Annotated in this window: 57 protein-coding genes (2 of these 57 only partly in view); 28 read left to right on the top strand and 29 right to left on the bottom strand. The window is 52.9% G+C overall.

The window, feature by feature from the left end; all coding sequences use genetic code 11:
* The 3 genes in view from ACH5Y9_RS03080 to ACH5Y9_RS03090 are tightly spaced (at most 19 nt apart) and all read left to right on the top strand, a layout consistent with a single transcriptional unit that may run on beyond the window.
* A protein-coding gene (locus ACH5Y9_RS03080) for a hypothetical protein (protein ID WP_171695991.1) crosses the window boundary here: on the top strand, positions 1–13 show its final stretch. Its footprint begins 182 nt before the window's first position; only the last 13 of its 195 coding nucleotides appear in the window; its start codon lies off the left edge, out of view; its stop codon occupies positions 11–13.
* 10 nt (positions 14–23) lie between these two features.
* Positions 24–290, top strand: coding sequence for a SemiSWEET transporter (locus tag ACH5Y9_RS03085; RefSeq protein ID WP_445368477.1), 267 nt, complete (start codon positions 24–26; stop codon positions 288–290).
* Positions 291–309: 19 nt separating this feature from the next.
* Positions 310–1,128, top strand: coding sequence for a GntR family transcriptional regulator (locus tag ACH5Y9_RS03090; protein WP_445368478.1), 819 nt, complete (start codon positions 310–312; stop codon positions 1,126–1,128).
* On the opposite strand, the gene ACH5Y9_RS03095 is transcribed toward ACH5Y9_RS03090, so the two are convergent.
* The gene (locus tag ACH5Y9_RS03095; RefSeq protein WP_445368479.1) at positions 1,125–2,069 is read right to left on the bottom strand and encodes a PfkB family carbohydrate kinase; all 945 of its coding nucleotides are present in this window, start codon (positions 2,067–2,069) and stop codon (positions 1,125–1,127) included. The genes ACH5Y9_RS03090 and ACH5Y9_RS03095 overlap by 4 nt on opposite strands.
* Before the next feature lie 134 nt (positions 2,070–2,203).
* Between ACH5Y9_RS03095 and ACH5Y9_RS03100 the strand changes: the two genes are divergently transcribed.
* From ACH5Y9_RS03100 to ACH5Y9_RS03125, 6 genes are all read left to right on the top strand, one after another.
* A complete protein-coding gene (locus tag ACH5Y9_RS03100) occupies positions 2,204–2,533 on the top strand; it encodes a hypothetical protein (RefSeq protein WP_445368480.1) in 330 nt (109 codons plus the stop codon).
* A gap of 86 nt (positions 2,534–2,619) precedes the next feature.
* Positions 2,620–3,405: a hypothetical protein gene (locus ACH5Y9_RS03105; RefSeq protein WP_445368481.1), complete on the top strand. Its 786-nt coding sequence runs from the start codon at positions 2,620–2,622 to the stop codon at positions 3,403–3,405.
* Positions 3,406–3,517: 112 nt separating this feature from the next.
* A complete protein-coding gene (locus tag ACH5Y9_RS03110) occupies positions 3,518–4,348 on the top strand; it encodes a hypothetical protein (RefSeq protein WP_445368482.1) in 831 nt (276 codons plus the stop codon).
* A 181-nt stretch (positions 4,349–4,529) separates the two neighbouring features.
* On the top strand, positions 4,530–5,066 hold the full coding sequence (cobO, locus tag ACH5Y9_RS03115; RefSeq protein ID WP_445368483.1) for a cob(I)yrinic acid a,c-diamide adenosyltransferase: 537 nt from the start codon (positions 4,530–4,532) through the stop codon (positions 5,064–5,066).
* Positions 5,067–5,127: 61 nt separating this feature from the next.
* On the top strand, positions 5,128–5,535 hold the full coding sequence (locus ACH5Y9_RS03120) for a ketosteroid isomerase-related protein (protein ID WP_445368484.1): 408 nt from the start codon (positions 5,128–5,130) through the stop codon (positions 5,533–5,535).
* A gap of 105 nt (positions 5,536–5,640) precedes the next feature.
* The gene (locus tag ACH5Y9_RS03125; protein ID WP_033155415.1) at positions 5,641–6,003 is read left to right on the top strand and encodes a hypothetical protein; all 363 of its coding nucleotides are present in this window, start codon (positions 5,641–5,643) and stop codon (positions 6,001–6,003) included.
* A gap of 97 nt (positions 6,004–6,100) precedes the next feature.
* On the opposite strand, the gene ACH5Y9_RS03130 is transcribed toward ACH5Y9_RS03125, so the two are convergent.
* On the bottom strand, positions 6,101–6,274 hold the full coding sequence (locus tag ACH5Y9_RS03130; protein WP_445368485.1) for a hypothetical protein: 174 nt from the start codon (positions 6,272–6,274) through the stop codon (positions 6,101–6,103).
* Between the two features lie 84 nt (positions 6,275–6,358).
* On the opposite strand from ACH5Y9_RS03130, the gene ACH5Y9_RS03135 reads away from it, so the two are divergent.
* From ACH5Y9_RS03135 to ACH5Y9_RS03155, 5 genes are all read left to right on the top strand, one after another.
* Positions 6,359–6,679, top strand: a complete 321-nt coding sequence (locus ACH5Y9_RS03135; RefSeq protein ID WP_051669653.1) for a cold shock domain-containing protein — start codon at positions 6,359–6,361, stop codon at positions 6,677–6,679.
* A gap of 67 nt (positions 6,680–6,746) precedes the next feature.
* On the top strand, positions 6,747–7,382 hold the full coding sequence (locus ACH5Y9_RS03140) for a DedA family protein (protein WP_445368486.1): 636 nt from the start codon (positions 6,747–6,749) through the stop codon (positions 7,380–7,382).
* 18 nt (positions 7,383–7,400) lie between these two features.
* Entirely contained in the window at positions 7,401–8,471 is a 1,071-nt protein-coding gene (locus ACH5Y9_RS03145) for an AI-2E family transporter (RefSeq protein ID WP_033155782.1), read from the top strand.
* Between the two features lie 8 nt (positions 8,472–8,479).
* Positions 8,480–9,253: a DUF3530 family protein gene (locus tag ACH5Y9_RS03150; protein ID WP_445369869.1), complete on the top strand. Its 774-nt coding sequence runs from the start codon at positions 8,480–8,482 to the stop codon at positions 9,251–9,253.
* Positions 9,254–9,277: 24 nt separating this feature from the next.
* Positions 9,278–9,514, top strand: a complete 237-nt coding sequence (locus ACH5Y9_RS03155) for a TIGR02647 family protein (RefSeq protein ID WP_171695983.1) — start codon at positions 9,278–9,280, stop codon at positions 9,512–9,514.
* A gap of 7 nt (positions 9,515–9,521) precedes the next feature.
* On the opposite strand, the gene ACH5Y9_RS03160 is transcribed toward ACH5Y9_RS03155, so the two are convergent.
* A complete protein-coding gene (locus ACH5Y9_RS03160; RefSeq protein WP_033155411.1) occupies positions 9,522–9,893 on the bottom strand; it encodes a DUF6164 family protein in 372 nt (123 codons plus the stop codon).
* Positions 9,894–9,968: 75 nt separating this feature from the next.
* Here ACH5Y9_RS03160 and ACH5Y9_RS03165 point away from each other — a divergent pair, with 75 nt between their 5' ends.
* Entirely contained in the window at positions 9,969–11,672 is a 1,704-nt protein-coding gene (locus ACH5Y9_RS03165) for an ATP-binding SpoIIE family protein phosphatase (protein ID WP_445368487.1), read from the top strand.
* Positions 11,673–11,677: 5 nt separating this feature from the next.
* On the opposite strand, the gene mutM is transcribed toward ACH5Y9_RS03165, so the two are convergent.
* The 4 genes from mutM to ACH5Y9_RS03185 are packed head-to-tail and all read right to left on the bottom strand — an operon-like array spanning position 11,678 to position 14,797.
* Positions 11,678–12,493, bottom strand: coding sequence for a bifunctional DNA-formamidopyrimidine glycosylase/DNA-(apurinic or apyrimidinic site) lyase (gene mutM / locus ACH5Y9_RS03170; RefSeq protein WP_445368488.1), 816 nt, complete (start codon positions 12,491–12,493; stop codon positions 11,678–11,680).
* Between the two features lie 7 nt (positions 12,494–12,500).
* Positions 12,501–13,124, bottom strand: a complete 624-nt coding sequence (gene hflD / locus ACH5Y9_RS03175; RefSeq protein WP_171695979.1) for a high frequency lysogenization protein HflD — start codon at positions 13,122–13,124, stop codon at positions 12,501–12,503.
* A gap of 1 nt (position 13,125) precedes the next feature.
* Complete coding sequence (locus tag ACH5Y9_RS03180; RefSeq protein WP_445368489.1) at positions 13,126–13,563, bottom strand: rhodanese-like domain-containing protein; 438 nt, start codon at positions 13,561–13,563, stop codon at positions 13,126–13,128.
* A gap of 28 nt (positions 13,564–13,591) precedes the next feature.
* The gene (locus ACH5Y9_RS03185) at positions 13,592–14,797 is read right to left on the bottom strand and encodes an EAL and HDOD domain-containing protein (RefSeq protein ID WP_445368490.1); all 1,206 of its coding nucleotides are present in this window, start codon (positions 14,795–14,797) and stop codon (positions 13,592–13,594) included.
* A gap of 120 nt (positions 14,798–14,917) precedes the next feature.
* Between ACH5Y9_RS03185 and ACH5Y9_RS03190 the strand changes: the two genes are divergently transcribed.
* From ACH5Y9_RS03190 to ACH5Y9_RS03200, 3 genes are read left to right on the top strand one after another with little or no spacing between them, the layout of a single operon-like run.
* Positions 14,918–15,127 (top strand): heavy-metal-associated domain-containing protein, encoded by a 210-nt coding sequence (locus ACH5Y9_RS03190; RefSeq protein WP_192396183.1) that lies wholly within the window; start codon positions 14,918–14,920, stop codon positions 15,125–15,127.
* Positions 15,128–15,179: 52 nt separating this feature from the next.
* Positions 15,180–17,429: a heavy metal translocating P-type ATPase gene (locus ACH5Y9_RS03195; RefSeq protein WP_445368491.1), complete on the top strand. Its 2,250-nt coding sequence runs from the start codon at positions 15,180–15,182 to the stop codon at positions 17,427–17,429.
* A 9-nt stretch (positions 17,430–17,438) separates the two neighbouring features.
* On the top strand, positions 17,439–17,996 hold the full coding sequence (locus tag ACH5Y9_RS03200) for a Uma2 family endonuclease (protein WP_171695974.1): 558 nt from the start codon (positions 17,439–17,441) through the stop codon (positions 17,994–17,996).
* Positions 17,997–18,040: 44 nt separating this feature from the next.
* On the opposite strand, the gene ACH5Y9_RS03205 is transcribed toward ACH5Y9_RS03200, so the two are convergent.
* Genes ACH5Y9_RS03205 through ACH5Y9_RS03220 form a run of 4 tightly spaced genes read right to left on the bottom strand, consistent with a single transcriptional unit; the run spans position 18,041 to position 22,241 of the window.
* Positions 18,041–19,657 (bottom strand): methyl-accepting chemotaxis protein, encoded by a 1,617-nt coding sequence (locus ACH5Y9_RS03205; RefSeq protein WP_445368492.1) that lies wholly within the window; start codon positions 19,655–19,657, stop codon positions 18,041–18,043.
* A gap of 15 nt (positions 19,658–19,672) precedes the next feature.
* Positions 19,673–20,254 (bottom strand): hypothetical protein, encoded by a 582-nt coding sequence (locus tag ACH5Y9_RS03210; protein WP_033155404.1) that lies wholly within the window; start codon positions 20,252–20,254, stop codon positions 19,673–19,675.
* Between the two features lie 11 nt (positions 20,255–20,265).
* Entirely contained in the window at positions 20,266–20,772 is a 507-nt protein-coding gene (locus tag ACH5Y9_RS03215) for a hypothetical protein (protein ID WP_445368493.1), read from the bottom strand.
* Between the two features lie 2 nt (positions 20,773–20,774).
* Positions 20,775–22,241 (bottom strand): hypothetical protein, encoded by a 1,467-nt coding sequence (locus ACH5Y9_RS03220; RefSeq protein ID WP_445368494.1) that lies wholly within the window; start codon positions 22,239–22,241, stop codon positions 20,775–20,777.
* Positions 22,242–22,612: 371 nt separating this feature from the next.
* On the opposite strand from ACH5Y9_RS03220, the gene ACH5Y9_RS03225 reads away from it, so the two are divergent.
* The 3 genes from ACH5Y9_RS03225 (at position 22,613) to lpxB (ending at position 25,874) form a co-directional block, all read left to right on the top strand.
* Entirely contained in the window at positions 22,613–23,551 is a 939-nt protein-coding gene (locus ACH5Y9_RS03225; protein WP_445368495.1) for a Gfo/Idh/MocA family oxidoreductase, read from the top strand.
* Between the two features lie 12 nt (positions 23,552–23,563).
* Complete coding sequence (locus tag ACH5Y9_RS03230) at positions 23,564–24,661, top strand: DegT/DnrJ/EryC1/StrS family aminotransferase (protein WP_445368496.1); 1,098 nt, start codon at positions 23,564–23,566, stop codon at positions 24,659–24,661.
* 61 nt (positions 24,662–24,722) lie between these two features.
* Positions 24,723–25,874 (top strand): lipid-A-disaccharide synthase, encoded by a 1,152-nt coding sequence (lpxB, locus tag ACH5Y9_RS03235; protein WP_445368497.1) that lies wholly within the window; start codon positions 24,723–24,725, stop codon positions 25,872–25,874.
* A 71-nt stretch (positions 25,875–25,945) separates the two neighbouring features.
* Here the strand turns inward: lpxB and tgt are convergent, their stop codons facing one another.
* Positions 25,946–27,055 (bottom strand): tRNA guanosine(34) transglycosylase Tgt, encoded by a 1,110-nt coding sequence (tgt, locus tag ACH5Y9_RS03240; protein ID WP_445368498.1) that lies wholly within the window; start codon positions 27,053–27,055, stop codon positions 25,946–25,948.
* Positions 27,056–27,353: 298 nt separating this feature from the next.
* Between tgt and ACH5Y9_RS03245 the strand changes: the two genes are divergently transcribed.
* The 5 genes from ACH5Y9_RS03245 to ACH5Y9_RS03265 are packed head-to-tail and all read left to right on the top strand — an operon-like array spanning position 27,354 to position 37,577.
* Positions 27,354–28,454, top strand: a complete 1,101-nt coding sequence (locus ACH5Y9_RS03245; RefSeq protein WP_033155397.1) for a response regulator — start codon at positions 27,354–27,356, stop codon at positions 28,452–28,454.
* 7 nt (positions 28,455–28,461) lie between these two features.
* Positions 28,462–29,382: a response regulator gene (locus ACH5Y9_RS03250; RefSeq protein WP_445368499.1), complete on the top strand. Its 921-nt coding sequence runs from the start codon at positions 28,462–28,464 to the stop codon at positions 29,380–29,382.
* 17 nt (positions 29,383–29,399) lie between these two features.
* A complete protein-coding gene (locus tag ACH5Y9_RS03255; RefSeq protein ID WP_445368500.1) occupies positions 29,400–31,721 on the top strand; it encodes a PAS domain S-box protein in 2,322 nt (773 codons plus the stop codon).
* Positions 31,718–34,366, top strand: a complete 2,649-nt coding sequence (locus ACH5Y9_RS03260; protein WP_445368501.1) for a PAS domain S-box protein — start codon at positions 31,718–31,720, stop codon at positions 34,364–34,366. The genes ACH5Y9_RS03255 and ACH5Y9_RS03260 overlap by 4 nt, the downstream gene beginning before the upstream one ends.
* A 52-nt stretch (positions 34,367–34,418) precedes the next feature.
* Positions 34,419–37,577: a response regulator gene (locus ACH5Y9_RS03265; RefSeq protein WP_445368502.1), complete on the top strand. Its 3,159-nt coding sequence runs from the start codon at positions 34,419–34,421 to the stop codon at positions 37,575–37,577.
* A 113-nt stretch (positions 37,578–37,690) separates the two neighbouring features.
* Here ACH5Y9_RS03265 and bfr read toward each other — a convergent pair whose 3' ends face one another.
* From bfr to pta, 13 genes are all read right to left on the bottom strand, one after another.
* Entirely contained in the window at positions 37,691–38,161 is a 471-nt protein-coding gene (bfr, locus tag ACH5Y9_RS03270) for a bacterioferritin (RefSeq protein WP_101055145.1), read from the bottom strand.
* A gap of 132 nt (positions 38,162–38,293) precedes the next feature.
* Positions 38,294–39,268, bottom strand: coding sequence for a CobW family GTP-binding protein (locus tag ACH5Y9_RS03275; RefSeq protein ID WP_445369870.1), 975 nt, complete (start codon positions 39,266–39,268; stop codon positions 38,294–38,296).
* 189 nt (positions 39,269–39,457) lie between these two features.
* Positions 39,458–40,453 carry a CobW family GTP-binding protein gene (locus ACH5Y9_RS03280; RefSeq protein WP_445368503.1) on the bottom strand — a complete coding sequence of 332 codons (996 nt, stop codon included), beginning with the start codon at positions 40,451–40,453 and terminating at the stop codon, positions 39,458–39,460.
* 10 nt (positions 40,454–40,463) lie between these two features.
* Complete coding sequence (folE2, locus tag ACH5Y9_RS03285) at positions 40,464–41,252, bottom strand: GTP cyclohydrolase FolE2 (RefSeq protein WP_445368504.1); 789 nt, start codon at positions 41,250–41,252, stop codon at positions 40,464–40,466.
* Between the two features lie 43 nt (positions 41,253–41,295).
* On the bottom strand, positions 41,296–42,981 hold the full coding sequence (locus ACH5Y9_RS03290) for a formylmethanofuran dehydrogenase subunit A (RefSeq protein ID WP_101055151.1): 1,686 nt from the start codon (positions 42,979–42,981) through the stop codon (positions 41,296–41,298).
* 10 nt (positions 42,982–42,991) lie between these two features.
* A complete protein-coding gene (locus tag ACH5Y9_RS03295; RefSeq protein WP_445368505.1) occupies positions 42,992–43,708 on the bottom strand; it encodes a DUF1826 domain-containing protein in 717 nt (238 codons plus the stop codon).
* A 9-nt stretch (positions 43,709–43,717) separates the two neighbouring features.
* Entirely contained in the window at positions 43,718–44,503 is a 786-nt protein-coding gene (locus ACH5Y9_RS03300; protein ID WP_445368506.1) for a ZIP family metal transporter, read from the bottom strand.
* Positions 44,500–44,745, bottom strand: a complete 246-nt coding sequence (locus ACH5Y9_RS03305) for a hypothetical protein (RefSeq protein WP_445368507.1) — start codon at positions 44,743–44,745, stop codon at positions 44,500–44,502. Before ACH5Y9_RS03305 ends, ACH5Y9_RS03300 begins: the two co-directional genes overlap by 4 nt.
* Entirely contained in the window at positions 44,738–45,955 is a 1,218-nt protein-coding gene (zigA, locus tag ACH5Y9_RS03310) for a zinc metallochaperone GTPase ZigA (protein ID WP_445368508.1), read from the bottom strand. The genes ACH5Y9_RS03305 and zigA overlap by 8 nt, the downstream gene beginning before the upstream one ends.
* An 80-nt stretch (positions 45,956–46,035) precedes the next feature.
* Positions 46,036–48,066: a TonB-dependent receptor gene (locus ACH5Y9_RS03315; RefSeq protein ID WP_171695955.1), complete on the bottom strand. Its 2,031-nt coding sequence runs from the start codon at positions 48,064–48,066 to the stop codon at positions 46,036–46,038.
* Positions 48,067–48,343: 277 nt separating this feature from the next.
* Positions 48,344–49,549, bottom strand: coding sequence for an acetate/propionate family kinase (locus ACH5Y9_RS03320; RefSeq protein ID WP_445368509.1), 1,206 nt, complete (start codon positions 49,547–49,549; stop codon positions 48,344–48,346).
* 24 nt (positions 49,550–49,573) lie between these two features.
* Positions 49,574–50,101 (bottom strand): DUF2380 domain-containing protein, encoded by a 528-nt coding sequence (locus tag ACH5Y9_RS03325; RefSeq protein WP_445368510.1) that lies wholly within the window; start codon positions 50,099–50,101, stop codon positions 49,574–49,576.
* A complete protein-coding gene (gene pta / locus ACH5Y9_RS03330) occupies positions 50,098–52,227 on the bottom strand; it encodes a phosphate acetyltransferase (RefSeq protein ID WP_445368511.1) in 2,130 nt (709 codons plus the stop codon). The genes ACH5Y9_RS03325 and pta overlap by 4 nt, the downstream gene beginning before the upstream one ends.
* Positions 52,228–52,477: 250 nt before the next feature.
* On the opposite strand from pta, the gene ACH5Y9_RS03335 reads away from it, so the two are divergent.
* Both ACH5Y9_RS03335 and ACH5Y9_RS03340 read left to right on the top strand, forming a co-directional pair.
* A complete protein-coding gene (locus ACH5Y9_RS03335) occupies positions 52,478–53,122 on the top strand; it encodes an FHA domain-containing protein (protein ID WP_445368512.1) in 645 nt (214 codons plus the stop codon).
* A 4-nt stretch (positions 53,123–53,126) separates the two neighbouring features.
* The gene (locus ACH5Y9_RS03340; protein ID WP_445368513.1) at positions 53,127–53,516 is read left to right on the top strand and encodes a PilZ domain-containing protein; all 390 of its coding nucleotides are present in this window, start codon (positions 53,127–53,129) and stop codon (positions 53,514–53,516) included.
* Positions 53,517–53,539: 23 nt separating this feature from the next.
* Here the strand turns inward: ACH5Y9_RS03340 and ACH5Y9_RS03345 are convergent, their stop codons facing one another.
* The 4 genes in view from ACH5Y9_RS03345 to ACH5Y9_RS03360 are tightly spaced (at most 2 nt apart) and all read right to left on the bottom strand, a layout consistent with a single transcriptional unit that may run on beyond the window.
* Positions 53,540–54,016, bottom strand: a complete 477-nt coding sequence (locus ACH5Y9_RS03345) for a protein disulfide oxidoreductase (RefSeq protein ID WP_445368514.1) — start codon at positions 54,014–54,016, stop codon at positions 53,540–53,542.
* 2 nt (positions 54,017–54,018) lie between these two features.
* A complete protein-coding gene (locus tag ACH5Y9_RS03350; RefSeq protein ID WP_445368515.1) occupies positions 54,019–54,753 on the bottom strand; it encodes a M48 family metallopeptidase in 735 nt (244 codons plus the stop codon).
* Positions 54,750–55,421 carry a transglutaminase-like cysteine peptidase gene (locus tag ACH5Y9_RS03355; protein ID WP_445368516.1) on the bottom strand — a complete coding sequence of 224 codons (672 nt, stop codon included), beginning with the start codon at positions 55,419–55,421 and terminating at the stop codon, positions 54,750–54,752. The genes ACH5Y9_RS03350 and ACH5Y9_RS03355 overlap by 4 nt, the downstream gene beginning before the upstream one ends.
* Positions 55,408–56,597 carry the 3' portion of a bifunctional diguanylate cyclase/phosphodiesterase gene (locus ACH5Y9_RS03360; protein ID WP_445368517.1) on the bottom strand. Its footprint extends 715 nt past the window's final position, so 1,190 of the gene's 1,905 nt are visible here — the last part of the coding sequence; the start codon falls outside the window, past its right edge; its stop codon occupies positions 55,408–55,410. The genes ACH5Y9_RS03355 and ACH5Y9_RS03360 overlap by 14 nt, the downstream gene beginning before the upstream one ends.

The raw sequence follows: 56,597 nt of genomic DNA on the forward strand, positions 1-56,597 counted from the left end.
TTTCTCGGCTTGATTTTTCTGACATGAACCTAATTCCCGAGTTAATCGGTTATCTGGCGGCGACTTTGACCACCGCTTCTTTTCTGCCTCAAGCAATTAAGACCTTCAAAACCCGCGACACCGAATCCTTGTCGCTAGGCATGTACAGCATGTTTACCTTGGGGGTGTTGCTTTGGTTGATTTATGGTATCTATTTGGTGAATATAGCTATCATAGTAGCCAACGCTATTACCTTTTTGCTGGCAGCGGCTATCTTGGGCTTTAAGATTCACAGTCTGCTGCGTAAATGAATATGCCGGGTCAACCACAATGTCTTCCAGTGCTTCCAGCCATATCGAAATAAAAACCGATAGTTTCGCCGCCAATGACAGCAGTGCTTTCATTGAGAAAATTCGCCCGAATACCGGCATTTCCGAGCCTGTCTACAAGCAACTGCAAAGACGCATCACCGATATGATCCAGTCCGGCGAGCTCGGAGATGGTTTTAGTCTGCCATCCGAGCGAGCTTTAGCGGAAGCGCTGGATCTCAGTCGCACTACGGTGCGGCGTTGTTACGAAGAATTGCGGGCTCAGGATTGTATTGCCACTCATGGCCGCGCCGGCGTCACAGTCAAAGCGCCGCCTTCGCGGATCAATCCGGAGATGGGTAAGCTGAAAGGCTTCACCGAGGAAATGCGCGAGCTGGGAATTACCCCGTCCACGCAAATTCTCGAGCACAAGATTGTCGTCGATAGAACTATCGCGTCTATTTTTAATCGTCCCGCCTCTAGTCGATTTCTACGTTTGGTAAGGGTGCGCTTGGGAGACGGTATGCCGCTATCGCGCGAAGTGGCTTGGTACGATTTAACTGTAGCGCCGGCTTTGGCTGATTGGGACGGCGAAGGATCTGCTTATCAATACCTTGAGGCCCAATGCGGCTTGGGTTTGGTGCACGCCGAACAATCCATCGAAGCGGTGCTCAGCGATGACGTGGAAGCCGGCGTATTCGGGTTTGACCAGCCGGGTCCCTGCTTGTTGTTGAAGCGCAAGACCTACGCCGACAACGGGCAGATTGTGGAGTATGTCGAAGGCACGTTTCGCGGCGACGCCTATACCTACCGGGTCAATCTGAAAATCCGGCCGAACTAGACTAATTTTGGTATTGGATTGGTTTTTATAAAATGATCAATCTCGGCTGGCGTCGGCAAGCACCCCAATACGCCATGATGCTTGGCAACCCAGGCACCGCTGGCACAGGCTCGGCTCAAAGCCTCGGTTAAACTCAGGTTATTCAGCAAGGCCGTTGCCAGACCGGCGCTGAATGCGTCGCCGGCGCCGGTGGCGTCCAGTGCGGCTATTGGCCAAGCCGTTTGGTGAAGAACCACGTCTTTCGTTAACGCTACGCATCCCGCCTCACCCAGTGTGACCACCAGCAGTTCCCCGGACCAGGCAATTTGTTGCGCCCACTTGCATAAGTTACTCAGCCACTGCGCCAGGCTGATCACATTGTTGCTTAGGCCGAATAATGCAGCGGCTTCGGTTTCGTTTACCACCAAAATATCGGTCAGCTTTAACAAGCCGGGATCAGGTTGCCGCCAGGGTGACGGATTTAACATGGTGCGGATGCCGCGCTGACCAGCGATCTGGAAGGCCCTGCGGATCGGCGCTTCCGGGATTTCGAATTGGGCGTAAATCAGATTGAGATGGGGCAGGGAGGCCAGGGTTTGTTCGACGTGTTCCTCTTTCAGCAGCGTGTTGGCGCCCGGATAGACTGCCAGGAAGTTCTCGCCGGTCGGGCTGATAAAGCCCACGCCAAAACCGGATTGCGGGCCTGTTTTCAGCAGCCAGCGGTTGTTCATGCCCGCGTTCTTGATGAGCTCAATTACTTCATCCGCCGCCGAGTCCATTCCCAGCGGCAATAGCATTGCCACCTCAGCGTCAAGCTTATGCGCGGCTATGCCAACATTCAAGCCTTTGCCGCCGTGTTCCTCGATCATGCCGGTTGCTTGCAAGGATTCGCCCGAACAAGGCAAGCGCTCAACGTTCAGGCAATGAGCATGGACATAGCTGGCTAATACTAGGATGGACACGAAATCTCCGTTTTAGGAAAAAAGTCTGTGAAATAGTACCGAAATAAAACCAATAATTTACGATTGACGCAAAAAAATCTAAATGGTATCTATATGGTTACTTAATTAAATACCAAAAAGATGGAGTATTAGCTATGACCCAGCAAGTTCTGAATATCAATAACACCCAAATCGTCAGCGGTACGGAAAACATGACACCAGGCGAGGGCGGCGCGCATACCCGATTGCTCTGGGCCAGTGTGCCACCTTTTTCGGCCAGACCTGATGTAACCGTTACTATCTATTCCGCCGAAGGTATGTCAAACGCCGGTACCACGTTTGTTCCGTGGTCTATCGAGTACGTTCCGGGTGGTGCGGCTGGTGGCCGAGACCTGATAGCCATTTCGGCAGCCAATACCGAAACCGGTTTGGAAACCGATGTCGATGTAGTTTGCAGTTATCTGGCCATTGGTCCAAGTGAGTAGCCCCTTATTTATGCTACCGATTTCAGTTCGTTTAGAAATTCGAACTGACCGGTGAAGCCAAGCTTCGCCTTTTCAAAGGAAATATTATGAAATTCAAAACTGCATTACTAACCCTGTCCATCCTCGATCTGCTGGTCTTTAATACAAATGCCGTCGCGAGTGCGAACGCAACTGCCGAGGTTAGCGTTGACTGGGGGAGTTTCCGAGTGACGTCTGGAACCAATGTGAATGCCGGCATCGCTTGGTACGACAAATCTTCGGGCGTGGGCACGCGCCTGGACACACCGTATGGCGCTGGTACCTATTCGTCCGATTGGGTGACGCCGCTAACCAGCCTGCAAACGGGCAGCGGTATTCGCTCGCTTACCTCGCGAGCTGATGTTGATCCCAATGTCCTATATAGCTATTCCCAGGATCTCGATCCAGCGTTTGGCGATGCTGTTGTTACCGAGTCGTCCCGCACCGGTAGCTTTACTGGTTCCGGCAGCGGGGCGACGACCTTCTCGGTCGATTACAGCATGAATATCAGTTTGATGCCCGGTAGCGAACCGAGTGATGTGGCATCGGCGTCCGTAGTGTTGGTGGTCAATGATTTCGGCGACCCTAACCAATCGCTGCTAGCCAGAAAAGATCTATTTCTTAACGCCAATTTTGTCGGCAGTTTGCCGGACAGCGCTGGAGGTACCTTATCGGTCACTTTGCCAACCACGAGCACCGGGCGCATATTTTTTAGGGTTACCACCCATGCTTACGCAAACGTTTCAGGGATTTCTCAAGTACCGTTGCCAGCCACGGCTTGGCTGTTCGGATCGGTATTATTGGCGCTAATCGGAGCGATGCGTCGGCAATGGGCCGCTGCGGCCGGTATCTGAAACTTTTCTGATTTCCCACGTAGCGTTTAAGCGCACCGGCACACGTTTTGAGTCTGGCCGGTAGTTGTGACATCCACCATTTTTAACAACGTTAATCAATTAGAGGGCTTTTATGAATCGCTTCTCGTCTTTGCTTGCGCTTTGTGCAGTGTTGGCTTATGCACCAACAGCAGCTGCGTACACCACATCGTTGACCGTGATCGCCAGCGCGAACGCCGCTTATGGCAGTCAGTCCTACGATGCGGATTCCAAGGTGTTAAACAACATCAATACCCCTTCATCGTCTGCGGTCGATGCGTTGTATCAAGTACCCAATGCGGGTGGGCCGGGTAGTTACGTTGAGACGTACCGCTCCGCCGCCGGCGGTTTTGTCACTCCCGGCGTAATGAAAGCCAGTGCCAGTGCCAGTGCGACAGCCTATGCCGCGAATGTCGCCAGTGCCAGCAGCAAAGTGTCATTTGCCGATAACTTCAAGTTGGTGGGCCCCAGCGGTCGAAATATCGATCTGACTTTGACTTATTTGGTGTCGGGAGCATTGTCCGGCACCGCGGCCGCCAGCGGTGCTGTGCAACTAAGTACGGGTGACAGTATTTCTTTCACGGAAAATGGTTATACACCGCGCAGCTTCAGTTGTTCATGGCTGGCGTCGTGTACCGGCGTGGCGACATTTTCGGTGCCGGTCAATACCTTGATTTCACTGGATGCTTTTCTGGAAGTCGGCGCGGGTGCCAGTAGCTATTTCAAACCTACCCTGACCCAGTCGTCCGCTAATTTCGGGAACACCGGTGTGGTGTATCTCGGTATTGCCGATAGCCGCTATCAGTTGCTAAGCGGCAGCGGTTTTAGCTATGCGCCCGTGCCGTTACCTGCCGCGTTTTGGACTTTTGTTGCCGGATTGTATACGTTGGGCTATTCCGTACGGCGCAAGTCGTGCCTGGGCTAGATCGACACGCCATTGCCTTTAAGCAGGCGCGGCAAAAGAATTCTTCACTGCGGCTTTTGCCCTTCGTCTGGCCGGTTGCGGTGCGGCATTCCTGCTTCTGTCTCTTAGCAGCTACTAAGTTGTTACAATGCCCGGCCAACTTGAACGAGCGGCTGCTAAATCGGCCAGAGAAGCATAATTAATGAAAACCAGAGATAGAAGGCACGGTGTCGTACTGGTACACACCGGCGAAGGTAAGGGTAAGTCCTCAAGTGCGTTTGGCATGGTATTCCGCGCCGCCGGGTGGGGCATGAAGGTCTGCGTGATTCAATTTATCAAAGGCCAGTGGCAAACCGGCGAGCAACGGGCGGCGACGCGATTCGAAGAAATCGAGTGGCATGCCTTGGGCGATGGTTTTACCTGGGATACCAAGAATCCGGAACAAGATATTAAAACCAGCCGGGAAATTTGGGAGTTTGCCAAACAAAAAATTCTCTCCGAAGAGTTTGATTTGGTGATCCTCGACGAAATCAATTACTGCTGCGGCTATGGTTGGATCAGCGGCCAGGAAATCGCCGATTTCATCAAAAACGATAAACCCACCTGGTTACACTTGGTGATGACCGGCCGCAATGCGGCACCGGAAGTCATTGAGGCTGCCGACACGGTCACCGAGATGACCAGAATCAAGCACGCTTATGCCGCCGGCATCAAGGCCGAGCAGGGCGTGGAATTTTAAGCTGAAAAAAAGCCGGGCTTCTGGCAAAATTGACGGTTTTTAATCTAGGCTCAAGACCACTATGCAACAAGCAAAAAAACTTATCGAACAGTACTATCAAGCATTCAACAGCGGCGACATGGATACCTTTCTGAGCTTGTTGACCGATGATATGGTGCATGACATTAACCAGGGCGACCGCGAACAGGGCAAGGCCGCTTTCGCTGAGTTCATGAAAAAAATGAATCATCACTATAAAGAACAGTTGGTGGACATGGTGATTATGGCCAACGAAGAAGGCACGCGCGGCGCGGCCGAGTTTGTGGTGTTGGGCGAATACCTGAACACCGACGAAGGCCTACCGGAAGCCAATGGCCAAACCTACCGGTTGCCGGCCGGCGCGTTTTTCGATATTCGCGACGGTAAAGTCGCGCGCATCACCAACTACTATAATTTAGGCGATTGGATTGCGCAGGTGGATCCGCAGTAAGGCTTTTGTCAGGCGCATTGCCGATACCGGTCGATTGGCATAGAATCCGAAGGGTAACAATTCGGATTCGCCGAAAAAATAACTACAAAACAGAGGAGAGCAACAATGGGTGAAACACAGAAATTGATGATCGCTGTGGTGGGGGTGTTTGTAGCCGGTTTTATCTTGGTGGGTGTCAGCAAGGATCAATCCAACGAGGAAAAAGAGGCCGCTGCGCAAATCCGCACGTTGGTAGCCATGCAGGAAATGGCTAACCAAAAATGTCCGAAATTGATCGAAAACAAAACCGGTACCCAAGTGTATTTCCCGTCCAAAACCGATACCGATAAAACGACCTATGTCACGATGGAATGGGTAGGCGAGAAAGACTCTAACTTCAAAACCGCATCCTGTACCCTGCATTTGGCATTGGGAGGCGTGTCGAAGCTGGTTATCGATGATAAGGTTTTGATTGACAAGAAATTTTAATCAAAGGCGGCGTTTTGCGCGATAGCTGGAAACGTCGCCTTGTCTCCCATTGATCGGTTAGCGGTGAAAGATTTCGTTAGCCGATTTGTCAGTGCTTTTATGAATATCGACGCCGGGTGTGGTCGTCGTCTTCTTCGCAAATTAACCATCCAAACAGAACCGGCAATACCGTCTGCCGTTTGCCAGGCGCGTTGGCTGGTAAAACAGCTAACGCATCGTAGTAGCGGATGCCAGGTTTACCGGGAATCGCAAAGTCAGGCGGCGTAATCAATCAAAAGCGCCCAGGCCGGGTTTTATGTTTTCGGGATTTTTCAGACAAAATACACAAAAATAATAATTAACTAGAGGTGAAAAGATGGCGGATACGACCATCCTGAAAGGTGTTTTAAAAACCTGGAAAGACGATAGAGGTTTTGGCTTTATTCAGCCGGATAACGGCGACAAAGATATTTTTGTCCATATTTCCTCTTTAAAAGGCATGGCCCGCCGTCCGGTGCGCGGCGATGTGTTGTTTTATGAAGTCGCCCGTGATACCGGCGGTAAATTGAAAGCAGTGAATGCGCGCATCGAAGGCGTGCCTTACGAGCAAAAATCCGGTAAGCCTAAACTGTGGGTATGGTTGCTGGCGGCGGCACTTGCTCTAATAAGCGGGGCAGTAGCGGCTTATTTCTTCTAGCGCGCCGAAAAGCTGTGATCGGTAGCAGATATTATTGACCGAGATTTTTCAACCAAACGAGTAAAACATGGACTGGCTACACTATTTGACCGACATTCTGCTGCACATCGATAAACATTTGGCCAATATCATCAGCGACTACGGCACGCTGACCTACGCCATTTTGTTTTTGGTTATTTTTGTCGAGACCGGTTTTGTAGTGATGCCGTTTTTGCCCGGTGACTCCCTGTTGTTTGCCGCCGGTGCCTTCGTGGCGATGGATGCTTTCAATCTGCCGATATTGCTCGGCGTCTTGGGAGCTGCGGCGGTGCTGGGCGATACCGTCAACTATTGGATAGGTCGCAGCATTGGTCAACGCGCCTATTCGCTCAGTTGGGTAAACCGCGAACATCTTGACCGCGCCCAGGCGTTCTACGATACCTACGGCGCTAAAACTATCGTACTGGCGCGCTTTGTGCCTATCGTGCGCACCTTTGCGCCGTTTGTGGCCGGGATAGGGAAAATGCCTTACAGCACTTTCATTTTGTATAACATTGTCGGCGGGGTGGCATGGGTGTTGATCTGCGTGTTTGCCGGCTATTTCTTCGGCAATATTCCGCTGGTGAAGAAAAACTTCGAGTTAGTGGTGTTAGGCATCGTGCTGATTTCGATCTTGCCGATAGTGCTGGAAGTTTGGAAAGCCCGTAAACAATCCAAGCAATAAGGTCGCATGATGGTAGAGATGAACGATTCGCAAAAATGGTTTGTACTGGCCTTTATACTGGCTTTCGGCGGCCTATTGTATGTGTTGGCGCCGGTGCTGATGCCTTTTGCGTTTGCGGCTATTCTCGCTTACTTAGGCGATCCTGTTGTGGATAGGCTGGAAACTTTGCAATTCCGCGGTTGGCGTTTAAATCGGACGCTGGCAGTCATGGTGGTGTTTTCCGGCATCATTTTTTCGATAGCGGCGCTGCTGATCGTCATCATTCCTGCCCTGGAATATCAAATCAGCGAATTCATCGACAAACTGCCGTCTTATTTAAACTGGATAAACAAATCGGTCGTGCCGGTTTTGCAAAAATATCTGGGACGCACGATTAGACCGTTGCGTGAAGATCAATTGATTAATCTGATCAAGAGTCATTGGCAAGACGGCGACGGCGTTGCCGAGAACCTGATTCAATCGGTCTCCCATTCCGGTGCGGTGATCGTTGGTTGGGTGATGAATCTGGTGTTGATTCCGGTGATTACCTTCTATTTACTGCGCGATTGGGACGACTTAGTGGCGCGAATCCACGATTTGTTTCCACGCCGCGTTGCCGGCACTGTCGCCAAACTGGCCGGCGAGGCCGACGTGGTGTTGGGTGCGTTCATGCGCGGCCAGTTTTATGTGATGCTGGCGCTGGGCGTGATTTACAGCGTCGGCTTGTGGTTGGTGGATCTGGAACTGGCCCTGGTGATCGGTATGCTGGCTGGTTTGGTCAGTTTCGTGCCTTATATGGGCGCTATTACCGGTATCGTCTTTGCCTGTATCGCAGCCTTGCTACAATTTCAGGATGCGATGCATCTGTTGCCGGTGTTGATCGTTTTTGCGGTGGGTCAGAGTATGGAAGGCATGCTGTTGACGCCGTGGTTGGTCGGAAACAAAATCGGTTTACATCCCGTAGCAGTCATGTTTGCTGTACTGGCGGGTGGTCAGCTGTTCGGGTTTTTAGGCGTCTTGTTGGCCTTGCCCGTGGCGTCGGTGATTATGGTGCTGTTGCGGCATATCCATGAGCGTTATACCTTTAGCGGTTTTTACAGCAAAGGTTAGTGTTCACTATGCGCAATGCGTCGTTATTCGCGGCATTATTGCTAGTTTCGACATCGGTGTTTGCGACCGATAGCCGCAGAGAGCAGGACTTTGCTGCGGCTATTCAGCAACAATTGTCCATGGGGCAGGCAACTTGGTTGAAATCCGCCGACAAAACCTTTCTGGCGCTCTTCACGGAAGCCGAAAAGACCGACAACAGCCAGGTAGCAATCGTACTGCACGATATGGGCGAACATCCCGATGCCAAGCCCTTGATTCATCGCTTGCGAACCAGGTTACCGATGCATAATTGGGCGACGCTTGCCTTACAAATGCCTATCAGGGAAAGCGGCGCGCAGGCTGAAGACTATTACCCGCTGTTCGACGAGGCGCGTGGACGGATTGATGCGGCTGTCGAGCATCTGCTGAAAAACGGTGCGAAACATATCGCAATTGTCGGCTACGGCATGGGCGCTTTGATGGCCGCGTCCAGGCTTGCCGATAAACCCAATGACGTGACGGCGCTGGTATCGATTAGTTTGCCCGTGCCGCAAACCACTGCAACACAGGCGCAAAGCCTCGATTTGATTAAAAAAGTGCAATTGCCTTTTTTGGATGTATATGCCGAGTTTGATTTACCGGCAGTGCTCGATAGCGCCCGGCAACGGCGTATGGCCGGTAAAGATAATCCGGTGTATCGGCAGATAAGAATGGATGGCGAGGATCACGGCTATCAACAAGATTACGATTTGCTTGTAAAGCGCGTATACAGTTGGCTGACTACGACGGTCAGCGAAGATTAATAATTATTACAAAGGGTGTAACACATGCTTTTAACCGAAGAATTGGTCGCGGAAATTAAATTTTTATCCTTGTTCAATCTGGAGTCCGTACAAGAAGGCGTCAAGGTGCATGGCAATGCCGAGCCGGTATTGATCGCGGCGGCGCAACGTCTGTTCGACAAAGGATTGGTCACCCAGCATGACGGCGGGTATCTGACCGACCTGGGTATAGAAGTGGCGGAACACGCCCAACGGATGTTGACGATATTGCAGTCTAACTAACGACGATTCAAAGGCCTAGGCCCAGCTCGAACAACCATTTCAAAGAGACGTAAAAAATCAGGACTATGAGCAGGCTATAGCCGAGAAATCGGATGGGCTTGTTCAGATTGTGGCGGAAAAAGCCTTGGTATTCGCCTTGCGCCTTCAATTGCCGGTACAGTGCGCGTTGGTTTAGGGCGCGTTCTTGTTGGTATTCGTTGAATAATTGTCTGGCTTTATCGACGTCGTCGCGTTGATAAAGCCAGATAGCCGGCATGGAAATGCCCCAGTTGCCTGCTGACGTTTCGTAAAATTCAATATCGTTGTCGGCCAGTAACTGCCGAACATCGTCCGCTTCGTCCGTGGGTACCCCTCTTAGCGAGAAAAATAAAATCGTCATAGCCAGCCGCATGGTGTAAGAAGCGCAAATTATAAATCAATAAGCGTGCATCGAGCGGCGAGCAAACTCTTCAGAATGAATCATCCGAACTCATTTCCACTGCCTGCTCAGACCTCTATTGTTTTGCTGGAGGATGCTGGAGCAAATCCAAGTGCAGATAGTTTGCAAGGCGTGCTGCGCGCGCAGGATTTTCGCTGTGCGGTGGCGTCGAGCGCGGAAGAGGTGATGGAGCTGCTGACAAATGCGCCGGTGGACTTACTGATTATTGCCTGTCGAGATTGGCCTTGGCGGCAGGTAGCCGATATGCGCGATGCAGCCGACTCCTACCTGCCTATCATATTGATTGCCGATGATTTAACCGACACGCTGCTGGACCATTGCGCCGCTGTTGAGATCGACGCTGTCATTTGTCGACCGGTCAATCAGCATTTATTGCTGTTAAAAATACGGTCGTCGTTAAAACTGCGCATGTTGTATCAGCACGAGCACGCGCAAAAAACGCTGTTGCTCGATTATTGGCAGACTTCCGACCTGGAACATGAAGTCGCGGCCAAACTGTTCAACGATGTGTTAAAAGCCGACTTTCTGGAAACTGAAGCCGTGGAAGTGGTGATGTCGCCGATGGCCTTGTTTAACGGCGATTTGGTGTTGATTGCCAAAACCCCGGAAAATCATTTGCATGTGCTGTTGGGCGATTTTACCGGCCACGGTTTGTCGGCATCGATAGCCGCTACGCCGCTGGCGGACATTTTCTATGGCATGACGCGGAAAGGTTTCGATATTAACGAAATCGTTACCGAAATTAACGCCAAACTGTATCGGGTGTTGCCGGCCAACCGCTTTTTGGCGGCGACGGTGGTGGCGCTGTATCCCGAGTCGTCGTCGATGAAAAGCATTACCTGCGGGCTACCCGAGCATTTTTTAGTCAATCATGCCGACAACAGTTTTTTGGCGATACGCTCTTTGAATATTCCGCTGGGTATTCAGCCTTCGATTGACATCGAAGAGCAACTGCATCGGGTAAGCGAGAATCAGCGTTTATATCTGCTCACAGATGGTATTTTTGAGGCGGAAAATGCTGAAGGTGAGCTTTTCGGCGGGGAACGCATTCTTAATGCTATCCGGCAAAGTAAATCCGACACCATCAAAAATTTGCAGGCCAGCCTTGAAGCGCACACCGGCGGTGCGATTCAGAAAGATGACAATACCCTGGTTATTTTGAGCTGTGCGGTCGATAGCGTGCCCTGGGGGCGGCGAGAAATCCGGCTTCCCCGGCAGTGGATCGCCGCGACGACCTGGAAGCAGGTACTGGAATTTGACATCGATAGTTTGCGCCTGATCAATCCGGTGCCGGTCATGGTCAACACCGTCATGGAAATCCAGGGTTTACAGAATTATCGCCAGGATATTTTTATGATAGTCAGTGAATTGTTCGCGAATGCGCTGGACCATGGCGTGCTGGGCTTGGATTCGGCTCTGAAGAGCAGTCCGGAGGGCTTTATGCGCTTTTATGCGATGAAGGACGAACGCTTGCAACAGCTCCAGCGCGGCAAAATCCGCTTATCGTTTATCCATCATGCGACCGAGTACGGTGGCCGCTTGATCGTTAAAGTCGTCGATAGCGGCAACGGCTTCGATTGGCGACGGCGCATCGGTTTGCGGAAGAGTGATGAGGCTTACTGCGGCCGCGGCATTATCATGCTGGAGACTTTATGCAGCAGTCTGGTTTACCACGGTTGCGGCAATCGGGTAACCGCCGTTTTCGATTGGCGGCATTAACGGGCTTAGTGTTGGCAATTGCCGCAATAGTAGCTGGCGCGTTGCCCAATTTTGAGTTGCTGAATTGGTTCCTCGCAGCGCAGGCAGGCTTGTCCGCCGCGACCGTACACATTTAGGGATTGCTTAAAATACCCTGGCTTGCCCTCGGCATTGCTAAAGTCGCGCAACGTGGTGCCGCCTTTATCGATGGCTTGTTGCAATACGGTTTTGATCGCCGCCACCAACGCTTCGCACGCCGGCGTATCCAGTTCTCCGGCGCAGCGCATCGGCTGTACGCCTGCTAAGAACAAGGCTTCGCTGGCATAAATATTCCCCACGCCCACCACGACATGGCTGTCCATAATCAATGATTTGATCGGCACCGCGCGGTTTACCGCCCGCTGCCGCAAATAGTTAGCGTCGAATGCCGCGGAGAGCGGTTCAGGCCCCAGCGTGGCCAGCAAGGGATGCAACATCGGATCTTCGGCAGTCCACAAGGCCGCGCCGAAGCGCCGCTGATCGTTAAAGCGCAGTACCGTATCGTCGGCAAAAATGAAGTCGATGTGGTCGTGCTTGCGCAGCGTTTGCTCGGGTGTGGTGATGCGCAAACTCCCCGACATGCCCAGATGCAGGATCAGCGTACCGCGCCCCGTACCGAGTAATAAATATTTGCCGCGCCGCTCGACAGCGTCCAGACGCTGGCCCGGCAAATCGGTGGTCAGGGACTCAGGAACCGGCCAACGCAACTGCGGGTGACGCACAATCACGGTTTTAAAGGTTTTGCCGGTAATATGCGGCGCAATGCCGCGCCGACTGGTTTCGACCTCGGGTAGTTCCGGCATGTTGGCGTCAGATTTGGGTGAGTAAAAACTGGGCTTCGTCCTGGATTTTTTTGCGGAAGAACAATAATTTCCAACGGCTGCCGCCGCATTGCCGCCACAATAAAGTGGCGCGTATGCCTGCCAACAGCAGGGCGCGTATTTTATTCACAGTACTTTGGTTGCCCAGATATTGCTGATCGCCTTGCACCATGATCCGCGGTTGCAGGGTACTGATGGTGCTGTGATACACATCGGCTAGATTGGCCAGCACATTTTCATGCAGCACGCCGAAATGTTCGGTTTGAGCTTGAGCCTTGCTGACGCCGGCCTGTATGGTTTTTTGCATGTCCGGCTGTTTGTTCAACTGTTTTTGCAAATAGACAATCTGTGCCGCGTATCGGGCCTGTTCCGGACTGGCCAGCACCCGGCTGCCGAGCTGGGTCGTGAGCTGTTGTAAGCCGTGTTCGATACCGATCAAGCCGCCGTAGACATCAATCACGCTGTCCGCGTCTATTTTCAGCAAACTGCTGATACTGGCTTCCAATGCGGCGTTTGGACAAGTGCCGGTGCCGGCAAGCTGATGCACCAAGGAGCAAGCCTGGGCGATGCCGGCCAGCGCGATGGTTTGGTTACTGAGCGTGTTCAGGGACATGTTACTTACAGGCGGTAGTCAAGCAATCGGCTTTAATCGGGTGGCCGTCTTTGATCCATGACTGGATACCGTTGGACAAATGATAGACATTTTTCATACCCAGCTGTTCGGTGAGGATTTGGCCGATCTTGCCGCTCCGATTCCCGGAACGGCAAACCAAAATGATTGGTTGGTCGGGTGACGATTTCAGTTTTTCCAAGTTGGCCAGCCATTTTTCCTGGTCGAAGTGGCCGTTGCCGTCAAAGGATTCCAGTTTTTGGCTGTTGGCGATGACGCCGGTGGCTTGCCATTCCGGCGCGGTACGCACATCCACGACCAGCGCATTCTGATTTTGCTGCATGTTTATGAGTTGTTCTGCCGTCACCACACCTAATTCGGTGGCGTAAAGATGGGCCGCGAACAGACAGCCTAGCCAGAATAAAGTCAGTCTCAGTTTCATGATGATGTCGGTAGGTAGGATAAATGGCTCAAGCGGCCAAGAAAGGTAAAATGCGCGTCGCCCACCAATCTATGCTTTCAAGATAGATGTTGGCGATACACTCGGGATTTATGCCGCGGAAGGTGCCAAGGCCAGGCTCCCAGCGCTCGTAGGCGATGCAGAATTGTAACGCTTCGCCAGCGTTGCCGCGATATTTCAAAATGGCATCGTCAACATCTTCCGCCAGCGGCAATTGTTCCAATACTTTGTTCGCCGGCATGTCCAACAGGCTGTCCAAACCCGACAGCATGCCGATTAGAAAATAGTGTTCCTGATCGTCTTTAAGTTCTCGCGCTATTAATTCACACATTTTGGCGCGGATCAGCACGTTTTGCAGCACCGAAGAAGGTTTGCCGGACATGGAAGATAAGGCCAGAATGTTCACCCAGCGTTTGATTTCGACTAGTCCCAGGCAAGCTATGGCATGCTGAATGGATTCGATTTTTTGCGGCAAGCCAAAAAACGCGGAATTTAAATAATGCAGCAATTTAAAACTCATCCCAACGTCTTGCGAGATAATCTTGCCGATTTCCGCAAAACTGGCGTCCGCCTTGTTCACTGCGGACAGTAATTGGATGGCGGCGGTTTGGCTGACGCCCAGCCGTTTACCTTCCACAATATTGGGTTTACTGAAGAAAAAGCCTTGAAACAGCTCGCAACCCCATTCGCGTAGGGTTTCAAACTCCTGATGCGTTTCGACTTTTTCCGCGAGTAATTTGAGTTTATAGGGTTTTAGCTGTTCAATCAGTTGCCGGGTGCCGTCCAGGCCGTCGGCCATCACATCCAGCTTGATAATATCGGCAAACTCCAGCAAGGGCAGCCACTCCGGGGACAAGACGAAGTCGTCCAGCGCGATGGTATAGCCCAGCTGTGATAATTCTTTCAGGTTGGCGACAATGTTGTCATCGATAGTAACGCTTTCCAATACTTCGATGACGATACGCTCTTTGGGCAGATGCAGCGGCGTTTTGTCTAGGATGTTTTGCGTGGTGAAATTAATGAAGGCTTTGTGGGGGCCGACCAGTTCGTTCAGGCCGATTTCCAGCAGCGTATCGGTAATAACTTGATTTGTGGCGTTGGCGGCACCATCTTTCAAACTGAGATCGAAATCTTTGCCCCTGAATAAAATCTCGTAGGCGAAAGTGTCCAGATGGCGGTCCAGAATTTGCTGTCTGCCAATCAGAAAATCTGTCATTTATTTACGGGCTCCCGATCATTGCACTATCATGCGAATAGGTCGCGCCTTATACCATGTTCAAACAGTTTAAGTCGAGAATGGCCGGCCAGTCTTAATTTCAATCATAAGGAGATCAACATGTCCGAATCAGCAACGTTAACAGTAAGCGGTATGAAATGCGGCGGTTGCGAGAGCAGCATCGTCAGTAAAGTATCGGCGATTGCCGGTGTGGTAACGGTGCAGGCTTCGCATAAAGACAAACGGGTCGAAGTTGAATTTGATCCGGCGCAAACCGACTTGGACGAAATCGAAGACGTTATTGTCGACGCCGGTTTCAAGGTCGAATAAAACCGCATCGCCGTTTGCCTACGGATCAACACGATATTGCTTGGGAATCGTCATGACTTTAGATCAATCGACTAATCAGCAGCAGGAAATACGGCTTTCCATACTCGGCATGCGTTGCGCCGGTTGTGTCAGCGCAGTGGAAACCGCCTTGCAATCGGTGCCGGGGGTTGCGTCCGTCACCGTCAATTTTGCCGACCACTCTGCTACCGTCGGCGGCGATCCCGATCATCAAGCCATGAAGCAGGCCTTAAAATCCGCCGGCTACGATGCGGCGGTGATGGAAGGCTTGGAAGACCCGAGCGAAGAGGAAAAGCAGGAAGAAGAGCGTTATCGCGACCTGCTGCGCAAGGCTGGCGTCGCTGGCGCATTGGGTCTGCCTTTGATGCTGGGCGCACATCTGGACTGGTTCCCGGTGATGGGCAGTGTAGCCGGCACGGTGTTTTGGTCCGAGGTGGCCCTGTTGACGTTGGCGGTGATGTTTTATTCCGGCGGACATTTTTTTCACAGCGCGCTGAAATTGCTGCTCGTTAAGCAAGCCAATATGGATACCCTGATCGCGCTGGGTACCGGTTCGGCGTGGTTGTATTCCTGTATCGTTATCGATTATTCCAGTCAGCTGCCTTCGTTGTCCGCGCACGCTTATTTCGAAGCCTCTGCGGTGATTTTGGCCTTCATCAATCTGGGTAGTGCGCTGGAAACGCGCGCACGGGGCAAAACCTCGGCGGCGATACGCGCATTGATTGGCTTGCAACCCCGCACCGCTCGCGTCGTGCGCGAAGGGCAGGAGATCGATATTCCTATCGAACAAGTCGGTCTGGGCGAAATCTTACGGGTTAGACCCGGCGAAAAAGTCGCCGTGGACGGGGTGGTTTTGGAAGGCCACTCGACTATCGACGAATCCATGCTCACCGGCGAATCGATGCCGGTTGAGAAAATGGAAGGCGCCAGCGTCGCCGCCGGCACGATTAATCAGCAAGGCAGTTTTTTATTCAGCGCGACCCGTATCGGCCGCGATACGGCTTTGGCGCAGATTATTCAAAGTGTGCGGCAAGCACAGAACAGTAAGCCGGCCATCGCCAAATTGGCCGACAAGATTTCCGCGGTATTTGTCCCCACAGTGGTGGGCATATCGGTACTGACTTTTTTGATCTGGTTGAGTATTGGCCCAGACCCGGCTCTGGGTTATGCGTTTGTCACATCGATGACGGTGCTGGTAATTGCTTGCCCGTGCGCATTGGGTTTGGCGACGCCGATTTCGGTGATGGTCGCGGTCGGTCGTGCCGCGCAAATCGGTATATTGATCCGCAAAGGCGAAGCCTTGCAAAGCGCCGGCAAGTTGACTTGTCTGATTTTGGATAAGACCGGCACCGTCACTGCCGGTAAGCCCAGTCTGGCGGAGGTGATTGCTTTTGGCGATGTCGACGAAGCTCAGGTGTTGCAGTATGCCGCCAGTCTGGAATCGGGGTCCGAACATCCCTTGGCCGCAGCGATACTGGCGGCTGCCGAACAAAAACAGCTTAAGTTGGAGAAGGTCAGAAAATTTCAGGCCGTGGCCGGGCACGGTATCGCCGGCCGCATCGCGGATCGGCAATGTTTGTTCGGCAATGCCGCGTTGCTGGCGGAACATGGCATCGACGATAGCAAGCATCGCGACAAAATGGCCGAATTGGCGGCAAAAGGCCAGACGCCAATGTTTTTGGCCGTCGAAAATTCGGTCGTTGGCATCGTGTCGGTCGCAGACCCGATTAAACCCGATTCCGCCACAGCGGTATGGCAATTACGGAAGCAAGGTATCCGCGTGCTGATGGTGACGGGCGACAACGAGATCACCGCGCAAGCGATAGCGGCGCAAGCCGGAATCAGCGAAGTCCGAGCGCAAGTCTTGCCACAAGACAAAGCCGCCGTGGTAAAAGCCTTGCAACAGCAAGGCGAAATTGTCGGCATGGTCGGTGACGGTATCAACGACGCGCCGGCCCTGGCGCAAGCGGATGTCGGTTTTGCGATTGGCACCGGCACCGACGTGGCTATCGAAAGCGCCGACATTGTGTTGCTGCAAGGCTCCTTATTGAAGGTGTCCGAGGCGATGGCGCTGTCGACATTGACGGTTGCCAATATCAAGCAAAACCTGTTGGGTGCGTTTTTTTATAACACCATCGGCATTCCGGTTGCAGCCGGTTTGCTGTATCCGCTATTTGGCTTGTTACTCAACCCGATGATTGCCGGCGCGGCCATGGCCATGTCATCGGTCACGGTCGTCAGCAACGCCAATCGTTTGCGCTGGATTAAACTGGATGTTCAGTAGGGGCGAAGAATGAATAGCGTGCCTAAATCGTCGGTACAAACTTTCAGTATCGCCGACTATACGGGATGGCCGGACGATGAGCGCTGGGAGTTAATCGACGGTGTTCCTTACAATATGAGTCCCGCACCCAGCATCAAACATCAGACGGTTGCTGGACGTGTTTTTAGCCGGATGGAACAATTTTTAAAAGGTAAGCCCTGCAAGCCTTTCATCGCCCCTGTGGACGTCATTCTCTCCGAGCATGACGTGGTGCAACCGGATTTGTTAGTGGTCTGCAACCCGGAAAAGATCGGCGAAAAAGCCATACACGGGGCGCCGGATTTGGTGGTAGAGGTTTTATCCCCCAGCACGGCGCTGAAGGATATGCGAGAAAAAAAAGCGCTCTACGAGCGTGCCGGCGTGAGGGAATATGTGGTCATCGACCCGTTGGAAAATTATGTTCAGCGTTTTTTTCTGGGCGCAGACGGTCGCTATGCCAATGCCGACGTTTTTGGGGTTGAGGAAGATTTGCCTCTATTGAGTTTGCCGGAGTTGATTTTGCCCTTGGCGGAGGTATTTGAGTTGTAAGGCGCTATTGGCTTGCAGGTAAACCGAATAGCGCGCTGGGTGGCTTATAGTTTGAATTGGGAAATCGTGGTGTGTAAATTACCGGCGATTTTTTGCAAATGATGGGCTTCTTCCGCGGTTTGCTCGGCGTCCTTCGAGTTGTTGATGGTGACGTCATTAATCGAATTGATGTTTTGATTAATGTGCTCGACGACGATTTTTTGTTCTTTCACCGCGTCGGAAATATGCGTATTCATGGTGGAAATTTGCGCCACCATGCTGGAAATGTTGTCCAGCAACTCGCCGGTACTTTCGATGACTTCAACGGTCTCCTTAGCCTGATTTCGGCTTTCCGACATGGCTTTCACCGCTTCCCGCGAGCCTTGCTGCAAGCGTTCTATCATCGCTTGAATTTCATGCGTGGAATCCTGGGTTCGGCTGGCCAGTGTGCGCACTTCGTCCGCCACTACCGCAAAACCACGGCCTTGTTCGCCGGCTCTGGCGGCCTCAATCGCCGCATTGAGCGCCAATAAATTGGTCTGATCGGCGATGCTCTGAATCACATCCAGCACCGAGCTGACATTCACGCAGTTTTGTTCGACATTACCGATTACGGTGCTGGCCCTGTCGATATTGTTAGACAGCGCATGAATCGATTGCACCGTATTGGTCACCACCGCCTTGCCGTGGTTGGCGGCCACGCTGCTTTTCTGCGCCGTTTGCGCGGCGTTAGCCGTGTTGTTGGACACTTCCGTCACTGTAGCGGATAGTTCCGTTACCGTTGCCGCGACCTGATCCGTGCCCATCTGCTGTTTCAAAATATCCTCTTGTACCCGCTCGGACATTTGGCTCAAGCGGTTCGAGGCAGTGTTCAACTGGTTGGATTCCGTCGCCACTTGCCGCATCAGGCTGTGTAACACGCTTAAAAATTCGTTGAACTGGGTGACGATAATGCCGACTTCGTCACTGCCTTCGTGCGGAATGCGCCGGGTCAAATCGCCGCCGCCCTGTCTAAGCAGATACAGCGATTTTTGCAGCTCGGTCAATGGCGGTTCTATTTTGAAATAAAGCATGCTCAAACAGACCGTCACAAACAGTAGCAACCCGATTGAAAACGCAATACGCGATAGGCTGTAATCGTGCAAAGACGAACTTAATTGTTGTTTGGCGAGGGCAAGCTCCCGATCAAGTTGCTCGGTAATTCTGATTAACTCTTCGGTCAGCGTGGCAGCTGTGTCGTCAAGACCTGAGCCCGGCGCCTTCATGGTAACGGTGCCTGCCTCGGTGCCCAACTTAATGTAATCCCAAGCCATCTTTACGCCGGCATCGTGCATTACTTGAATTTCCCGTTTCAATGTTTCGACTTGCGCGTGCAATGCCGGGTGAGATTGTTCGGCTTTGTCCAGATTTAACAATGCGGCGTCTAGGTTTTCTTTGGCTTCGGCAAAGCCGCCATCATCATGCGTCGCGCCGACGTCGGTCAGAAATTGTTGAATCTGCACGACATGAAAACGCACATGAGACAAATAGTCCGAGGTGTTTTGTTTTTGCGCTGCTGCTTGCAAGTTGTCGTCTATGGACTGAAATGCATGCCACAGCGACAACACAAACAGCAGATTGGCAAATGCCAAAGCGGAAGCAATTAAGATCAGCGAAGATTTGATTGAGATATTTTTAAACATGAGGTTTTTGGGTAATTATTTTTCAAGTTTTTCTAAATCAGTCACCAACGCCGCCATTGCCGCAACGGCATGGTGTTGGGCTTCTGACAGGGCGTCACCGTTGTTTAAGGCGTACAAACCGATCTGCCGGTTGAGTTCGGCAATTAAGCGTGCGCGATGCTCGCGGCGGTTGCGTAGTTTGGCAACCATATTCGAAAACGACAGCGCCAAATCCTGTAGCTGATCGTTTTCTCGCAAGTGCGTGACGGTATCAAGCTTGCCGTCGCCGACCTCTTGGCAGAGTGTTTCGAAGCGATATAAGGGCCCGGCGATTTTATGCGAGGCGTAAAGAACGGTGCTCACCGCAATGCCGCCGGCAACCAAAATGGCCACCAAGTTGCCGATTAAAATTGATACGCCCAGGCGTTCCGCCGCATTAACGATATTGGCGTGCGCCGACTGGGATTGGGCCTGCAGATCGCCGCCGGTCATCCAATAAATCAGTAAGGCCGAACATAATCCGGCCAGCAATATCAGTGCAAAAGCGCCGAGGATGAAACGGCCTTGAAAATCCCTTTTGATAAAAATTTGGCGACGTTTGGTAACGGTATTGTTCATTTTCAGGAACCTTAGTTGACGTTATGACAAGTTAAACAGAGCTCGCCGTCGCTGTTGTTGCGGCGGAGTAAAAAGCTTTTTTTCAGCCTTTCGGCGTTCATCAGTTTATCCATGAAACTGTGGCTGGCTTGCGGCCGGTCGCTATCCAGCTTGCCGTGCGTGTAGTGACAAGTCAGACAGGTAATGTCGTTTTCCTCGTTAAGCGGCAAGTCGGCGGGTACCGGAAAGTCGATATTCAAGCCCACTTTGTGGCCTTGGTTGGGATTATGGCACGAGGAACACATGGCCACGCCGTCCTTGCTAAAGGTGGCTTGGTCGGCCGTTATGTTTTTGCTGTGTAAAATGCCGTCCTCTTTGAGCTCAGGCGTCGTCGTGTGGCAATTACTGCACCCCGCTTGCGGCGATTGCTTGGAAATAAGGTGCGGATTGTCGTCGGCGGTATGTGCGCCGCTGACGAATAACAGCAAAAGTGCGCCGGTGCCGCCGGCCAATAAGCATTTGTATAGGAGCTTGTTCATGATTAAAAAGACATGACGATTTGGGCTATGCCCAGTTTTCTGTCGAAATAACGCTCGGCTGTTTCCGTGCCCAACGAATCGTTGTATTCAAATTTGACCCGCAAATGATCGCTAAATTTATAGTTAAAGCCCAGGCTAAGCATGGAAATGTCGTTGATTGCCACGGTGCTGCCATCGAAGTCCAGGCCAAGGTCTTGCGAAGGCTGCCAGCGGCTGTAGCGGGCGAACGCCACGATGGGCTGTTTGCTCAGGCTTTCCAAATCCACGGTCAGCGTGGAGTGATAGCCCAGTTGATGGCCCTTGCCGAAAGGGCTGGTGTTTGGATCGGGGATGATGATCGGCAATGGATTGCCGTCCGCGTCTTGTTCCAAAAACACCTGTTGATGCGCATTCAGCAGCATGAATTCGTTTTGTAAACGCCACATGCCGTAGCCGATACTCAGGTCCGCGCCGTAAACGGTATTGCGGATCCGGTTTTCGCCATCGAACTCGCTCAGATGGGAAACGCCGATTTCAATGCCTTCAGGATTGGTATTGTGGATCTTGTAGGTGTTTTGCCCCAAAGCCAGGCCCACCCGGCCGCCGACGGTATGGCCGTCGTTGGCATACAGCGCGTCGGTCCAGAACACCGAATAGTTGAACATATCCCAGGCGCCGTAGGAACGAATACCGTCGGCATTGTAACCGCCCAATTGCATGCGAGAGGTGGTCAACGGCGCGGTAATAGTGATGCGGTCCTTGTTGGCGAAATTTTGGTAGTCGTTACCGAACGGTAAGTCGAAACGGCCGGCCTGGATGTGAAAACCCTTGTTATTGAAAATCCGGCCACGCGGCGGAATACGATCATTGAACGAATGATAGTCGACCAGCGCGACGGCGATGCCGGCCATCGTGCTGCCGCCACTTAGCGCGCCGGGGCCGCTATTACCGCAGAATACCGCGCCGGGCGCGCCATAGTCGGCGTTGGATGAATTGCCGCACAGTACTAACGCCGAGCTGGCACCAAAGTGGTCGTCATGTACATAGTCGAGATCCAATTCCACCGAACCGACGCTGAAAGTTTGATCGGTGGAGTTGCCGGTTTTGGCGTTGATGTCGAAAAAACCGCTCATTTGCAGGCCGTTGGCTTCGGCCGCTTCTTTTAAAGCAGCAATTTTCTTGTCCAGGGCCTGGAGTTTGGTGTCCACGGTTGGCTCAGGTTTGCCGTTCGCAGCCGTTTTCACCGGTGCCGGGGCGGGTTCGCCGGCCTTAGCGACTGCCGGGCTCGGCGCTGCGGCTACAGCGCCGCTTCTTTCTTGTTCCAGTTGTTTGATACGGGCTTCCAGTTGTTCGATTTTCTGGTCCTTTTCCTTCAGCACGCCTTGCACAATCTGGCGGATATGTTCGTCTTCCGCTGCGGTGGCATGCGCGTTGGCGTGGGCTGCCAGGCTGAGCAGGGCGATAGCTATTCGCTGGTTTCTTGGATGCATATCTGTCTCTGTGTGTAAGCTTAGGACTACATTTTTTTCAGAATCTTCGTATCGAGGCAAGGTTAGTTGCTTTTGTCGGCATTTCAAGTTGATGCATGGGGCTGGCCTTATCCAGCGGGCTCAACTTATCCCTGGCGCCTCGTTTGAGCTGAGTTCGTCAAAGCCTTGAGTGATTTGTCCTTCGATAGACTCAGTACTCTCAAGGGCATAAAGGCGAATGGTATCTAAGGGCCGGGTTAATCATTCGTCGATCCGTTTGCGAATGCTGGTGCGGCTTATTCAACACAGAATCTGATGTTACAATGAACGGTTTTATGCCCGGCGCGCGTCTGTCAAAGGCTGGGAAACCGCGAATCAAGCTTAGGTCGTTTATGAATAAACTGAAATGTGCCGTGATAGGTGCCGGATATTTAGGAAAATTTCATGCGGAAAAATACGCATCGTTAAAGGATTGCGAGTTGGTGGCGGTGGTTGACATCAATGCCGAGGCGGCGCAACAAGTTGCCGAAAAAAACGGCGCTCAAGCGTTGACGAATTACCATGATTTACTCGGCAAAGTCGATGCGGTGAGTGTTGTGGTACCCACCAGCTACCATCACAGCGTGTCCAAAGACTTTCTGAATGCCGGTGCGCATGTACTGGTGGAAAAGCCGATCACCGTTACCGTAGAAGAAGCCGATGAATTGATTGCGATTGCCAAGGAAAAGAACGTCATTCTGCAGGTCGGGCATTTGGAACGCTTCAACCCGGCCGTACGCGGTTTGGAGAAAATGGAAGATAAGCCTCTGTTCATCGAGTCGCATCGTTTGTCGCCGTTCAACCCGCGCGCCAACGATGTCAGCGTGGTGTTGGATTTAATGATTCACGACATCGACATCATCATGGCGCTGGTCGATTCGGAAGTGGAAAAAATCGATGCCAGCGGCACCGCCGTATTAACCCAAGGCACCGACATCGCCAATGCCCGCATCACCTTTAAAAACGGTTGCGTGGCGAACGTCACCGCCAGCCGTATCAGCATGAAAATGGAACGCAAGATGCGCATGTTCCGTCCTTGTTCCTATATTTCCGTGGATTTTCAGAATCGGGTTTTGATTAAACACAGAACCGGCGATAAAGAAATGTTCCCCGGTATTCCGGAAATCGTCACTGAGGAATCGGTATTTGAAAGCGGCGATGCCTTGCTTGATGAGATTAAACATTTTGTCAATTGCATCAAGAACGGCGAGAATCCGCTGGTCCCCGGCGAAGCGGGCCGCAAAGCCTTGGCTACCGCGATAGAAATCACCAAATTTTTAACCCATCGATAAAGGGCTGACACTATGATCCCCATGGTCAATCTGCAAGCGCAGTATGCGGAAATTCAAGATGAAATCGTCGGCGGTTTCACCGAAACCCTTAACAATTGCGCGTTTATCCTGGGGCCGAATGTGCAGGCTTTTGAAAAAGAAGCCGCTGCGTATCTGGGCGTTAAACATGCCATCGGTTGCGCGTCCGGTACCGATGCATTGCATTTAGCCTTATTGGCGGAAGGCATAGGCGCGGGCGACGAAGTCATTACCAGCGCATTTACCTTTATCGCCACCGCAGAAGCAATCAAATACGTCGGCGCCAAGCCGGTGTTTGTCGACATCGATCCGGGCACGTTCAATATCACCCCGGAAAATATCGAAAAAGCCATCACAGCCAAAACCAAGGCGGTGATGCCGGTGCATTTATTCGGCCAGCCCGCCGATTTGCCGGCCATCAAAGCCATTTGCGAAAAACATGATTTGAAACTGATCGAGGATTGCGCGCAATCCTTCGGCGCCACCGTTTACAACAAGCAAACCGGTAGTTTCGGCAATGCAGCCGGTTTTAGTTTCTTTCCCAGCAAGAACCTGGGCTGCTTCGGCGATGGCGGCTTGGTGACGACCGATTCCGACGCGACGGCCGCCAAGATCAAGCAATATCGCAATCACGGGTCGGATGTGCGCTACTATCACGACGTGATAGGCTACAACAGCCGGCTGGACGAGCTACAGGCCGTGGTGTTGCGCGCTAAGTTAAAACGCATCGATCAATACAATTCAGCTCGCCGCCATGCCGCGCACTTGTATTCTGATCTGATGGCCGATTTGCCCTTGACTACGCCTTATGAAGACGGCATTGGTGTGCATGTCTATCATCAATACACTTTGTTGTCCGACCGCCGCGACGAGGTGATGAAAGCCTTGCAAGAGCAGAAGATTGGCTGTGCCGTCTACTATCCGGTACCGCTGCATCAACAAAATGTGTTTAAAGAAGAGTGCGCCGGCCTTTCCCTGCCGGTTACCGAGTCGGTAGCGGCGCGTTGCTTCTCGTTGCCGATTTGCTCCAATCTGAGTGACGATACCGTCAAGCAAATTGTCGGCGTCATTCGCGGCGTTTTCCAAGCGTAAATTCCGAAACGCATTAATGTAGGGTGGGCTAAGCAACACGCAGCCCACCAACTGTTCCCAAATGACCAATCAATCTGTCTACACGGTGCTGTTTAGCGCCGGCGAATCCTCCGGCGATCAACACGCCGCCAATATGTTCCTGGAACTGAAACAACAATGCCCGGCGATTCGCGGCATCGGCATGGGCGGCAGCAAAATGCGCCAGGCCGGTATCGACGTGCGCTACGACTCGGCCGGCATCGGCGTGATCGGTTTGGTGGAAATTTTGAAGCACTACGGCGAGATCCGCCGCGCATTGAATTTACTGAAACAGATCATTCGCGATGAAAAACCGGATTTGCTGGTTTGCGTCGATTACAAAGAGTTCAACCTCAAGCTGGCGCGCTTTGCAAAAAGCCAAGGCGTGAAGGTGTTGTTTTATGTCAGTCCGCAAGTTTGGGCGTGGCGGCCGGGCAGGGTAGTGACTTACGGCAAGGCCATCGACATGATGGCGGTGATCTTTCCATTCGAAACTCAATATTACGAAGCCGAAAACGTCCCGGTCCGTTATGTGGGCCATCCTTCCGTTGATAAAGTCCATCCGCAGCGCAGCCGGTCTGAGGATTTCGAGTTGTTTGGCCTGGACCCTCATCGGCCTGTCGTCGGCATACTCCCTGGCAGCCGCGGCAACGAGATCAAACGTATCCTGCCGGTAATGCTGGCAGCGGCGGCTAGTTTGGCCGCGCAGCGGCCGGAATTGCAGTTTGTCTTACCGCAAGCCGATTCGATCAGCGATGCGGCATTGGCTGCGCATTTCGTAAACACTTCGCTAGCCGTTAAGGTAATCAAACAGCAGCCCTATGATGTCATCCAATGCTGCGACGCGGTGATGACCACTTCCGGCACCGCCTCGCTGGAAATTGCCTTACTCGGGGTGCCGATGGTGATTGTGTATCGGCTGGCTGCGTTTAGCTATTGGCTGGGTAAGCGCTTGGTAAAAATCCCATTTATCGGGCTGCCGAATATCATTGCCGGCAAAGCCATCGTCAAGGAATTGATTCAGGAGCAACTAACACCGGAAAATTTGGCGGCCGAGATTCTGCAACTGTTGGGCGACAGCGATTATCGGCAGCGCTGTATTTCAGAGTTGCAGGCCGTCAAACATCAGCTTGGCGATGGCGGCGGCTCAAAAAATATGGCGCAACTGGCCTTAGAGATGTTGGGCGGTGCTTAGCCGCTCAACACGGGTAAAGCATCCGGCGGCTTGCCGGCAAACCACCGTATTTTGAAACATAACGGCGGCTTTTAAACCGGTCCGCGGCTGCCGCGCTGGTCGTAAAACGCCGCAACAAATTCATCGAAAGTCTGCCCGTCAATCGCGTCCCGCAAACCTTGCATCAACTCCAGGTAATAGTGCAGATTGTGGATGGTATTCAGTCTGGAGCCCAGCATTTCCTTGCACTTGTCCAAGTGTTTTAGATAAGAGCGCGAGTAGTTTCGGCAGGTGTAGCAACTGCAATCTTCGTCCAAGGGTCGGGTATCGAATTGGTATTGCTGGTTGCGGATTTTGATCACGCCGTGGCGGGTAAATAAATGGCCGTTGCGGGCGTTGCGGGTCGGCATCACGCAATCGAACATATCGATACCGCGCCTGACACCTTCCACCAGATCTTCCGGGGTGCCGACGCCCATCAAGTAACGGGGTTTATCCACCGGCATTTTCTGGTGGATCGCATCCAGTGTCGCCAGCATTTCGTGCTTAGGTTCGCCGACCGACAAGCCGCCGATGGCGTAGCCGTCAAAGCCGATGTCGGTTAAGCCGGCGATGGATTCTTCGCGCAATTGCGGATACATACCGCCTTGCACAATACCAAACAATGCAGACGAGTTACCTTCATGCGCGCGCTTGCTGCGTTCCGCCCAACGCAAGGACAAGCGCATGGAGTCAGCGGCTTCTTGATAGGTGGCCGGGTATGGGGTACATTCGTCAAAAATCATCACGATATCCGACCCTAGATCGCGCTGCACCTGCATCGATTCTTCCGGGCCCATGAAGATTTTGCTGCCGTTGACCGGTGATTTGAATGTCACGCCTTGTTCGCTGATTTTTCGCAACGCGCCCAGGCTGAATACCTGAAAACCGCCCGAGTCGGTCAGAATAGGCTTTTGCCAGCGCATGAAGTCGTGCAGATCGCCGTGGGCTTTCATCACCTCCATACCGGGTCGCAGCAGCAAATGAAAGGTATTGCCGAGAATGATTTGTGCACCTAGTGCGTTTAAATCTTCCGGGGTTAGCGATTTTACCGCGCCGTAGGTGCCGACCGGCATGAAGATGGGGGTTTCCACCACGCCGCGGGCAAAAGTCAGTTGACAGCGGCGGGCGTGACCATCGGTGGCTTTGAGTTTGAATTCCATGCAAATCCGGCAAATGAAAAAAGGCGGAATTATCGGTCCTTTTCGTTCCGCAAGCCAGTGGAGTTGTCGTTTTGAGTTCAATAGGCGAGAGTGGCGGCTTTTGTCCCCTGAGAAAACTTGTTGGTGTCGGATTGTGTTATAAATTTGAGGCACTTGCCGCAGCTTTTCTATCGAAATACCTCAGGTTTAGTAATTCCGTTTATTATCGGAATATTGTTCATTTCACTATGTAAACTAGCAAAATTGATGAATTTTCTTCAGGCCATAACAACAATAATCGGCCGTTCTCGGGGGAAGTATGTTGGATACTAAAAGCAAAACCATTTTGGTAGTCGATGATTCTCCGGAAAATCTCACCGTCATCAGCGAATTACTGCAACCGCAATACCGCGTGCGCGTCGCTACCTCCGGGCAAAGAGCCTTGCAGATGGCCGCCAATCAGCCTTATCCGGACTTGATTTTGCTTGACGTGATGATGCCGGGTATGGACGGTTACCAAGTCTTTGAGCATCTGCGCGCCGATCCTATTACGCGCACGATTCCGGTGATATTCGTCACGGCGATGGACAGCATGGAGTCCGAGCTGCATGGATTGGATGTCGGCGCGGTCGATTACATTACCAAACCCATTCTGCCGCCCATCGTTTTAGCGCGGATCCGCACCCAGTTGGAGTTAAAGCAGGCCAGAGATTGGTTGCGCGACGAAAACACCTACTTGGAAATGGAAATAGCAAAACGGATGAGCGAAAACGAGTTGATTCAAAAAGTCAGCATTCGCGCCTTGGCGCATCTGGCGGAAATTCGCGATCCGGAAACCGGCAACCACATCTTGCGCACCCAAGGTTACGTACAGCATTTGGCGCTTGCATTGCAGAGCCATCCGCGCTTTTTCGCGACATTGACCGATCATTACATCGAATTGCTGACGCGCTCCGCGCCCTTACATGATATTGGCAAAGTCGGGATACCGGATGCGATCCTGCAAAAGCCGGGTAAACTCACTCCCGAAGAATGGGCGGTGATGAAGACCCATGCCAAATTGGGCAGCGATGCGATAGAAATGGCCGAACGCGATGCGACGCGCTCGGTGGAGTTTCTGATTTTGGCGAAGGAAATCGCGCATTGGCACCATGAAAAGTGGGATGGCAGCGGCTATCCGGAGGCGTTGGCCGGCGATGCCATTCCGGTTTCCGCGCGGATTATGGCGCTGGCGGATGTATTCGATGCTTTGATTTCCCGGCGCGTTTACAAAGAGCCCATGGCTTTTGCTGAAGTCAAGACTATTATTGCTGAGGGACGTGGTCGCCACTTTGATCCGGACATAGCCGATGCATTTTTAGCCGATTTCGATTCATTCTGCGCTATTGCCCAACGCCATCTCGATTCAATCCCGGAGTAAATGAGTCATGACGCAACACGCTCGTATATTGTTGGTTGAAGACGAGGAAATCATCGCCATCATCATTCGGGATTTACTCGCTGCCGAGGGCTTTCAGGTGACGGTTTGCGCAAATGGCTGCATTGCCTGGGAAACGTTGCAGCACGACCGGATGGGCTACGACCTGGTGCTGTTGGACCGGGGCTTGCCGGGGATGAACGGTATGGAATTACTGCGATTGATCAAGGGAGATCGGGTCTTGGCTGCCATACCAGTGATTCTGCAGACCGCCCGCAGCGACAAAAGAAGCATCCAGGAAGGGCTTAGTCAGGGGGCTTATTACTATCTGACCAAACCGATTCAACCGGAAATCTTGATCGCCGTGATCAATGCCGCACTGCAACAACGCCGTGAGTTGCAGGAAATGTCCGAAACAGCCAATCGCGCCGGGCGTCCTTTGGCACTAGTGCAATCCGCCGTATTTCGTTTTCGCGATCTCGATGAAGCGAAGGTGTTGAGTCATTGTTTAGCCCAATCCTGTCCGGAGCCGGAGCGCGTCATCCAGGGTTTGCAGGAGTTGATGGTCAATGCGGTCGAGCACGGTAATCTGGGGGTTTCTTATGCACAAAAAGGCGAACTGATGCTGGCGGGAGTCTGGCTGGAGGAAATTCAAAGACGTTTGACACTCCCGGAATTCAGCCGGCGTTTTGTTACTGTGCATTTCCAGCGTCTGCCGGATAAGCTGGTGTTCACCATTCAAGACCAGGGTGATGGTTTCGATTGGCAAGACTTCCTGGATTTTTCCCCGGAACGGGTGTTCGATTTGCATGGCCGCGGTATCGCGATGGCCAGATTGATGAGCTTTGATCGTCTGGAATATCAAGGTAACGGCAACACGGTAACGGCTGTGGTTAACGGCGTATCTTCTTTGTACGGCTTCGACCATTAATTAGACTTTGCAAGCCCATGCAGTCGAATAACGATCCATCAAACTCAGCGCAGGTCAGCCGCAAAAGCGTCTTAGCCGTCGTACTGGTATACGCCATCTTCGCCGCCAGCTGGATTTTGGTATCGGATCAATTGGTACACCACGTATTCAAAGACCCGGACCAGCTGACGCTAGCCAGCATGCTGAAAGGCTGGGTTTATGTATTGGTGACTTCTTTATTGCTCTACGGTTTGATGCGGCGCTGGTTTGGTCGAAACAGCGAACCGCAAACCGTTCCCCAGGCACCGCGTAGCCATTGGTTGTCGCTGGGCTTATTGATAGTCGCCATCCTGGCTTTGATGGCTGCCAGCGCGGCGCTGACGATCGAGCAACACACCCAAGAAGAGTTCGGCCGGCTTCAGGCGGTCGCCGGCCTCAAGTCCAGGCAAATCAGCGACTGGCTGACTGAACGGCGCGGCGACGCGGATTTTATCCAAACCAGCGAATTTATCATCGACTTGTATCATCGTTGGCAGATTGATGGGGATCTGCAAAGTGCCGAACGCCTGCAAAGCCGTTTGGAACAATTTCGCAAAAGCTGGGGAGTCACGGCTATCAGTCTGCTTAGACCCGATGGCGAACGCTTATGGCGTTCCGCGAAAGCTCCCGCCACGCTGTTGCCTGAGCTGCTAAAACTTACAGAGTTGTCGACCAAATCGCGGCAAATCCAATTAGTTAATCCTTACAGAGATGATAGCGGGCGCGTCCTGCTGGATTTGGTGGTGCCGCTGACAGCGCAGCCGGTAGCGGCGCCGCTGATTATTTTACATATCGATCTCAGCGAGTGGCTGTTTCCGGTTCTGGAGAGTTGGCCTGTGGCGAGCGGCAGCGGCGAAACCTTGTTGTTTCGGCGTGCCGGCGATGAGATTCTCTATCTGAATCCGCTGCGTTTTCGTCCGGATGTGGCAGCTTCGCTGCGTCTGCCGCTCAACACGCCTAACTTGTTGGCCGGCAAGGCGCTGCAAAGTCCGGTTAGTCTCGACAACATCCTGGAAGCCAAGGATTACCGTAATGTCTCCGTCATCGGCCTGGTACAGGCGATTAGCGGTACCGACTGGCTGTTACTGACTAAGTTGGATAAGGTCGAAATCTACAGCAAAGCCAGAAGCGAAGTCGTCTGGATTGTTTGTGTCGGTAGTTTGACCATTTTTATCGTCTGCGCCGGTTTTTATCTGTTGCGGCAAAGTCAGAGCCTGGCCTTGGCCACGGCGGTGCAGAAGGCGCAAGCCGAGCGTTTGCGGGCGCTTGATTTATTAGCGGCAATCTCCGATTTGTCCGTGGACGCGATCTATGCCAAAGACCTAGACGGCCGGTATATTTTGTTTAATACCGCCGCCGCTAATTTTGTCGGCAAGCCGGTCGAGGAAGTCATCGGCCAGGACGATAGCGCGCTATTTCCAAAGCATCAGGCCGAGCACTTGAAAGAGTTTAGCCGCCGGGTAATGGCGGAAAATATCACGCTGACGGAAGAAGAAACCCTGGACACCCAATTCGGATCAAGAACTTTCTTGACCACCAAAGGCCCGCTGTGCGATGCAAACGGTAAAACCATCGGGGTGTTCGGTATCTCGCGGGACATTACCGAACGTAAACAGGCCGAGCTGAAGCTGCGCGAGAGCGAGGCGCGCTTTCGCGGTTTGGTGGAACAGTCACTGGCTGGCATTTATATTATTCAAGACGCGCGCTTTGTTTACGTGAATCCGGGGTTTGCCAGGATCTTCGGCTATCAGCGGACCGAGGATATTATCGACGGCAAAACAGTGGCCGATCTGGTCTGTCCGCAGGACAGGCAGATGGTGTTGGAAAATTTGCGCCGACGGATTGATGGCGAGATTGAAGACCTTAACTACCGTTTCGAAGGCTTACACCGCAACGGCCAAAGCATTGACGTTGAGGTACATGGCCGTAGCTTCGATTACAAAGACCGGCCGGCGGTGATTGGTTTTATTCTGGACGTCAGCGCCCGTAAAGCCGCCGAAGATCAACTTAATCTCCAGGCCGCGGAATTAAAAGCACGGAATGATGAATTGGAGCGGTTTAATCGGGCCATGGTCGGCCGCGAGCTGGATATGGTTAATTTAAAGCAGCAGGTCAATGAGTTGTCTGTTGAACTTGACCGCCGGCCCCCTTATGCATTGGCGTTTCTCTCAACCCAGCCCGAAAGTGCTGTTGGTCATGATTTTGCTGAAGTTCACACCGAATCCGGCTTGGACCCTCTCAAACCGGACGGAACATCAGTAAGCAATGCGGACGGATTAATGGGCGGCGATACATCGGCTGCGGAAGAAGACCGTTTATGAGTATCCCCGAGCCGCCATCAGGCGAATTTTCCGCGTTGGTGCCTTCCCGTTTCCAGAGCAGCCAAAGACTCGCCTACGTGTCGGCGGTGGTCCTGGTATTGGCAGCGCTGGCAATTCGCCTGTGTTTGCCGGCATCCATTGGCGAGCGCCCGATGTTGCTGTTATTTCTGTTTCCGGTGATCGTGAGTGCCTTGTTCGGCGGCTTGGGGCCTGGATTATTGGCGACATTGATGGCGGCGATGGTCAGCGATTTCCAACTGTTGCCTCCCTATCACAGCTTGGCAATTGCCGGCCCTTACGATGTAGTGCAATGGACGTTATTGATTGCCAATGGCGTTTTAATCAGCCTGCTCAGCGAATTCCTGCTGCGGACTCGGCAACGCGAGAATGCTCACTGGCAACAATTGCTGGACGCGCGCGACCAACTGCAGGTTAGCCAAACCTTATTTCAGACCACGTTCGAACAAGCGGCGATAGGCATTTGTTTATTGGCACCGGACGGGCGTTGGCTGAAGGCTAACCGCCAATTTTGCGAGATAGTGGGTTATAGCCTGGAAGAATTGCTAAGCAGCAATTTTTCGGACATTACCTATTGGGAGGATTTTGGCGATTTGTTGCAGATGCCGACAGGTGAAGGTGAAATAGATAGTTTTTCCGGAGACAAGCGTTTCATTCATAAGAACGGCAGTGTTGTCTGGATTAGATTAAGCGCTTCCGTGGCGCGTAAGCCGGATGGTAGCCCTGCGTGTTTTATCTTGCTCATGGAAAACATAGAGCAGCGTGAACAAGCGTTACTGGCGCTACATGAAAGCGAGATGGCTTTGAAAGTCGCCCAGCGTTTAGCCGCCTTGGGCAGTTGGGAATGGGACTTGCGCACCGGCGAATCGAAGTGGTCGGAGCAGATATACAGTTTATTCGGCCGCGCCCCTCATTTACCGCCAGCCGGCTATGACGAGGTTGGGCGATATTTTAAGCCCGATAGCTGGCAGCGCTTGCAAGCTGCCGTCGCTCAGGCTTGTAGCGACGGCTTGCCTTATGAATGCGAGGTGGAAATGCAGAACGATGGCGAACTGCATCGCTGGGTAGTGGCCCGCGGCGAAGCGGTCCGCGATGAGCAGGCTAATATCGTGGCTTTGCATGGTACCGTGCAGGATGTTACCCCACGTAAACAAGCCGAACTTGCGCTGCAAGAGGCGCAGCGGGTGGCCCTGGAAAAACAACGCGAGGCCAGGCTAGCCGCACTCAATTTGATGGAAGATGCGCTGGCGGCCCGCAAAGCGCTTGAAGCGGCGAATGCGTCGCTGCGCGAAAGCGAAGAATTTAAGCGGGCTATTTTGGATTCGGTGAGCGCCAACATCGCCGTGCTGAACCGCGATGGGGTGATTGTCTCCGTCAATCGACCCTGGCAGCAGTTTGCCGAGGATGATGCTCTGGCATGCGGGCAATCCGCTGATATTTGCAGCATAGGCACCAATTATTTGCAGATTTGCCGGCAGGCATCGGGTCCGTATCGGCAAGGATCGCAGGCCGTATTCAACGGATTGTCGGCGGTGCTGGAAGGCCGGCTTCCCCGCTTTAGGTATAAATATGCCTGCCATTCCGCGCAGAAGCAGCGTTGGTTTGCCATGGTCGTCACGCCTCTGGGATTTGGGGAAGGCGGCGCGGTGGTTTCTCACACCAATATCACCGAGCGCAAGTTGGCGGAAATGGCCTTGGTCGAAAGCGAGGAGCGCTTACGTCTGGCCCAAAGTACTGCCAATATCGGCATCTGGGATTGGCATACTGATAACGACAAAGTGCAATGGACTCCGGAACTTGAGACGATGTTCGGTTATGCGCCAGGCACTTTTTCCGGGGACTACTCGGCTTTTTCCCAGCGCGTGCATCCCGACGATTTGGCCGAGTTGGAGCATTTTCGAGATTCAGCGGTTGCCGCGCATCGGACTTTTGATTTTGATTTTCGGGTGCAAGCGGAGCCGGGGCGTTTCAGATGGCTAAATTGCAAGGGCGGAGCCAGTTACGATGATATGGGCCGGGCGCAAAGGGTATTTGGGGTTTGTATCGATATTACCGAACGTAAAAATACTGAAAACGAACTCAAGCTCTGGGCGCAAGCATTCGAAAATGCCGAATTCGGACTGGCGATTGCCGACGCGCAGAGCAATGTGTTCTTGGCTGTGAATCCGGTATTTGCTAGGGAGCGTGGTTACGCCCGAGAAGAATTGATCGGCAAACCGGTCATGACGGTTTATCCGGCCGATTGGGTCGAACAGATCAAACAGCAGATTAATATTCTGGATTCGACCTGTCATGGGGTATTTGAGGCGGAACATCAACGCAAGGACGGCAGTCGTTTTCCGGTGATGATAGACGTGACTATTATCAAATCCGGCGACGGCAAATCCATCAGGCGTGTGGCCTATGCCTTAGATATTAGCGAGCGCAAAGCCGCCGAGGTTGCGCTACGCGAGCAAACTGAGGCCCTGCAGCGTTTCAACCGAGCCATGGTCGGCAGGGAAATGGACATGATCGCATTGAAACAAACCATCAACGAGCTGTCCGGGCAACTGGGACAGGAACGCCCCTATCCGCTGGCGTTTATAGAGCAAGCCGGCACAAACCCGGTTGGGAATGTTCCGGGATGAAACGCGCCCGGTTTGCGTATTACTTAGCCGCCATGATGATCGTGATGGGTCTATGAATCCTGAATTGAAATTACTGATTATCGAAGAATTACAGGCTGATTATCTGGCCCTGGTGCACCACTTGCAGCAGAACGGCCTAAGCGTGGCATGCCGGCGGATAGATAGCCGCGCGGCGCTGGCGCTGGCTTTGCAAGACGACTGGGATTTGGTGCTGTCGGATTACGCGATACCGGGAATGGATATTCGCGATACCTTGCAATTCATTCAAACGCACAGTAAAGATTTGCCGGTTATTCTGGTCTCCGCCAGCGTCGGCGAAGAAGTCGCGATGGAGTTGTTACGGCTGGGGATGGTCGATTTCGTGTACAAGGACAATCCGGTCCGCTTGGTGCCTTCCCTGCTCAGAGCGGTCGAGGAACGCGATCAACGCCGGTTAAGGCGTGAAGCGGAGCAGGCCTTGCGGCAAAGCCAGGAGCAAGCGCTGTTAGAGCAGCATCAGGCGCAACTGGCGGCCTTAAATTTGATGGAAGATGCCATCGCGGCCCGCCAGCGCGCGGAAGCTGCCGCGGAAGCCTTGCGCGCGAGCGAACGGCGTTTAATGCTGGCGCAGGAGGGGGCGCATGTCGGGATTTGGGATTGGGATATTGTCAATGATCGCGGTTATTGGTCGCCGGAATGCGAGCGGCTGTATGGCTTGGAACCCGGCAGTGTGCGGTTCAACGCCGACTGGCGCGCAAGAGTGCATCCGCACGATCAGCATTTGATTGATGCACAGTGGGAAAGCCGCATTTTGCGTGGCGAGGCGTTCGAGGTGGAGTTTCGCTATATTTTGCCAACCGGCGAAACGCGATGGCTGAGCAGCAAGGGCCGTGCGCAATACGATGCCGCGGGTAAACCGATCATGCTGTTTGGGGTCAATCTGGATATTAGTGAGCGCAAACAAACCGAACAGCAACTGCGTAAGTTGGCGCAGGCGGTGGAACAAAGTCCGGCCAGTATTATCATCACCAACCTGAACGGCGATATCGAATACGTTAACGAGGCGTTTTTGCAGGTGAGCGGCTACCGGCGCGACGAGGTCATCGGCCGTAATCCGCGCATATTGCAATCGAAAAAAACCCCGCCGGAAAATTATCGGGCGCTGTGGACCGCACTGGGCTGTGGTCAGACCTGGAAAGGCGAATTTATCAATAAACGCAAGGACGGTAGCGAGTATGTGGAATTTGCCATTATCGTGCCAATCCGTCAGGCCGACGGCATCGTAACCCATTTTGTTGCGGTACAGGAAGACATCACCGAGAAGAAACGTGTGGCGCTGGAGCTGGATCAGTATCGGCACCACCTGGAAGATTTGGTGACCAGCCGCACGGCCGAACTGGAAGCGGCGAAACTGTTGGCCGATGCCGCCAATCAAGCCAAGAGCGCCTTTTTGGCCAATATGAGTCACGAGATTCGTACCCCCATGAATGCCATCATCGGCTTGACTTATTTGCTGCGGCAAAGCAGTCCCAATCCGGAACAAAGCGAGCGTTTGGACAAAATCGATGGCGCTGCCCAACATCTATTGTCGATTATTAACGACGTGCTGGATTTATCGAAGATCGAAGCCGGCCGGCTGGAGCTGGAGCAAACCGATTTTTCCCTGGCGGCGGTATTGGACCACATTCGTTCCATTATCGCCGATCAGGCGCGGGCCAAGGCCTTGAGCATAGAGGTGGATGGGCAGGGCGTTCCGCAATGGCTGCGCGGGGATCCGATGCGTCTGCGCCAAGCGATGCTCAACTACGCCACCAATGCCGTGAAGTTTACCGAACGCGGTTCGATCCGGTTGCGGGCGATGGTGCAGGAGGAAACCGCCGCGGGCTTGCTGCTGCGCTTCGAGGTGAACGATTCCGGAATCGGTATAGAAGCGGAGCAACAAGCCGGTTTATTTCAGGCTTTCACTCAGGCCGATGTGTCGACCACCCGCAAATATGGCGGGACAGGCTTGGGCTTGGCGATTACCCGCCGTCTGGCGAATATGATGGGCGGCGATGCCGGCGTCGATAGCGTATTGGGCGAAGGCAGTTGCTTTTGGTTTACCGCCCTGGTTCAACGCGGGCACGGCGTCATGCCTTTACACCCCAGTGAAAAGCCCGTCGACGCGGAAATGGCGTTACGCCGAGATTACGCCGGCGCACGTTTGCTTTTAGTGGAAGATAATCCGATCAATCGGGAAGTGGCGCTGGAGTTGTTGCATGGCGTGGGTTTGGCAGTGGATACCGCCGAGAACGGGCGAATCGCCCTCGAAAAAATCGGCGAGAACGCCTACGATCTGGTGTTGATGGATGTACAGATGCCGGAAATGGACGGTCTGGAGGCGACGCGGGCGATACGTGCGCAGCCGAGTTTTGCCGGCTTGCCGATTTTGGCCATGACTGCCGCCGCGTTTGAGGAAGACCGGCATGTTTCGCTCGCTGCGGGTATGAACGATTTTGTCGCTAAACCGGTGATTCCGGAAGATCTTTACGCAGCCTTGTTGCGCTGGTTGGCACCGCGTTCTGATCCGCGTCCCCTGAGGCCCGATAAAGCGGAGGCAGGGCGATTTTCGGCAAAAACAGGGGCAACGGACGATACGCTGCCGCCGGCTTTGCTGGCCATCAGCGGCTTGGACACCAAGCAAGGCCTGGCTGTAGTGAAGGGCGACGTGGATAAATATCAACGATTGTTGAGTATGTTTGCCGATGCCCACAATGAAGACTTGAAACAAGTTCAGGCCTACTTGGTTGATGGCAAATCCGCCGAAGCAAAACGCATCAGTCACTGCTTAAAAGGCGTTGCCGGCACGTTGGGTGCCAAACAGGTTGCCGATTTAGCGGCTAAATTGGACCGGGCGATAGCCGAGAGCAGCGATTTGGCGGTCTGCATGGAGTTGGCGGCGTTGTGCGACAGCGAATTGACGCATTTGGTTCGCGCTATTCTGGATTTACCTTCCCAACCGGCAAGCAGCGACGCGGATGAGGAAATTATCGACGCGGAAAATATGCGCCAAGTCGTAGCCGCGCTGGCAAGTCTTTTGGCAATTGGCGATGCGCAAGCCAGCCGTTTGGCGCGGGAATACGCCGTGTTGCTGCGGTCAAAATTGGGGGCTGCATATCCGGATTTTGCCAGGCAAATCGAAGCGTTCGACTATCAAGCTGCTTTATTGCTTTTACAAGCTGCGGATTTGTAAGGCTGTAAGCTGAGTGAGGTTTTAAAACTATGGGCTGTCAATCGGTAGCAGCTGGCATAAAAAAGCCGCAGTCACTAAAAGCGACCGCGGCTATTGCTGTGCAAAGTGCCGAGTCAGGATATTTGCGATTGCAGATAATTTGGCAAACCAATCATATCAATCAAGCTCAATTGTTTTTCCAACCAGTGCGCATGATCTTCCTCGGTGTCGTCCAGCATCACTTCCAGAATTTCCCGGGTTTGGTAATCGCGCACGGTTTCGCAATAGGCGATGACTTTACGCAAATCCGCAACCACTTTGTATTCCACCGCCAGATCGTTTTTCAGCATCTCCGGCACGTTGGTGCCGACCGCCAGCGGTTCGCGTTTGGATAAATCCGGCGTGCCTTCCAGAAACAAAATTCGCTTGATCAAGGCATCCGCATGGTTGGTTTCGTCTTGAACCTCGTGATTGATGCGTTCGTATAATTTGCTGAAGCCCCAGTTTTCATACATCCTGGAATGAATAAAATACTGGTCTATTGCGGTCAGTTCGCCTGCCAGCAATTCGTTTAAGTGAGCTATGACTTGTTTGTCGCCTTGCATATGCCGCCTCCCGGATAAATTTGCTAATGCCCTGGGCTATGGTAATACAAAATGCCGCCGGATATTGGGTTTGCGTAGATTCCCGCTGGGCCATTGTCACCCCGGTCCTTAAATACCGTTTGGTTTAATAAATCAATGCAGCTTGATAGCGTTCCCGCTAAGCAGCGGAACAAAAGCCTTGTTTAGATCGGTAGCAAGTGCGGTTGGCTCGCCATTAACGATGAATATCAGCCGGCTGCGGCGGTCGTCGCTTGTTCTGGCGGTTAATGGGGTAGGTGGGTACAGTCGAGTGCCGGCTGCCTGAATCACCATCGGTTCGGTTTGTTCGGCAAGATAAACCACGCCTTTGATGCGCAATAAGTCTTGTGGGTGGCGGTTAAGCAGCTGTTGGAGGAGGGTTTGCAGGTGCTGCCAGGGCAGAATTTGTTCCAGATGCAGCGAGATACTGCGAAAGTTATGTACCGGTAACGGGCCGGCAGGAGGCAAGCGGCGCAAGCTTGGGCCTGCTTTAGTCAGCAGGCTAAGTGCATGAAAGTCTTCTGCCGTCAGTCTGGGCGTGGCCGGCGCTAGAACTTGCAAACGGGTTGCCAACGCGGCTTGCTGGTCGGCATTGCTTACGTCGGCAAGGGTCAGCAATAAGGTATCGGCCCAAGCCACCTGCGCCCGCGCTTCGGCAAAACTGTCCAGCTGTGCTGCAGCCGAGGGTATGGCCAAGGTAGTGATGACGTTTTGCAAATGATAACGGCCAGCCAGCCAGCGCTCGCGCAACAGGGTATCCAGAATCGGTTCCGGGCTGGCGATGCCGCTGGCTTCGATAATCATGCGTGCGAAAGGTTTGCTTGCCGCTTGCTCCCAGGTCATCCACAGGTTTTTTAACGTGGGCGCCAGCGCGCCTTTGACCTTGCAGCACAGACACCCGCCGGACAGCACGGTCAGCGGCAGATTTTGGTTTGCCAACAAATCCTGATCGACCGGTATTTCGCCGAACTCGTTTATCACCACGGCGGTCTTTACCCCGTCAGCCAAAAATCGATTCAACAAGGTGGTTTTGCCGCTGCCGAGGAAGCCGGTGAGCACAAAAACAGGGATTTTGTCTGGATCGGGCATTTTCAAGTGGTCGCCGCTTTCTTCATGAAAAGCTGTGATTACGAGGTCCAAGCGAATACAAATTTAATTTACCTATTCGGACCGGTTATCTGTAAAGGCGAATTATGCCTGTTTTTTGAACCGGAACGTCAACGACAACTGCTGACTGGCCTGCTGCCCAGTGACCAATAACCCATTCAGCGACTTTGTTTAAACGCCTACCCGGCAAGAAGCCAAGGCCTCCAGCATATCCTCCTTGGGTAAGTTGCGACCGATAAACACCATACTCGATTCCCGTGCTTCATCGGCTTGCCAAGGGTTGCCGAAAGTCTCGGTCATCAGCATATGCACACCTTGATAAATCACTTTTTGTTCGCAGCCGGCGATGTTAAGAATGCCCTTGTAGCGGAGCAAGTCGTTGCCGTAGTCGCGGATCATGATGTTCAGGAATGCCAGAATCCGCGCGGCATCCAGAGGCCGGTCGGTTTGGTAGACCAAGGCACGGATGTCGTCCTCGTGCTCGTGGCTGATGTCTTCCAGAAAATCCGGTTCGATTTTCAAAATGTCATCCAGATTAAAGCCGTCGATATCCAGAATATCGCCGAGTTCAGTTTGGCCGAAATGCACGTGTTTGATCGGCGCTCTGGGATTCATGGCCCGAATGCGGGTTTCCAGATCCAGAACAATTTCCGGCTCCTGGAGGTCGGTTTTCGATAGGAGAATCCGATCAGCAAAGCCGACTTGCTCTTGCGCTTCGTGGTGTTCGGCTAGTTGGTGGTGGGCGTGCACGGCATCGACGACGGTGATGATGGCGTCCAGCTGGTAGTTTTCGGCAATGTTTTCCTCGATGAAAAAGGTTTGCGCAACCGGAGCCGGATCCGCCAAGCCAGTGGTTTCGATGATCACTCGTTCAAATTGGAGTTCTCCAGATTCGCGGCCGTCGCTGAGTTCGCCGAGAATACGCACCAAGTCGCCGCGCACGGTGCAACAAATACAGCCGTTATTCATGGTGACGATTTGTTCGTCGGCTTGCATCAAAAGCTCGTTATCGATACCGGCTTCGCCGAATTCGTTTTCTATCACCGCAATCCGTTTGCCGTGGTCTTCGCTAAGAATTCGGTTAAGCAAAGTGGTTTTGCCGGCACCGAGAAAGCCGGTGAGAATGGTCACCGGTACGGGGTAGTTACGTTTGGGGTTGGCTTTCATAGGGCCTCCGTCAGGATGGGGAATTGACACGCTGTATCAGTGCATAAGCTGAGTGATTATGGATAGACTCGAAGTTTTCCGATTCGACGCTGTAACTGATGATCCGTGGCTCTGCGTTCAAGCGGGCGGCTACATCGCGCACCATGTCTTCGACAAATTTGGGGTGGTCGTAGGCGTATTCGGTGACGTATTTTTCGTCCGGGCGCTTCAACAGACCATAGATTTGCGAGGAGGCTTCGGCTTCTACCAGCGTGATCAGTTCTTCAAGCCAGATAAACGACTTGGCCTCTACAGTCACGCTGACGTGTGAGCGTTGATTATGGGCACCGCGTTCGGAAATTTCCTTGGAGCAAGGGCACAGACTGGTGACCGGCACAATCACCTTAACTTTGATGCGACAGCCGGCGTTATCGATTTCGCCAATAAAACTGACTTGATAGTCCATTAAGCTGCGGACGCCACTGACCGGCGCTGCTTTATCGATGAAGTAGGGAAAACGCATCTCGATATACCCGGATTCGGCCTCCAATTTGGCGAGCATGTCCTGCAGCATCGCCGGAAATGAGGCAATGCTGATTTCCCGGTCGTGATCGTTCAAGATTTCCACAAAACGGGACATATGGGTGCCTTTGAAGTCGTGCGGCAAATTGACGTACATCGCAAAGTGCGCAACGGTGCGCTGTTCGCCGCCACTTTTCTCTTTGACCCGGATCGGGCGCAGAATGTCTTTGATGCCGACTTTGTCGATGGCAATGCGCCGTGTGTCAGGGCGGCCTTGAATGTCTTCGATAGGGAGCATGAGTTTACGTGAATTATTCAGGATTTTTGTGTTCGTCCGCTTATCAGCGGTGCACCCTAAACCGGGGGCGTTCTGCGAAGTCGGCATCGTTGATGGCGAAATTGTTAAGTTTCAAACTGTAGAACCGGTTGAAATGATCTTGCACCGTCCGCGTGATGCGGGCATCGTAATTGGGTTGCAGCATTTGAGCTCGGCCGCTTGGCCGCGCCACGACCACGCCGTTTTGCACCACTAGTTCACCGTGTTTAAACATTAGAGCAGCATTGGCGAACATGGCAGCGATATTTGCTTGGGGATGGGTAGTAAATGCACCGGTGATCGGATCGCACCTGCCAATACCCGCCGGGTCGTAGACGGCAATGTCGGCTATTGCCCCCGGCGCCAGATGACCGCGATCATGCAAGCCCAATAGCTTTGCGGCAGCACTGCGGGTCATGGTTGCAATTTCGTTTAAGGTAAATTCGCGCTTGAGGTTGGGCAATAAGGTCATCGCCAGCGCTTCTTGATTTAAGCCTGCCATATAGGCCTGGCGGTAATCGGCGTCCATCAACAGTCGAATCAATTCTGGGTAGGCGGTAAACGGTGCGCCGTTCGGGTGGTCGGTGGTAAAGAATAAACGCTCCGGGGCTTCTGCAAGCAAAAACAGCTCCAAGCCGATGGCCCATTGCAAGGTGTTGACGAAACTGGCTTCCCGGTATCGGTAAGGCACCACGCCGCCGGAACCTTCACACTCGGCGTCCCACATTACCCATTTATTGGGGCTGGCATCCGCGTGGCGGCTGTATTGAGCGATGACATCGCCGGAAATGGTCACGGTCTGGCCGAACAGCACCTGGCCGACATCCATGGTGATATTCGGATGGCGGTTGAACGCTTCCAGAAGTTGCGCGGCTGCAGAGGAAAAGCCCTTGCTGCCGTCCTTGCCGTAGGCGTAGAACTGGACGTGGGCTAGATGCATAGGCAGTCCTTGCGCGGCTGCCATGGTGTCTATGATGGTTTCGATATTTCCTGGAATACCCAAGTTGTTGCAATGCACATGTACCGGGTGTGGCACGCCTAGTTGGCATACGGCAGTTTGCAAGGTTTGCAGAATTTGCCGGGAGCTGACGCCGTAGTCGGGGACAATGTCATCCAAAGCGAATTGGCGGGCATTGCTTTTAAAGGCGTTGGCACCACCGGCGTTGATGACTTTCAAGCCCAGCGCGCGGGTAGCGTTTAAAGTCCAGGCTACGTAGTCGTTGATTTGGTTTTGGCTGGCTTTGGCTCGTATCAGTCGCAACAACAAGTCGTCGTTACCCAGAATAGCCAGGGCGGCCGTATCCATAATGGGAATATCGGCCATCTGCAAATGCACGTCCAAGGCATTGACCGGTAACATGGCCGGTTCGACCACCGTGGTGTAGCCCATGCGCGCGTAGCGGTAGCCGGTGTCGGTGGTCGACCATTTCGCTGTGCTGAAGGGATGACGCAAGCGCCGTTCCATGTGATTACGGTGTTGTTCAGGCAACAACAGGCGTGCGGTGTTGACGTTGCCGCCGGCAATATGGCTGTGAATATCCACCGCGCCGGCCATGACAATCTGGCCGGATACGTCGTATACCTGATCGAACTTGGCGTCGGGGCCCGGGTCGGCAGTGATTACGCCATCACGGATAAATAGATCGTGCGATTCACCTTGCCGGTTTTGTGCGGGATCGTAGAGGTGTCCGCCTGCTAATTTGATCAGCAATGCCGCACCCTCACAGCATATCCAGCGTCAGTACCAAGCGCCTCGGCTGCACCGCCGTTGGCGTAGGTGATCGATGCACAAAACCCTGGCCTTCGTTACCTTCCCAGGCTTCGCCTTTCATCAGGCCCACGGCATAGGCGGGCATGCGCCGAATCGCCGTTTGGTCGGCGATCAAACCGGACTGCGCATCATCCAGGCCGCCACTGCCCATCCCCAGTTTTCGTCGATCCAGCGCATATTCCGGTAGCCATTCGGTGCCGATGCCGCCGTAACTACAAATCATCCGCGCGGGCACTCTATCCACGTGAAAGCGCGGACACATGGCGGTTTTCAAGGTCCTTAGGCGCAAGCCGGTTTGCTTGAGTTCGAATAGCTCGCAGAACGCCGTCGTCAATAGTTTGATGTCTGCCAGCCATGTGTCATAGCCATCGAGTTGGCTGGCTTGCGGCCACAGGTTTGTATAGTTGAAATCAGATGGATTGACGGGCTGACTGAGTTCCAAGGGGCCGAATAGCTTCAAGGCTTGATAGATAAAGCCTTCAATCGTGGCCGGCAATGGTCGTTCTATTAAGCAAAAGTTCACGTCGTCCTCGTAGATGCGCGTCAAATCCACGAAGTTTGTGGAGACGACGGTGCGGATCGATGGCCGATACGAAACGGGCTGGAAGGATGTGGGGCCGGCTAACGGCGACAGGGATGATTGACGAAAGGGTATGCGGGCAAACACAAAAACTCCTTAACTAGCGATCAGGAACTGTTCGAAAAATACGATGAATTGCATAAACACGATGCCGAAACCAAACGCGGCGGTTTGTCCGCTCAGGCTGGGAAAACTGCATGGTTCGTGTAATACCGGAATCAGATCGGAGGCGGCGATATAAATAAAGCCGCCGGCAGCGATGGGTAACAGCAGCGACAAGGAAGATTCGGCTAACTGGCTGAGTAACAAGGTAAAAATCGCTCCCGGCAAAACGGTCAGCGAGCAATAAAAGTTGTAGAGTACGGCTTGCTTGGGTGCATAGCCGCCGCGCAGCAGGGCGCCAACATCCCCGAGTTCCTGCGGGACTTCGTGGGCGATAATGGCCAGGGTGGTGGTCAATCCCAGCGCCGGATCAGCGAGAAAACTGCCGGCGATCAAGATGCCGTCGACGAAGTTGTGCATGGCATCGCCGATCAGATTCATTTTAGCCAATGGCATGACCTCACCACCGGTTGGCGTGCTGTCGACATTATGATCGTGCCGCCAGCGCACCAATTTTTCCAATACAAAGAAACCGAATACACCCACCAATACCGTCAGGCAGACATCGCTGACACTGCCGTGGCGGTCTATGGCATCGGGGATCAAATGAATAAAAGCATCGCCCAGGAGTACGCCGACTGCCAGCGCGACTAGATACGGTACTACCCGATGCAAGGCGTCGGGTTTCAGCCACAATGCAAATAAGCTGGACAACGAGCAAAGGCTGACGGCGAGACAGGCCGCAATGGCGCCGGCCAAAGTGCTGATAGCGATAGTCATGTGCGATGGGGTGTTTTGGCTTTGAGCGAGTGGAATGTGTGCTGAGAACTGTAAATAAATCCGGCTAATTTGTTCGGCAAGGCATGGGTAGCAAAATGCGCCAGCATGAACCCCAACACAGTCAAAAACAGTTTTGACAGCACACGTTTGGAGGGCGGTCTGTCAATCAAGGGCAAGACAATGGCCAGAATAAGCAACAATCCAATGCCGATGATATGCAGATAGCTGTCGATGCTAGCCATCGGCAAACCACTGCGGAAATTCATCTTGATAGTGTCGCCAAACTGCCGGGCCGGCTGCCAGTTCGGCGTCGGTTAACAGGCACTCGTCCAATTCGCGGCGCACTTGGTCGGCATTGAGGTTTTGACCGATAAACACCAGTTCTTGACGACAGTCGCCGTAGGGTTTGGCCCATTGTGACTGGATGTCCAGCAGATAGTCTTGCGGCCATTCCTGGCGCGGTACTGTCGCCCACCAGCGACCCGCCAAACCATGGTGCATCACGCCGCCCGCTTGTGACCAGCTGCCGGCGTGATCCGGTCGCGATGCCAACCAAAAAAAACCTTTGGAACGCAACAAGGTGCCGTTATCCCAATCGCCGTGGTGCAGATGATCATAGAAGCGCTGCGGATGAAAGGGGCGCCGGGCGGTGTAAACGAAGCTGCTTATGCCGTATTCCTCGGTCTCCGGTTTATGTTCGCCCCGCAATTCTTTTAACCAGCCTGGGGCTTGCTCGGCTTTTTCGAAATCGAACAAGCCGGTGTCGAGTACTTTGCTTAAATCGACCTGACCCATCACGATAGGGAGGATTTCCGCATCGGGGTTGAGGCTGTGTAACACCGCTTTTAGGTTGATAAGCTCGTCGCTGGCGATCAGATCAATTTTGGAAATCAGAATGACGTTGGCAAATTCAATTTGATCGACCAGCAAATCGGCGACGTTACGTGCGTCGTCTTCGCCGAGTGATTCGCCGGTTTCTTTTAAACTCAAGGCTTCCAGGTAATTGCGCATAAAGTTGACCGCGTCCACCACGGTGACCAGCGTATCCAGGCGGGCAATGTCCGATAAACTCAATCCCTGTTCGTCGCGAAACGTGAAGGTTTCCGCAATCGGCAAAGGCTCGGCAATGCCGGTGGATTCGATTACCAAGTAATCAAAGCGGCCATCCTTGGCCAAGTTGCCGACCTCAATCAGCAAGTCCTCGCGTAGCGTGCAGCAAATGCACCCGTTGCTCATTTCGACCAGTTTTTCCTGGCCACGATTCAGTTGTACTTGGTTTTTGACCGTTGCCGCATCGATATTCACCTCGCTCATGTCGTTGACAATTACGGCCACTCTTAAATTCTCCCGATTGTTGAGGATGTGGTTCAACAAGGTGGTTTTACCCGCACCGAGGAAGCCGGATAGCACGGTGACAGGGAGTTGTTTGGCTGGTGCGGATGCGAGGGTCATGGTGTTTTGGATGATATATTGTAGCGTTTGCTTGGCCAAAAAAAGGCGCTGTCGAAAAAAACAGCGCCGGTTTCAGCGTTCTAATAACTGACTCTAAAGCCTACTTCCGCGCCGCGTCCGGCTTCCGGCGCAAAGTTTCGCAAGTAAGATGTCGAGTTGCGGATGTTTTGATCCAGCAAGTTGTTACCTTTGGCGAACACCATCAGTTTGGCGTCTTTATAGGCCTGGACCTGATAGTTGGCGCCGACATTCAGCAAGAAATAGCCCGCGGTGGAAGTTTCGAAATCGCCGGCATGGGGCTGAGATTCGGCACGGGTAAAGCGCAAATAGGTGGATAATTTGTCCCGGTTGAAATCCAGTTGTAGGCCGTAGCGCAAGGGCGGCATGCGCGGTACGTCGCTGCCGTTGAGAAATTCGCCGCGGGTGTAGTCGCTGAATAAAGTCATTTCCAATAAGCCAACCTGGTTTTCCATCATGGGCATAATCAGTTTGGCTTCGTAGCCTTTGAAGATGGCGTCGTGTTGTCCGCTGGTAACCAAAGGCACGCAATCCGCCACGCAGGGATTGCCGTCTTGATCGACGAATTCACCGCTGCGTTGCTGGAAAATATAATCGCTAGCCCAGTTGTGGAATAAGTCGAATTCGGCGCGTAACCAGTCGGTTTTGAAGCGGTAACCCAGATCCAGGTTGTAGGAGGTTTCTTCTCGCAAACCCAGGTCGCCTCTGTCGTAACTGCGGGTGGCGTCATGGTAGCCGTCGGACAGCAGTTCCTGGACTTGCGGGGCGCGCGAGGAGCGCGTGACTGCCAGATTCAGGCTGTTGCGATTATCCAGTTTCCAAACGGCAGAAGCCGACGCGCTGACGGGCGTGTAGCTGAGATTGGCGAAACCGTCCGGGCGAATATCGGTTTGTTCGACGCGCGTGCCTAGTTGATAGGTCACCGCGCCAATATCGAACGATTCCACGGCAAATACACCGTAACTGCTGATGTCCGAACGCGGGACGATGCTGTCGCCGGTGAGTTTTTCGATCGCATTAAAATCGCTGGCTTGGGCTTGAAAACCCACCACGCCGCGCAACGGTCCCAAGTCTTGGTGAGCCATTTCCATGCGGCCTTCGTAAGACTGGTTGGTGTAATAGGCGCCGGGCTCGCCGTTGGCAATTTCGGTGTGTTGGTAATCGGTGTAACCCAGCCGAGTACGCAGACTTTTCGCGAAGCGGAACGGGTTGTTTAATTCGCTTTTAAAGTCGTATTTGGTTTGCCGCATCGCGATGCTGACGGTTTCGTCGCCGGTGCCGTCGGGCGCGATGGCGTAATTGTTATTTAGATTATTGATGGATACGCCCGCAAAACCGGGGGCACCGATCCAGGACAAGCCGGCCGAGCCGCTGATCGCTTCGGCGCCGGTGTTGTTTAGATAGCCTTTGGGGTTGTCGACAATCGCCAAGCTGGGATCGGTGATGGCCACTTTAGCGGTGTCTATGCCGCTGCCGCCGATGTCCAGATTGTTGCGGTGGCGGTAAAAACCGTCCAGGTGGTAAGCGATGTTGTCCTTGCCGCCCTCGACTTTCATCGTGGTGCTGGTTTCATCGGAAGTGGAATCGAAGCGTTGTTCGAGCGCCGCACCTACCAGTTTGTCGAACTGGCGGCCTGGGATGCGGTTATCGATGACGTTAACCACGCCGCCCATCGCGCCGCTGCCGTAGAGTAGGGTGGCCGGGCCGCGCAGGACTTCGATGCGCTCCGCCAGCAGCGGTTCGACGCTGGTAGCGTGGTCGGGGCTGATCGCCGAGACATCATTGCTGCCGATGCCGTTGCTCAAGACTCTCACCCTCGGGCCGGCCTGGCCGCGTATCACCGGGGTGCCGACGCCGGGGCCGAAAGATTGGCTGCTGATACCCAATTCGTTTTTTAAAGTATCGCCGATGCTGTGGCCGGTCTTCATACGTAAATCGTCGTCGCTCAACACGGTGACCGGTACCGGACTGTCCGATTTTTTATCTTGCAGCGGTGCCGTGACGATAATTTCGTCTAGTGCTTGAATCGCAAGTTCTTCGGCCAACAAAACCGGGGATGGCAGCATTAAAATTAGGGCAGCGGTTTTTTTCATGAGTAAGTCAAGCTGTCAGTAAAGATGTGCAAAGATGTTATATTGTAACGCACATGAATGCAATATTATCACATTGGTTTTTTTGCGGCCTATTTGAAGATTTGCGTTTGAAGCGTGGTGAAAACAACAAGCTGACAGTAACAATCCCGAAGGGCGGCGCGGGCCGCTTTCGAGATCATAGGGTTGAAATGTTAGGGAAATGTTTCTTTGAGCTACGGGATGAAATACTTATTCCCGGCTGAGTTGGTAACGCCTAGTAGTTTGTGCCTACGGCCGGCTAATTTAGGGCGTGCTTTTGTTCCAGGCATTGCTGGGCCTGGATGGCAATTTCCAGTTCCTCGTTCGTGGCAATCACCAATATCGCCACGCCGGCGTTGGCTGGGCTGATGTTGTCGCATGGTTTCACCGGTTTTTGGTTTCTTTCCGGGTCCAAGGCAATACCGAAGATTTGCATTTCCAGACAGACGTGTTCGCGCAGCCAAGCGTCGTTCTCGCCGATGCCGCCGGTAAATACCAAGGCATCGACCCGGCCCAGCACCGCAAAATAAGCGCCGATGTATTTTTTGATGCGATAGGCGTACATCGCTAATGCCAGCCGGGCATGATCGTCGCCGGCTTCCGCCATCCGGTGTATCGCCCGCATATCGTTTTCGCCGCAAACGCCTTTGCAGCCGCTTTCTTTGTTTAACAAGGTTTCTATGGCCTCATTGGACAAATTCAGCGTGCGGCTTAGATAAAAATGGATGGCCGGATCGATGTCGCCGCAGCGGCTGCCCATCATCAAACCTTCCAGCGGCGTCATACCCATCGAGGTATCGATACTCCGACCGTTTTGGATGGCGGTGACGCTGGCACCGTTGCCAAGGTGCAAAGTGATCAGATTGGTGTCAGACAACGGTTTGCTAAGATACTGCGCGGCTTGCTCGGCAACATAGCGGTGCGAGGTACCGTGGAAGCCGTAACGTCTGACGCCATGATCGGTATAAAGATGGTTGGGCACGGCATAGCGATAGGCATAATCGGGCAGGGTTTGATGAAACGCCGTGTCGAATACCGCCACTTGCGGCGTATCGTCCATTTGCCGGATGGCTTCCTCAATGCCCAAAAGATTGGCAGGGTTATGCAGCGGCGCCAATGGGATCACTTCGGCAATGCGCTGCATCACTTGCGCATCGATTAAGGCCGGTTCACGAAAATGTTCGCCGCCATGCACCACCCGATGACCAATGCCGGCCAGTTCGCGGCGGTCGGTCAAAACGCGGCAGGCAGCCAGTGTTTCGAACAACAATTGCAAGGCTTGTTGATGGTTGCGGCAATTGATTTCGTCACGTGTCCGGTCATTATTCGCCAGCGCATAACTATGGCTAGCGGCATCTTCGCCGATGCGTTCGATGATACCTGCGATCAATACCGAGCGATCAGACATGTCGAATAAGCTGTATTTGACCGATGAGCTGCCGGCGTTAAGCACCAGAATTTTCATGAATATCTCGAAAGTGTGAGGCGATTAATGGGCAAGTTTCGCCGGTGGTGGCGGACTGTAGCGGCGATCAAGATCATGGTCGATTTTAGTCGTCAGGCTTTCCACGGCTTTGATGGTAAGGCTGGCGTTGGGGCCTTTGGATTCGGAAATGTAGTCTCCGATCAATTTACCGTCGTCCACTTTGACTAAACGTCCCATCAGATAGGCGAACAAAAAACTGGGTTTATGTAGCCGTCCAACCAAAATGTAGTCCGCTTGAAATTGCTTGCCCAACTGCGCGGCCGCATCGGCATGGTCGAATAAATAGCCGACGCCACTGTTGGCGGCTTGCTGTACCTGGTTCGGGATGGCTACGATCACGTAGCCGGCGTGCTTTAACTCTTGCTCCAGCAGCGGTTTGATTGACGCGGTTCTTTGCAATTCAGCGGGGACGCCGGGCGCCAGAGTTAGGTCTTTCAATTCAAAATCCAGAACGGCGATGCGGGTTTGCGCCAGTGAGTTAAAGCTCAGCATGCAAAACAGCAAACTGCTTAATAGGGTTTTTCGCATCATGTTTTGTCGGCTTCCTGGGCTTGAATCGCGGTGATGACCACGGTGTTGACGATGTCTGTGACTGTGCAGCCGCGGCTTAAATCATTGACTGGTTTGTTCAGGCCTTGCAGGATAGGGCCGACGGCGATTGCGCCGGAGGAACGCTGCACCGCTTTATAAGTGTTGTTGCCGGTATTGAGGTCCGGAAAAATTAATACGGTGGCGCGGCCGGCGACTTGGCTGTCGGGTAGTTTGGTTTTAGCGACGCTGGCGTCCACGGCGGCATCGTATTGCATCGGGCCTTCCAGCAGGAGGTCCGGACGCAGACTTTGGGCGATTTTGACGGCGTCTCTGACTTTATCCACCGCCTCGCCTTTGCCGGATTCGCCGGTGGAGTAGGACAGCATCGCAACCCGCGGCTCAATGTTGAACATTCGTGCGGTTTCGGCGGCGTTAATGGCGATGTCGGCCAATTGCGCGGCGTTGGGATTGGGGATCACTGCGCAATCGCCGTAAACCAATACGCGATCTTCCAGGCACATAAAAAACACGCTGGAAACAATTGACGCGCCGGGCCTGGTTTTGATGATTTCGAAGGCTGGACGAATGGTATGTTGCGTCGAATGCACCGCACCGGAGACCATGCCGTCAGCGTAATCGAGATGTATCATCAATGTCCCGAAATAACTGGGATCGGCCATTAGGTCGAAGGCGGTATCGTAAACGATGCACCGGTGTTTACGGGCTTGGTAATAGGTTTCCGCGAACAACGGCCGCAGATCCGATTTAATCGGGTCGATGATGTTGACATTGTCCATCTTCAAGGCCATGGCCTGAATTTTCTGGCGGATCTCGGCTTCGTTACCCAGTAGGGTGATTTTCACCACATCGCGCAGCAGCAAAATCTCCGCCGCGCGCAGAATCCGTTCTTCATTACCTTCCGGTAGCACGATATGTTGCTTCTTGGCTTTGGCGCGCTGCAACAGATCGTACTCGAACATCAGCGGCGTGATTTTATGCGAAACCTTGCTGCACAGCCGCAACCGCAGTTCCACCATATTCATGTTACTTTCGATTAGTCCCAGCGCGGTGGCAATCTTCCGGTCATCTTGCGAATGCAGGCGGGCGGTGACCTGGCTGACCTGCATAGCCGTGGTGAAGGTGTCGGAATCGACGCCGAGTACCGCAAACGGTGTGCCGCCCAGGCCATCGATCAATTTTTGCACTTGCGGGGCAGGCTGTTGGTGGCCGGTTAATATCAAGCCGGCGATCTGCGGATAGTTACTCGAGTTGTAGGCCATCAGGCTGGCCATGATGATGTCCGATCTATCGCCAGGCGTGATGATCAAGTCGCCGGTTTCCACATAGTCCAGAAAGTCCGGCACCAACATGGCCGCCACTTTGTAGTGGTAAACCTCCCGGCTCATGGTGGCGCTTTCTCCGGAAAACACTTTAGCGCCGATAACCTTGGCAATGTTGCCGACGGTAGGTTTTTCCAGGGACGATTCGGCAGGCACCACGTACACCGGAAATTCGTTGGAATGATTCAAGCTGTGGCGTAGGCTGGCAATTTGATTTTGCGCGACACCGATGATGACTGTGGCCAGCGATTCGCAATCGTGCTCGTGCATGGAATGTTTCAGGCTGGCCAAACCGTTTAAAATTTGTTCGTCGCTGCGGTTTTCGCCCTGCATAACCGGCATCATCAGGCAGCCCAAATTGTTGGCGACATCGGCGTTGAAATCGAATTCGGAAATGGCATTGCCGTGTCGATAGTCGCTGCCGACGCAGAGCACATGATCGCAACGGGCCTTTAAGGCCCGGTATTTAGCCAGAATGGTTTTCAGCAGTTCGTCGTACTGTTCGTTTGCCAAGAGCTGCCTGGCTTCCGCGCTGGTGCAGCCATACATGGCATCGTACGGCATGGAGAGCTGATAGCGGTGGCTAATGAATTGAATCAAATCGTCTTTGTCGGTATCGCTTTGAATAATGGGCCGAAAAAAACCGATATTGTCGGCGTAGCCCGATAACATTTCGATGATGGCCAACATGATCAAGGATTTACCGTTACCCTCGTCGACACCGGCAATATAGATGTCTTGCGAAATCAAGGGCTCGCTTGGTGCATGGGGCTGAGTTGGATTCATGATCGATGACTTAATGTATTGATGGGAAAGTCTAACCGTGGATGTTGCCACATGGCGCGCCGCTTGGCGACTGTATATTTTTATTTATTCGGACATCGCGGACGTGTTAGAAGCATGCAAATAGTCTTTGGCTATCATAGGTTTGGATTTAAAAAATAATGTAATATCAAAATAATTATTGATTAATCTGCAAGCTTGGCTTTAATGGCTATACTACTAGCCGGGCGCAGGGATTACTTGAACAACAGAGATGGCGAAATTTACCGTTTATTTTAAAGACAATGCAATCCATACAGGTGTTTTTGATTCTGGTGTAGTGCATATTGGTCGTGATGAAACCAATGACCTAGTGGTTGATAGTCTTGCCGTCGCGCCCGCGCATGCCGTTGCCGTGATTAAAGACGGCACTTGTGTTCTCAAGCAATTGAACGAAAAATTTCCGCTGTTGGTCAACGATCAGCACACCAAAGAATGGAGTCTGCAAAACAACGACATCATCAATATCGGCAAGCACTATATCGTCTACCACACGACCGATGAGTTTTCGGAAAAAGTCCTGGTATCGACGCCAGCCGACTTTGGCGATGCAGACGTGCGGGCCTTAAATGAAAAGCTGGAAGATGCGGTCAAATCCCCCGAAGCCAATTTGCAAGTATTGAACGGCATGCATATCGGTCGAATTCTGCGCTTGAAGAAAGCCATGACCCGCCTGGGCCACGAAGGCGCAGGGGTTATTGTGATAGCCAGACGCAAGGACGGCTATTTCCTTTCCGCCTTGCAAGGGCATGAGGGGCTGGCGATTAACGATGAGCCCTTAGGCGACCGCACCGTACAGTTGCAGCGCAACGATGTGATTGTCGTTGACAGTACCTCAATGCAATTTTTCTTGGATTAAGCGTATGACATTTGAAAAAAGCGATGATAAACGCCGTTTTCACAGGATTTTTTACCATACGGGCGCTGTGTTAACCGGTTCGGGTCAAACCTATCCTTGCAAAATTATTGATCTGTCCCTGCGCGGTTGCCTGTTGGATTGTGAGCAGCCCTTAGCCGGTCAGGCCGATACTTTATATAACTTGAAATTCGATTTATCCGAAGAAATCAGTATCAGCATGGAAGTGGCAGCAACCCATGCCGATGCCAACAGGGTGGGTTTTAAATGCGTGCATATCGACATAGATAGCATTTCCAACTTACGCCGATTGGTGGAACTCAACCTGGGCGATAGCGAGCTGCTGGAGCGGGAGCTGGCGGCCTTGGGTGATTTAGCTGAACACGCTGATCATTGATTGAGATTGTTACTTCGATAAACTCAGCTCAATCCTGCCAGCCAAAGTCTAAAACGCATACCCCATTCCGACGTATAGCCTACTGTCGTAAAGACAATCTCGCCGGTGGCGTTAATAAAAAATACAGCCGGCACGCCTCTAATCCCATAGCGTTGACCGAGATTGCCGTTGTTGTCGTTCACAACCGGCCAGTTCAGTTGTTTGTCGTTCAGATAGTTCTGTAAGGTGCCGTCGTCGCCCGAGCGCACCGCTATAGTCACTCCCGGATAATCCCGCAGTACATTGCTGACGCTGCCCTGCATACTTCGGCATATCCCGCACCATTCCGCCCAGAAATACAACACAGCCGGCCCTTTACTTATGCGTGGCATAGGGTTTTCGCCGGTCAGCGTGGTTTGCACTATGGGCGGCGGGGTGCCGCTGACCAAATCCTGATGGACTAAAAATTGCCCCGCAAAGATAAACAGTGCCGCAAATATATAAAATCCCAATTTTTTCAAAATTACAGACCTTGCATCACGCTGGCGCCGTGCTGTTTTAGCCAGAGCCGGCGTTGTTTAAAGTCGGGTAGGTGTTCGCCAACCAATTGCCAAAAAGCCGGAGAATGATTTTTGTGTTTGATGTGGCAAAGTTCGTGGACTACCACGTATTCCAAAACGGCGGCCGGAGCCAGCATTAGTAGCCAATTCATATTGATGTCGTTTTGTGGACCGCAGCTGCCCCAGCGACTTTTTTGGGTTTTGATGCGGATGCTGCGCGGAAACAGGGCAAAGCGCGGCGCGTGCAGATCAACCCATTGCTGGACATGCTGTTTGGCCTGGTTTTTCATCCAACGTGTCAACGCTTGCTGGATCAGTGCGGAGTATTGTTCATCGGCAATCCCAACCGGTAATTTCACCCAAAACATCTCGTCGTTAAGCAACTCGATGCGGACCGTTTTGGCTTTGCCGGTGGTGATTTTTAGTGGTAAGCGGCGGCCTTGGTAGGGTATATGCGCGCCATCCCGATACTCGCTTGGTGCTAGCTTGGGGGCGGCGGTTTGCACTCTGCCGGCGACGCGCTTTAGTGCGGCTTCTATCCAGTCTTTTTGGGCTTGCACAAAATCCTGAATGTGCCGTTCGGACACTTTGAGCGGGGCTACCACTTCTATTTTGTCGGCGGTTACCACGATGCGTGTGTTTTTGGCCCGGCTGCTGCGGCGCAGCTTGTAAGGTAAGGGGGCGGTTTGCTTGTTCAAAAAGGCGATTCCAGCATTCTTAATTTAAGTTCGGTCCACATGCTCAAGCGGTCCGAACCGCCGACATGTTGCCCGGAGCCTTTGCTTTTGGCAAGCCATAAGCCGGTACCGTTAAAGCTGTATACGGGCTGTAAGTCGCTGCGCTGCGTAGCCGGGACTATGCTCGGCTTCAGATTGTCCAGCACCAAGGGTACCGCGCGCGGCGAGTCGAAATAGGTTAATACCATGTGCGCCTGATTCAGTTCCAAAGCCTTGACGTAGGTAATCCGCAATTTACTTTCATCGACGCCCATTTCTACCAAAGTAAAATATTTGGCGATGGAGTAATCTTCGCAATCGCCGGCGCCTTTAGCCAGAAACTCGGTAGGTGCCGCCCAGTAATCGGTTTTTTGCCACAGGATAATATCGTCAACAAACTCGACGTTACCGTTGAAAAAATTATTCACCCGCTCCAATTTCTCTGCTTCAGGCCAGCTCTTGCCGTTCTCGATCAAACTTTGCCAGTCCACAAAACGTTGCTTGGCGGCCGCACCGTATTTTTTTTCGACTCTATCCAGCAGACTCTGATCGATTAACAGGCCGGCTGCCAGCGCAATGCCGAAACACAGGCTGAAGGCGATAATAGCGATTTTGGCAGCGTTGAGTGCGCCCTTGTTAACGGCTGGCACCGACGATTCCTATCGCCTTTAAGCGGCGATAATCCTGATCCGATTGCACGTTTTCCGCCAAGATGGAAATATCCAGCAATGTGGAAATTTCTTGCATGGTTTGCACAAAAGCGTGTTTTTGCGAGGAACTGTCGATGCCGTTGCCGATGTCGCGGGCCAGGCGGATAAAGTCCGGTTTCAGGCGTTTGACCAATTCCGCCGACATGGATTGGGTTTCGAAGCGCTTGATCATCACCCGGGCGCCCCAAGCATGCACAGTCTCTATGAAGGCCTGATAGGCGCCTATATCCTTGACGACGGCATAAGCCGACAAACTGAATACCAGCTTTTTGGCTTCCGCCGGATTTTGTTTGATTAGTTTTTCCAACCAGAGCCGGAAATCGCTGTTTTTGATAGTGCGGGTCGATACGTTGACGGCGATGGCGTGCTCGATGTGATTGTGTTGAATATGATCTAGCGCGATGCGTATCACACCTTTATCCAGATCGACGATTTTGGCGAATTTTTCGGCAATCGAGATGAATGGACCGATGGCCACCAGGCCGCCCTGTTTATCGTGTACCTGAATGAAAGCCTCTTCCATCAACAGTTCGCCGCTACTGAATGCGGCGATCTGGCCAATATACCAAACCGAGTAACCGTCGTTATCGACGCAATCGAAGACCAAGTCCTTCCAGGTGGCAATATCACGCGCAAAATTATCGCCGGTGCGGATGAAATAACTGTTAGTGCCGATCAGATGCGCTTGTTCATAAGCTTCGTGGGCGGCTTCCAATAAAATTTCGGTGGTCAGCAGCGGATTGAAAGCAACCACGCCAATGTGGGCCAAATCGGTTTTTTGGTAACGTTCGCCTAATTCGGTTACTTCGTTGCTCAAGGTTTTCATCAACCCTTCCAATTGTTCCGAATTCCCAAGCTTCAGCACGAGTGCAAATTCGGCGCCATAGAATCGATAAGCTTTGCCGGCTTGTGCTCCAGCCAGATCGGCGATTTTTCCCAGGATGGCGGCAAACGCTTGTAAGAATTGATCGATCACGTCGCTATCGCGCTCTTTGACCAGATCGACCAAACTATCGATTTTTATCAAAACCACAAAGGCATCGGCGTCTTCCAATGCTAAATTTTTCATGTCGGTTTCGAACACGGACTTTTTATACAGCCCGGTCAAGTCATCGC

The sequence above is a fragment of the Methylomonas sp. BW4-1 genome, assembly GCF_052474385.1.

Coding starts and splice junctions, on each gene's coding strand:
- ACH5Y9_RS03085 (WP_445368477.1), top strand. CDS start 24: ATGAACCTAATTCCCGAGTTAATCGGTTATCTGGCGGCGACTTTGACC.
- ACH5Y9_RS03090 (WP_445368478.1), top strand. CDS start 310: ATGTCTTCCAGTGCTTCCAGCCATATCGAAATAAAAACCGATAGTTTC.
- ACH5Y9_RS03100 (WP_445368480.1), top strand. CDS start 2,204: ATGACCCAGCAAGTTCTGAATATCAATAACACCCAAATCGTCAGCGGT.
- ACH5Y9_RS03105 (WP_445368481.1), top strand. CDS start 2,620: ATGAAATTCAAAACTGCATTACTAACCCTGTCCATCCTCGATCTGCTG.
- ACH5Y9_RS03110 (WP_445368482.1), top strand. CDS start 3,518: ATGAATCGCTTCTCGTCTTTGCTTGCGCTTTGTGCAGTGTTGGCTTAT.
- cobO (WP_445368483.1), top strand. CDS start 4,530: ATGAAAACCAGAGATAGAAGGCACGGTGTCGTACTGGTACACACCGGC.
- ACH5Y9_RS03120 (WP_445368484.1), top strand. CDS start 5,128: ATGCAACAAGCAAAAAAACTTATCGAACAGTACTATCAAGCATTCAAC.
- ACH5Y9_RS03125 (WP_033155415.1), top strand. CDS start 5,641: ATGGGTGAAACACAGAAATTGATGATCGCTGTGGTGGGGGTGTTTGTA.
- ACH5Y9_RS03135 (WP_051669653.1), top strand. CDS start 6,359: ATGGCGGATACGACCATCCTGAAAGGTGTTTTAAAAACCTGGAAAGAC.
- ACH5Y9_RS03140 (WP_445368486.1), top strand. CDS start 6,747: ATGGACTGGCTACACTATTTGACCGACATTCTGCTGCACATCGATAAA.
- ACH5Y9_RS03145 (WP_033155782.1), top strand. CDS start 7,401: ATGAACGATTCGCAAAAATGGTTTGTACTGGCCTTTATACTGGCTTTC.
- ACH5Y9_RS03150 (WP_445369869.1), top strand. CDS start 8,480: ATGCGCAATGCGTCGTTATTCGCGGCATTATTGCTAGTTTCGACATCG.
- ACH5Y9_RS03155 (WP_171695983.1), top strand. CDS start 9,278: ATGCTTTTAACCGAAGAATTGGTCGCGGAAATTAAATTTTTATCCTTG.
- ACH5Y9_RS03160 (WP_033155411.1), bottom strand. CDS start 9,893: ATGACGATTTTATTTTTCTCGCTAAGAGGGGTACCCACGGACGAAGCG.
- ACH5Y9_RS03165 (WP_445368487.1), top strand. CDS start 9,969: ATGAATCATCCGAACTCATTTCCACTGCCTGCTCAGACCTCTATTGTT.
- mutM (WP_445368488.1), bottom strand. CDS start 12,493: ATGCCGGAACTACCCGAGGTCGAAACCAGTCGGCGCGGCATTGCGCCG.
- hflD (WP_171695979.1), bottom strand. CDS start 13,124: ATGTCCCTGAACACGCTCAGTAACCAAACCATCGCGCTGGCCGGCATC.
- ACH5Y9_RS03180 (WP_445368489.1), bottom strand. CDS start 13,563: ATGAAACTGAGACTGACTTTATTCTGGCTAGGCTGTCTGTTCGCGGCC.
- ACH5Y9_RS03185 (WP_445368490.1), bottom strand. CDS start 14,797: ATGACAGATTTTCTGATTGGCAGACAGCAAATTCTGGACCGCCATCTG.
- ACH5Y9_RS03190 (WP_192396183.1), top strand. CDS start 14,918: ATGTCCGAATCAGCAACGTTAACAGTAAGCGGTATGAAATGCGGCGGT.
- ACH5Y9_RS03195 (WP_445368491.1), top strand. CDS start 15,180: ATGACTTTAGATCAATCGACTAATCAGCAGCAGGAAATACGGCTTTCC.
- ACH5Y9_RS03200 (WP_171695974.1), top strand. CDS start 17,439: ATGAATAGCGTGCCTAAATCGTCGGTACAAACTTTCAGTATCGCCGAC.
- ACH5Y9_RS03205 (WP_445368492.1), bottom strand. CDS start 19,657: ATGTTTAAAAATATCTCAATCAAATCTTCGCTGATCTTAATTGCTTCC.
- ACH5Y9_RS03210 (WP_033155404.1), bottom strand. CDS start 20,254: ATGAACAATACCGTTACCAAACGTCGCCAAATTTTTATCAAAAGGGAT.
- ACH5Y9_RS03215 (WP_445368493.1), bottom strand. CDS start 20,772: ATGAACAAGCTCCTATACAAATGCTTATTGGCCGGCGGCACCGGCGCA.
- ACH5Y9_RS03220 (WP_445368494.1), bottom strand. CDS start 22,241: ATGCATCCAAGAAACCAGCGAATAGCTATCGCCCTGCTCAGCCTGGCA.
- ACH5Y9_RS03225 (WP_445368495.1), top strand. CDS start 22,613: ATGAATAAACTGAAATGTGCCGTGATAGGTGCCGGATATTTAGGAAAA.
- ACH5Y9_RS03230 (WP_445368496.1), top strand. CDS start 23,564: ATGATCCCCATGGTCAATCTGCAAGCGCAGTATGCGGAAATTCAAGAT.
- lpxB (WP_445368497.1), top strand. CDS start 24,723: ATGACCAATCAATCTGTCTACACGGTGCTGTTTAGCGCCGGCGAATCC.
- tgt (WP_445368498.1), bottom strand. CDS start 27,055: ATGGAATTCAAACTCAAAGCCACCGATGGTCACGCCCGCCGCTGTCAA.
- ACH5Y9_RS03245 (WP_033155397.1), top strand. CDS start 27,354: ATGTTGGATACTAAAAGCAAAACCATTTTGGTAGTCGATGATTCTCCG.
- ACH5Y9_RS03250 (WP_445368499.1), top strand. CDS start 28,462: ATGACGCAACACGCTCGTATATTGTTGGTTGAAGACGAGGAAATCATC.
- ACH5Y9_RS03255 (WP_445368500.1), top strand. CDS start 29,400: ATGCAGTCGAATAACGATCCATCAAACTCAGCGCAGGTCAGCCGCAAA.
- ACH5Y9_RS03260 (WP_445368501.1), top strand. CDS start 31,718: ATGAGTATCCCCGAGCCGCCATCAGGCGAATTTTCCGCGTTGGTGCCT.
- ACH5Y9_RS03265 (WP_445368502.1), top strand. CDS start 34,419: ATGAATCCTGAATTGAAATTACTGATTATCGAAGAATTACAGGCTGAT.
- bfr (WP_101055145.1), bottom strand. CDS start 38,161: ATGCAAGGCGACAAACAAGTCATAGCTCACTTAAACGAATTGCTGGCA.
- ACH5Y9_RS03275 (WP_445369870.1), bottom strand. CDS start 39,268: ATGCCCGATCCAGACAAAATCCCTGTTTTTGTGCTCACCGGCTTCCTC.
- ACH5Y9_RS03280 (WP_445368503.1), bottom strand. CDS start 40,453: ATGAAAGCCAACCCCAAACGTAACTACCCCGTACCGGTGACCATTCTC.
- folE2 (WP_445368504.1), bottom strand. CDS start 41,252: ATGCTCCCTATCGAAGACATTCAAGGCCGCCCTGACACACGGCGCATT.
- ACH5Y9_RS03300 (WP_445368506.1), bottom strand. CDS start 44,503: ATGACTATCGCTATCAGCACTTTGGCCGGCGCCATTGCGGCCTGTCTC.
- ACH5Y9_RS03305 (WP_445368507.1), bottom strand. CDS start 44,745: ATGGCTAGCATCGACAGCTATCTGCATATCATCGGCATTGGATTGTTG.
- zigA (WP_445368508.1), bottom strand. CDS start 45,955: ATGACCCTCGCATCCGCACCAGCCAAACAACTCCCTGTCACCGTGCTA.
- ACH5Y9_RS03315 (WP_171695955.1), bottom strand. CDS start 48,066: ATGAAAAAAACCGCTGCCCTAATTTTAATGCTGCCATCCCCGGTTTTG.
- ACH5Y9_RS03320 (WP_445368509.1), bottom strand. CDS start 49,549: ATGAAAATTCTGGTGCTTAACGCCGGCAGCTCATCGGTCAAATACAGC.
- ACH5Y9_RS03325 (WP_445368510.1), bottom strand. CDS start 50,101: ATGATGCGAAAAACCCTATTAAGCAGTTTGCTGTTTTGCATGCTGAGC.
- pta (WP_445368511.1), bottom strand. CDS start 52,227: ATGAATCCAACTCAGCCCCATGCACCAAGCGAGCCCTTGATTTCGCAA.
- ACH5Y9_RS03335 (WP_445368512.1), top strand. CDS start 52,478: ATGGCGAAATTTACCGTTTATTTTAAAGACAATGCAATCCATACAGGT.
- ACH5Y9_RS03340 (WP_445368513.1), top strand. CDS start 53,127: ATGACATTTGAAAAAAGCGATGATAAACGCCGTTTTCACAGGATTTTT.